Source organism: Massilia scottii (assembly GCF_030846495.1).
Taxonomy (GTDB): domain Bacteria; phylum Pseudomonadota; class Gammaproteobacteria; order Burkholderiales; family Burkholderiaceae_D; genus Telluria_A; species Telluria_A violaceinigra.
On the sequence record NZ_JAVCWM010000012.1, the window covers coordinates 1 to 57,671 of the forward strand.

Consider the following 57,671-nt stretch of genomic DNA (forward strand, 5'->3'; position numbering starts at 1 on the left):
CGACTCGAAACTTTTTTGTTTCCTAACCGGGGTCAGACCTCCGTCTCGAAACTTTGCAAAATTGGAGATACCGAAAAGCGCCAAAATTTAACGCTTCTACCGCCAACGTCGCGCAAATACGCATAAAGTCAAGCACGCGCGAACCAGCCCGATTAACAAAATTTCGAATCGGAGGTCTGACCCCGGTTAGGAAACAAAAATATATTGCAAGTCAGAGCTCTGACCCCGGTTGGGGTGAAGGGAGGCGGCGCGGTAGCGGCCGCTACTGGTAGCGTGCGAGGATGGTGCTCATGGCGCCGCTAGAGATCAGGCGCGAGATGGCTTTGTCGACATCGGCCAGCGTGACCTTGCCCTTGGGGGAGACCGCACACTGGCCCATATAGCTCTTGACCTCCAGCGGCGGGTGCAGCACGAGCACGGGGTCGCTGAGCTTCTGGCGGTAGTCGAGAAACAGTTTGGCCGTGACGACATGCTGCAACCGCCCCGCCGCCAGCTTGCGCAGGTTGGCCAGCGAGCTGACACCTTCGTCGCGGATGAATCCCGCGCCCAGCATGTCGTCAAGCTCGGGATGGGAATAGCCGAGCACGGTGCCGATCGGCTTGCCCGACACGTCGGCCACGCTGCGCGGACGCGCCGCACTGCGCGCCGTGATCAACACCTGGGTAATCGGGACGAAGGCCCGGCTCCAGTGGAACGATCCGTCGAGCCATTCGGGAACATAGCTGCACAGCACGTCCGCACTGCCATCTTCCAGCGCCCGCACAATCCGCTTGCGCGGCATTGCCACAAACACCGCCGTACGCCCCATCGCGCCGGCGAGCGCCTGGCCGATGTCTTTGTGGATCCCATCGACCAGCCGCCCGCGCTCGAAGCGTGCCATGGGCATGTCGGTACTGGTGTCGACCAGCACCGACAGCTCCGCCGCCTGCAATCCCGGTGGAATCGACAGCAGCAAGGCCAGGAGTAACTTGGGATTCGTCATGCCGCCGATCTTAGCTCATCAGCAGGCGGACCGTAAGAGCAGCCTCTGCGCCACGCATACCCTGCCCGCCTCAGCCCTTGGCCGGCGCCGTCAGGCGGCCCAGCACCTGGTGCGTCATCGTGGCCGACGTCGAACGCTGCGCCGCATCGGTGGCGCTGTTGCGTTTTTCGTCGTCGATGGCGTGCTTGGTGACCATCAGGGTGTGCGTATCGGCTTCGAGACGGCGCATTTCGAGCGCCACCAGTTCGCGCTTGGCATCGGCCATTTCCTTGGTGGTGATCGCGCTCTTGCGCTGCATCTCGGCCTGCGCCTGCGCGCTGTCGAGCAGCACGCGCTGGGCGTCGCGCTTGTCTTGCGCGGCCAGTGCGGCGATTTCTTGCGCAACCTGGAACTGGCGCGCCATGCTGGCCGCTTCGTGTTCGGCTTCAGCCCGCGCACGCGCCGACAGGCAGGCCGCCTGTTCGGATGCCAGGCGCGCCGCAATCGCCTGCTCGGCGCGCTGGTCGGCCGCCAGCTGCTGACGCTGGGTGGCAAGCTTTTGCTCGATCAGCGCCAGCGAGGCGCGCTCGGTCTCGACGCTGGCCCGCTCGGTCTCGGCGCTGGCACGTTCGAGCACCAGCGCTTCTTCGGCCAGCCTGAGTTTCTGTTGTTCGGCTTCCGCCCGCACCTGTTGCACCTGGGCGCGCTCGGTCGCCACCCGTGCCTGGGCCGCAACAGCATCGGCGGCGCGTGCCGCCTGGTCGGTTTCGACCTGGGCCTGTTGCGCCAGCACGCGCGCGGCCTCGGCTTCGCTACGGCGGGCCTGCTCGGCCCCGGCACCGGCCAGCGCCAGCTGGCGCTTGGCGGCCAGGGTTTGCTCGGCCAGCATGACGGCGGCACGCTCGCTGTCGGCAACGGCGCGTTCCTGCGCCAGCGTTTCCTCGGCCAGTGCCAGTTTTTGCTGCTCGGAGCGGGCGCGTTCACGCTGCGCCTCGGCCAGTTCGGCGGCGGCGCGCGCTTGCGCGGCGATGGCGTCGGCGGCGTTCTGCGCCTGCACGCTTTCAATTTCAGCCTGTTGCACCAGTTCGCGCGTGGCCTCGGCTTCGAGCCGTTTGGCTTGCTCGGCGTAGGCGGCGGCGACCGCCATCTGGCGCTGGTCGGCGGCGCTCTGTTCGGCCAGGGCGAGCGCGGCGGCTTCGCTGTCGGCACGCGCGCGTTCGTCGGCCAGTGCCTGTTCGGCCAAGGCAAGTTTTTGCTGTTCGGCCACGGCGCGCGCGCTCTGGGTCTGGGCCAGGTCGATGGCGGCGCGGGCCTGGGCGGCGATGGCGTCGGCGGCGGCCTGGGCCTGCACGCTTTCGGTTTCGGCCTGCTGCACCAGGTTGCGCGTGGCTTCGGCTTCGATCCGCTTGGCTTGCTCCGTGCTCGCTGCCAGCTCGGCCAGTTGGCGCTGCTCGGCGGCGTTCTGTTCGGCCAGCGCCAGGGCGTTGCGCTCGCTCTCGGCGCGGGCGCGCTCGTTGGCCAGCGTTTCTTCGGCCAGCGCCAGCGCCTGCTCAGCCATGGCCAGCGTTTGCTGCTCGGCCTCGGCACGCGCGCTTTGCGCCAGCGCCAGTTCCTGCGCCACGCGCGCCTGGGCGGCGATGGCGTCGGCGGCGGCGCTGGCCTGCGCGCTGTCGATCTCGACCTGTTCGGCGAGCAGGCGGGTCGCTTCCACTTCGATTTGCCTGGACTCGGCCAGGCGCTGTTCGCAATCGGCCTTCCGGCGCAGCAGCACCGCTTCGGTCTGTTCGGCGTCGGCGCGCGCCTGGGCCGCTTCGGCGGCGCGGGTTTCGGCTTCAAGCCGCTCCTGCAGCTGTGCCAGTGCGGCTTGTTCGGCTTCGGCATGAGCCTGCTCGGCCTGCGCCAGCGCGGCCGCTTGCGCCGCCTTGTCGGCGGCCAGTGCGCTGGCGCGTCTCTGCAGCTCGACCTGTTCGGCGATCGAGGCCACGGCGGCTTGTTCGGAGGCGTTTTCGGCGGCAGCCAGGTCGGCCGCGGCCTGGGCCAGGCTGGCGCGTTCTTCGGCCAGCACGCGCGCGCGTTGCTGTTCTTCCGCTTCGGCCAGGGCGGCGGCGGCGGCGGCCTGGTCGGCCAGGGCGCGTTCGTTCGCTTGTGCCGTGGCCAGCGCTTCGGCGTCGACCTTCGCTTGCACGACGGCGCTGGCGTCGTCTTCGGCCCTGGCGCGCGCCAGGGCCACTTCGCGCAGGCGCTTGTCGACTTCGATGCGTTCTTCGGTCGCGGTCAGGATGCGCGCTTCGGCGTCGCGCCGGGCGGCGGCGCCGGCGGCAGCCATTTTTTCCAGCCGTTCGCGATGCAGCGCGGCGTCGCGCAGTTCTTTTTCCGATTGCAGGCGCAGGTGGATCGACTGGGCAGCCACGCGTTCGGACTCGGCCTGGGCGATGGCGATCGCTTCGCGTTCCTGTTCGATGTGGGCGAGAGCACGTGCTTCTTCCAGCGCGCGCGCTTCGGCCACGGCGCGGGCAAAGGCCGACGCCAGGGCGATCTGGTCGGCTTTTTCGCGCTGGACGGTCAGTTCGAGCGCTTCGGATTCGGCGTCGGCCAGCAGTTCGGCGGTGTGGCGCGCCCCCTTGGCCTGGCGCTCGCGTTCGCGTGCGAGCGTGGTCATGCGGGCGTCGGCGTTGGCGATGTGCAGTACTTCTTCCTGGGCGGCGTGCACCGCGGCCACCCGTTCGACCGCCTGCAGGCGCGCCTGCTCGGTCTGGACCAGCAGCGCTTCGGTGGCGCGCGCGGCCTGTTCGGCCAGCTCGGCTTCGGCGGCGATTTGCTCGGTGGCGCGGCGGCGTGATTCTTCGTCGGCTTTCAGGCGCGTTTCGGCGGCCAGCTTGATCTGGGTATCGGCTTCGACCCGGGCCCGCAGTTCGGCGGTTTCCTGGCGCACCGCTTCGAGGCGTTCCAGGCTGGCCTGGGCGGCGGCGCGCAGCGTTTCGAGGCGGTCGCGGTTGGCTTCGATGGCTTCTTCGGAGGCTTGTGCGTTTTGCAAGGCGGCAGCAGCAGCGGCGGCGTCCATGGCGGCGCGTTCCTCGGCCAGGCCGCGCGCGCGCGCTTCGGCGTGGGCCCGGCTTTCAGCGGCGCAGGAAGCTTTGGCTTCGGCTTCGACCCGGGCGATGGCTTCGTGGATGGCGCGCATTTCGGACTGGGCGCGGTCGGGACCGGCTTCCGTGGCAGGAGCAGCAGCCGGGGGCACAGCGGCAGCCTGGGGCGCGGCGCCGTCGGGCGGCAGCGCGATGGTCAGGTTGGCATCGTCGTGCGGGGCTGGTGTGGATTCCATCGTCGTTCTCGCTTGGGCTACCGTCCCGGCATGGGAAGGCCTGACGTTGATTATCTGTCAGGTCGCCCCGTACCGGCGCACGGATCAGACGCGGAAAAACCAGCCAATTCCCCGCTTTGCTCTACAGGAGCGTTACCACAGCGCTGGCTCATCCATCAGCGCGATCTGTTCGCGCAGTTCGAGGATGCGGTCTTGCCAATAACGTTGTGTATTAAACCACGGAAAGGCGACCGGAAAGGCGGGGTCGTCCCAGCGCCGCGCCAGCCAGGCCGAGTAATGGATCAGGCGCAGGGTGCGCAGCGCTTCGATCAGGTTCAGCTGGCGCTCGTCGAAGTCGGCAAAGTCTTCGTAGCCGGCCAAAATATCGCTCATCTGGCGCACCATGTCGCGCCGCTCGCCCGAGAGCAGCATCCACAGGTCCTGGATGGCGGGGCCGGTGCGGCTGTCGTCGAAGTCGACGAAGTGCGGGCCGTCCGGGGTCCACAGCACGTTGCCGACGTGGCAATCGCCATGCAGGCGCAGCTGGGCCGATTCGCCCGCCCGCGCGTAGCAGTGGCGCACGCCGTCGAGCGCCTGCTCGGCCACGCTGGTGTAGGCGGCCAGCAGTTCGGGCGGGATGAAGTCGTTGGCCAGCAGGAAGTCGCGCGGTTCGCACCCGAAGGTGTCGATGGTCAGTGCCGGGCGCTCGGTGTAGCCCGACAGGGCCCCCACCGCGTGGATGCGGCCGATGAAGCGTCCGGTCCATTCCAGCACGGCCGGGTCGTCGAGCTCGGGCGCGCGCCCGCCGCGGCGCGGGAAGACGGCAAAACTGAAGCCGCCGTAGCTGTGCAGGGTGCGCCCGTCGAGCGTGAGCGCGGGGACCACGGGTATCTCGCGTTCGGTCAATTCCTGCACAAAGGCGTGCTCTTCCAGGATGGCGGCGTCGCTCCAGCGTTCGGGGCGGTAGAACTTGGCCACCACCGGGGCGGCGTCTTCCATGCCGACCTGGTAAACCCGGTTTTCGTAGCTGTTGAGCGCGAGCAGGCGGCCGTCGGCGCGCAGGCCGACGCTGTCGAGCGCGTCGAGCACGCACTCGGGGCTCAGGTTCGAAAACGGGTGGATGGCGGGTGTGTCGGGGTCGGAATATGGCGTCGTCATGCCCGCTATTGTACGGCGCGCCGCATTTAACAGTACGTCCCTGTGCGCGAACGCGTTAAACTAGCGGCTTCAACGATCAACAAGAGCACGCCATGCAACTCGACCAGCCCCTCTCAGAAAAAGAATTCGACGAACTCGACCAGTTCCTCCTGTCCGACCGCAGTGCGGAAGACGCCATGACCATGGACACCCTGCACGGCTACCTGACCGCCGTGGCGATGGGTCCGGAAACCATCATGCCGGCCGAGTGGCTGCCGAAGGTGTGGGGCGAGGATGAAAAGAGCGTCCCCAAGTTCAAGAATGCCAAGGAAGAAGAGCGCATCATCGAACTGATCATGCGCTTCATGAATGAAGTGCTGGTCACGTTTGAAGTCGCGCCGAAGGAATTCGAGCCGCTGTTCTGCGAAGCCGAGCACGAAGGCACGATGCTGCTCGACGGCGAAGCCTGGTGCTGGGGCTTCTGGGAAGGCATGGAACTGCGCCCGGGTTCGTGGGATCCGATCTGGGAATCGGACCTGGAACCGCTGATGCGCCCGATCTACCTGCTCGGCGCCGACGAGATCGAGGAAGAAGAACTGAAGGAAGTCGATACGCCGATGAAAGGCCACAAGCTGGCCCTGGATATCCAGGCCAACCTGCCGGCGATTCACCGCTTCTGGGTGCCGCTGCGCAAGGCTCCGGTTAGCACCATGAAGCGCGACGAGCCGAAAGTCGGCCGCAACGACGACTGCCCTTGCGGCAGCGGCAAGAAGTACAAGAAGTGCTGCGGCGCCGACGAGTAACAAGCCGGCATGCGGGACAGCCTGTCTGCATGCCGGCTCTCCCCTGGCGCTCGATAAGCTCTTGACCGGATCGCGACATCGCGGAGGGAAGGATGACACGCACGGCGCAGACAACTGCACCCGCTGTACAGCAAGATGCCGGTCCGGTTCACGCCGCGACACAAGGCGATCCCGTCGGCTTTAGCGACAGGCGCGACACCAGCGCGCACACAACGCGCTTGCAGGCATTGGCGGGCGCCAGCCCACGGCACGATCAGGCTCGCGCCCTGATGCAAAGAGCGGCCAGCCACGGCCTGGCGCAGCGGCAAACCTTGCCGGCGGACGTGGCGCGCGAGCGCACGAACCGGCCTGCGCCCGGGGTTCCAGCGAACGCTGTTGTTCCACCGCGCGCACCCCCTGCCGCCCCGCCGCCTGTCGTGCAGGGCAGGTTCATGGCGGGCGGCACGACATGGAACGCATCGAATGCGCATCTTCTGCGCAGGGAACCCGCGCTGGCCGGAATTGAGCCGGCGCTGGTCGACTTCATCGTGCGCATGGCCGAGTCACCCACTGGGTACTTCGGCGACATGGACGAGAGCTGGGAACAGGTCCAAGGGCTTGCGCGGATTGGCTTGAACGGTTCCCAGGAACGCGCGCGCGCCAGACAAACGCGCAAGCGTGTCCGCGAAAACGCCCACGAATACCCCGGCGGCGGCACGACTGCCGCGTCATCGTCACCGTCCGCGCTCCCTTCTGCTTCCACGGCCGCGTCGGCAGCGCCACCCGGCGCCTTCGACGAGTGGTACGGCTACCATCAGGCCGCCAGTGCCGACCTGGCCAGTCACCCCTCCGCCGCTTCACACGAGTCGGCCGCACTGGCGGCGGCCGCCACGGCGCGACACAACATTGCCTCGTTTGTGCCGCTGGACCTGCTCTCGCCCGAGACCCGGCAGACAGGTCCCTACCAAGCCCTTCAGCCCGACAAGTACTATCGCAGCCAGGCGGAGCACCCGCTCTTGACGATGGCGGGAAACTACGATGGCAAGGCGGCACAGGATGCTTCGCGGCCCGAACTGAAAAAACGCTGGCGGACCAATAAAAACGAAAAATATGCGGCAACTGGCCCCTCCTTAAGCAGCCTCGGACTGCGGCCCGGCAATGCTTCGCTCATGCAGACAAGCATGACGCGCACGCGCTTCGCAGAGTTGCCGCAGGTTTTGCCCTCAACGGCAGCGCTCCCCGCAGGAGGAGGCGCTTCCAGCGCGCTCCGATCCGTACCGGCATCGGCACTGGCACTGGCATCGTCGTCGTCCTCGTCATCGACATTGGCGTCGCCCTCGGCCCTGGCGTCGTCGTCAGCATCGGCAGCGCCAGCGTTCTCCTTGTCGGCGCAGCGCGACCTTGCCATTACCGAGCTCGGTCTGCTGATCGCCGAGCCGGACGACGGCGTCATGCCTTACCCCGCCACCGCCGCAGACGAAGCACTGCGCAGCTCGCAGTCATATATCCTGCGCCGCACATCGCGCTCGAGCGCGATGGCGGACGCCCTGGTGACGATGCTGGGCGGCGACTTGACACATCTCAGGCTTCATCACACCCCGGGCAATACCAGCCTCACGATCCATCTGAGGTCGCTGTTCCTCGGCAAGGCCGGGCACGGTATGCGGGAGCGCGTCGTCGAATGGCTGCAGGCGTATTTCGCCGGTCGCGCAAGCGTTCACGCGGCCAGGCTCGGGATTCCGCTCGGATTGCAGATACGGCAGAGTTTCGGCTTTCTCGACACCACCGTCTCCAATACCGGCGAGTCGCTCCGGCTGTCGTTCGGCAGCGAGCCGCCCGAATACCTGGAGGCGCTCGCTGCCGCCCTGCGCAGCTTCGATCGCGATGTGGGCGTGCTCGCAACGGCATTGGCGCGCAGCACAGCGGCCGCCGAGCCGGCTTCCTCATCGCATTCGACGAGCAGCGCGGCGGCCGCGCCGGCCGACCCGCTGATCAGCATCGACAATGGCGCCTGGAACCCCACCAGCGAACAACGCAAGTATGCCGGCGTTTACCAGGCCATGCTGCTGGCCGAAGGCGACATCCTCGCCTACGCGACATGGGTGACGGAGGGCCGAGCAGACGATCTCGGCAAGCGTGACCCGAAAAAGGGCTTGCGCGACGAGCGCTCGAAGAAGTTGCAAGCCATGCGCGACCAGGCGAGCACCGCGCTTCACGCCCACCTCGATGCGGCCGCCGGGCTGGCGGACGCCGCGGCGACGGCGCTGCCCATCCAGGCCGATCTCGATGACGCGGCGATGTTCGCGGCGCACCTGCTCGGAAGCCTCGACCTGGTCCCGACGCAAGCATTCGCGCACCTGGCGCACGAGGCATTGCGCAACCTGCGGGCAGCCGCTTCCAGGGCATTGGCGGCCCTGCGCAGCCGCGCTCCCGGGGTCCGTGGGCGGGGCGACGCGCATTCGATCCTGCGCAACGCGACCGAGACCATCATGGAAGCCAGTTACGTGCTGGCCGCCGCAGTCAATGCCCACGCCGACCGCGATCCGCTGGCCGAAGCGACCGCGCGGGTCAGAGGCATCCTGGCCTCCGGCGCTGCGCCGGCATCGGCGGATCGGCAGCCACGGGTCCATTTCGCCGACAGCGGCTCACAGGCGATCTTCAACGGCACGCTCGCGCACATGCCGTCCAGCGCGGCTGGCGGCAGCGTGGATTTCTCCGCCACACCGAGCGTGTATTACGAGACACCGAGGGTCGGACAAGCCCTGAAACCGGCGTACAAGCCCGGCCTCGGGCGGGGCGGCAAGAAGGCCTCGACAACGGCGCGCAAGCAGGCCAGGCCGGTGCGGATCGACACGACCGCACCCTACCTTGCCGTGCCGCCGCCGGTGCAAGACGACGAGACCATGGTCGACAGCGCAGCCGCGCCCAGCAGCGCCATGCCAACGACGATGCTCGACGCGACCAATACCGATCCGTTCAGCGCCGAATTCCTGCGCTCGCTGCCCCCTTCAGTATCGATGGTCGCGTCGAGTACCGTCAAGCTGGGCCAGAGCGGTAGCGACCATTTGCAGCAAGGCTCGCTGATCGATCTGACGGGCACGGCGCCGATCACCGCCATCGCGATGGGGGCGCAGGACCGGCAGCTACTGGCGATGTACGAGGATCTGCGGGGCGCAAACGAGGTACTCGGCCTCAACATGAGCGCCGACACCCGAGCCTTCCTGCGCGACCCGCGTGAATTTCTGTCGCCTGGTGCGCGCGCGATAGCGCCGGCGCGCACCGCGCATTCCTCCAGGGCGCCCGCGGCCGCCGCGGCCGCGCCACTGCCCGCGCTCGACGAGCTCGCGCCCGAGCGCATCCTGCGTTACCTTCAATGGCGCGACGCCGAGGTGCTTGCCTATCAATTGGAAACGGCGAACTGGCGCCTTGTCGGTGGTGTCTGGGTCGATTCAAGCGGCGCACCAGTCGGTATCGACACCCTTGCCACAAAGGCGAAGGAGTTGATGATCGACGTCGGCGAGCTGCTGCGGGTCGAGCGCGCCCACTTCCCGACATAGCCAAGGCTGGCTTTGAACCGGGTGGCGGTGCGGAGCGCGCCCGCGGCGGCGCCCGGACGGCGCCGGCCCTACGCCGCCGGCGCCAGCTCGGCCAGTTCGGCCAGCCGGCTCTGATATAGCGCCGCCACCAGGTCGGACTGGGTCACGATGCCGGCAAACCGGTCTTCGTCGTCGACCACGGGAATGTGGTGCAGGCCGGCGTTGGCCATCAGCGGCACCAGTTCCACGATCGGCGTGCGCACATGCGCCGTGGCCACCCTGGCCGTCATGATCTGCCCCACCACTTCCGGTTTGTCCGAATGCGTCAGCCCGCTGCGCTGCAGCAGTGCGCGCAAGCGTTTCCCCAATCCCTTGTACACGTCGAGGTCGCTGTGGCGCAGGAAATCGGTCTGGGTGACGATGCCGATTACCCGCCGCGCCCGGTTCAGCACCGGCAGCGCGTGTACCTGGTGATGCCGCATCAGGCCCCAGGCGTCGGCCAGCGCCGTGCCGAATTCGAGCGTGACCACGTCGGTCGACATGATCTGCCCGCAGCGGATCACGCCGAAGCGGCGTCCGTAGGCCGCCGTTTCGGTGGCCAGGATGATGCCTTCGAGGTCGTCGCGGCTGACGTCGAGCACTTGCCCATACCGCTCCAGCACGCCGTCAAGGTCGGCGCTGCTGAAGCCCAGGCGTGCCGTAGGCACCGCGTCAAGCGTGTCGTGCACGTTCTGCATCGCCGATTGCTGGCGGTGCGGGTAGCGCCGTCCGGTCAGGTTGTTGACGGCCAGGGCCGTTCCCACCATCAGCACGCAGTTGAGCGCCACCGGGGTCACGGCAAAGCCGAAGCCGAGTTCGTGCACGGCGGGACCGGCCAGCACAGCCGTCAGCGCCACCGCCCCGCCCGGCGGATGCAGGCAGCGCAGCGCAAACATGGCGGCGATCGCCAGGCCGCCGGCCAGCGGCGCGGCGACCTGGGGCGCGAGGCCGGTGTTGACGCAGGCCACGCCCACCAGCGCCGAGACGACGTTGCCGCCTATCACTGCCCACGGCTGGGCCAGCGGGCTGGCGGGCAGGCAGAACAGCAGCACGGCGGACGCACCCATCGGGGCGATCAGCCACAGGCCGGCCGCGCCCCCGGTCCAGGTGCACAGCACACCGGTGAGGATCAGCGCCAGGAAGGCAGCCACGCTGGCGCGCCATTGCTCAAGGCGGCCGGCACTGTTGGGCGGGGGCAGTAAGGCGGTGAGCCAGGCGGCGCGCGGGTCGGACATGGGGGAAAACAATAACGGGGAAGCGGCAATTACACCACAGATGAGCTAAAAAGGTGCATGGACGCACTATTTTCGTGCATTTGACTGGTGGATTTGCGCTTTCCCGGCTGCGGCCACCAGAACTGATCGGCACGGCTTCGGCTGGGGCGACGCTAAGGCGATATGGCAATGTCCGCTTTTGGAACACTGCGCATACATGCACTCAGCACCGCAAGCAGCTTTTTGACTTCGCCGATCGCAGTTTCGGGAGTCATGTTTTCCGCTATCAGTATGCGCCTGACGTTTGAATCGACAAACGTTGATAAGCCGACAAACATGTTCGCGAAATGAGAGCGCAGGACCGGTTCGTCGAAACGGGTCGCATCGAAAGCATTCCTGACCCAGACCAGATGAAGGTTATAGCGCGGTGCGTCCGGACGCGACAATTTGGCAACCCGGAAAAGATCGGCGTAGACGGGCCAGTCGGCCTCTTCGTCCGGCTGCATCAGGTCGCGACACTCCGGCGGAAAGGCAGTCAGCCATTTCCGGCCGGTGCCGATGTAGTCAGGCGTTAATTCAGGAACTGCCCTGACCAGCTGTTTGACCAGCATTGCCACGCCACGTGTCGCAATGATTTTTTCACAGGCGCTGTGGTGCTGAGACAGGAAAATAATTAATTCTCCAGAGTGGCCCTCAAGCGGCTTCCAATCGCAAATCGACTGTTTATCCAGAACCCGCATGGTCTCCAAGACCGTTGGATGAGCGATTGCCAGGTTAATCGCGAGCTCCGACGCGCGCTTTTCCGCCTCGCTTTCCCAGTCGGTCTGCCTTTGGCAATAGGCTACCAGTAATTGGGCGGAGCGGCTGCCCCGTTCGAGTTGGAAGCGGGCGCGTTTGGCGGAGGCGGACAACCATGTATAGTCGAGCAGCGCCCATCGCTTGCTTAACTTGCAAAGATCCTCATCGGCATATTCGCTTAAATCGCGGTCGAGGACAACGTAGGCCTGCTGGTAGTCGGCAAACGCCTTCTTCGAGGCGATATTGCTCTTTACAGCCTGCACATACTTGTCAAGCTGCTCTGCCGCCAACTTCGCGCCAGCCTTGTTTTCGATAGTAACGAGCAATTTATTCTGTGGGTCGACCAGAAACAAGTCCAGGCGGCCCGTTTTCGTGCCATTTTCCACTTTCAAGGTAAATTCCCGTGTCACGAAAGCGGCACCAAAGCTGGTGGTCCGGATTTTTCCGGGAGTCCATGCCTGGAAAAACTTCTTGTTATCCCAGATTGTATTGTCGCAGGCGTAATAAGCCGCTTCGAGAAAGTCCTTGATCACCGCATCTCCCTGGCCATGCCCCTCGTTCGGGTTCATGCACCATGCCAGAAGTTCGGAATGCTGGTTTTCATACAAATCGAAGACATCGAACACGTCATCCGTCGTCTTGCTTGTTTCGATCAGCGCAGTCAGATCAGGATCGCTTAAGAATTTATATAAATCTTCAGGCTTCATTTTAATTGCTTCCGCAACGTCAAGGACGCCTGCATGCTAGCACGTGCATGTTAATTTGAAGAAGGGAAGGATTTGCTTGCGGCCGGGTGAACATACCGTTCATCTGAATTACCGCCCCCCTAAAACACATCGGCCCGGCATGCGATCCTGTGAAGGAAAGCGAGCCGGGCCGATGAGTGGTATTACCGGGGCGGTTTATTGACCGCGCGGGCCTTTGTCGGCGCCCTGGTGATCCTTGACGCCGTCGTTCTTGTGGTTGCCGGCGACTTCTTCCGTTTGCGCGCGCTGGCGGTTCTTGGTGGCATCCTGCTGAACCTGCTGATCTTCGCGCTGTTGCTGCTCAGTTGGGTCGTTGGTGTGCTTGGTCATAAGAGCCTCCTGTTTGTTTGAGACACAACAATACGCCCTTCCCGCCAATAGTTCCGTTCGCCACCCCACGTAAGCGGGAATTAATTTCCTGCGGCACAGATTACGGCGGCGGCAAACTTTTCAACACGACGTCGAAGGGGCGCCTGTTGTCATACGGCGGCTCAAGCAGCGTATCGATGCCTCTGAAGGTCGGGCCGGCAAGCGCCCAGCCCAGCGGCGTGTGGGTTTTGGTCGGCATGCCGAACCACAGGAAGCGGGTCGGCCCGGCAGGCAGGATCACCGCCATGTCGCGCTTCTCCGCCGTGACGGCGAAGGTGGCGCGCGCGATCCGGGTGTTGAACAGTCCCAGCGGCGGGGCCAGCAGTTCCGACAGGAATGTCGTGTCCATGCGCGCGCCGGCCGGGTCCTGCTTGTCCCTTGGCGCGATCGCGTCCGGCGAATTGCTGATGACGATCACGGCCGGGTCGATGTCGTAGCCGCGTTCGCGCCACCGCGCCAGCGCCGGGCGCATCGCGAACAGCAGGTCGCGCACCGATTCGACGCCGGAGTTTTCAAAATAGCCGCCATCGATGATGCGCCCCCACGGCGCCCGTTCGCGCCCCGGCGCGCACGCCACCAGCGCCTTGCCCTCGCGGCAGGCGGACACCGTGCCGGCCGGGCTGATATAGCTGAAGCGCGCGCTGTTGTGCACCGCCGTGGCGAGGCTCATCTGGCGCAGGTCGAGCACCGGGTCGAGCGCGTCGTAGGCATCGGGAAAGCTGCCATCGATGACCAGGTCGCTGGCGATGATGCGGTTGCCGCCGTCGACCAGGGTGGCGTTGAGCAGCAGCGAGGGCACGTTCATGGCAGGGTCGGCGGCCCACAGCTGGTCGAAGCGCCGACCGAAGCGCTCGCTGCCGGTGGCGCTTTCCCAGCCCTGCGCCCACGCTGCCTCCATCGCGCGGGCCCGGTCCGCCGCCGGGATTGCAAATGGCAAAAAGCGCTGCAGCATGTCCGGATACAGCGCGTAGCCGAGGGTCGGCGAGAGGAAGTCGCGCTGCAAGACCTTGCGCATGCAGGTCTGGTAGGCGCCATCGCGCGCGCCGCCCGCACACGGGGCGCCTGCCAGGCCGCCGCTGCCGGCGTCCGCCACCAGCCCGGCGTACGCGCCGATGCCAAGGCTGCCGCCGGACACGCCGCTCAGCGCGAACAGGTGGCGCCCGAAGCGCGCGCCGCTGTCATCCTGCAGCCTGGCCAGCACCATGCCGGTCCAGTAGGCGGCGCGGATGCCGCCGCCCTCGGCCGCCACCACGAACAGGGGAAATGGCCGCCCCGCTACCAGCGCGCCGCTGTCCACGCGCGTTTGCAGCCATGCATCGAGGTGATTGTCGATCTGGCGCCGGATCACCGGCGGATCGCCCGCACTGGTGGGCAGCAGCTTGACCTGGTGATTATCGTTCCACAGGCTGAACACGACGAACAGCAGCAGCGGCAGCGCCGCCATCGAGGGCAGCCTGGCTTGTTTGAAGTAATAGGTCAGCACCAGGTCGCCGAACAGGATCCAGCTGGCGAACGCGAAGCACAGCAGCGCCGGCGCGGTGATATAGCGCGTGACTTCGACCGGCCATATCCACACGGCGGACAGCAGAATAAAGGTGAGCAGGATGGCCAGCGACACCGTCAGCACGGTGCGCTGCTGCAGCGATTCGAAACGGATCGCGGTGGTCTCTCCCTCGAAGCCGCGGAAACGCGAAGCGAACCAGGCGCGCCGCTTGACCACGAACACGCCCATGGCGAAGGCGGTGAGGAAGCAGGCCAGCGCCAGCACCGGCTCGCCGAGGCGCTGGAACTGGATCGACAGCACGCTGGCCGGCACGATGCCGAGAAAGCGCGGCAGCCACATGCGGATGGCGTTGACGAACGGCGTGTCGGTGCGGTCCAGCAGGGAGGTGCCGTCGAACACGCGGCCCAGGGTCAGGCGCGCGCTGTACCAGGCCGCGGTCGACCAGCTGGCCACGGCGAAAATGAATATGGGAAAGGTCCAGCCCGGATCGCTGACCAGGCGCAGCGATTCGCTGCCCTGGGGAATGAATGCCAGCCCGGCGGAACACAGCAAGGTAAGGCTGAAACTGTACACGCAGCGCCACAGGATGGAGCCGACTTCCTTGCCGCGCTCGCCAACCACGCGCACGATTCTGACCATATCGTTCTCCTTGTGGATAGAAGCGTCGCCAGCGCGCTGCCATGCTGTTCTGTTCAAATTGTTCTGTTCACATGCTGCCGGGTTCCCCGCCCCCAACCCTGAGCTGCGTCGACCCTGCCCTAGCGCATCGCCAGCGCCTGGCGCTTCTTTGGCGGCGGAAACGCCCGGTCCAGGTCCTCCAGATCGAACGCACTGAGCACCACGTCGGCCGCCGCCCGGTTCTGGCGCACATGTGCCGGATCGGCCGCCTTGGGAATGGCCACCACCCCGTCCTGCCGCAGCAGCCACGCCAGCGCGATCTGCCCCGCCGTGCAGCCGTGCCGGCCGGCCACCGCCACCAGCGCCGGATTACCCAGCAGCAGCTCGCGCTCGCGGCCGGCCGACTCCAGCGGCGAATACGCCATCACCGGCATGCCATGCTTGCGCGACCACGGCAGCAAATCCCACTCGATCCCGCGCTTGACCAGATTGAACAGCACCTGGTTCACGGCAATGCCGCGTCCGCCGGGCAAGGCTTCGGCTTCCAGCATGTCGCCCAGGTCGAAATTGCTCACGCCGAAATCGCCGATTTTGCCGTCCTTTTGCAGCGCCTGGAAAGAGTCGAGCGTCTCGGACAGCGGCACCGCCCCGCGCCAGTGCAGCAGGTACAGGTCGATGCGGTCGGTGCCGAGGCGCTGCAGGCTGCGCTCGCAGGCGGCGCGCACGCCGCGCTTGTCGGCATTGTGCGGATAGACTTTGCTGACGATAAACGCCTGCTCGCGGCGCCCGGCAATCGCCGCGCCCACCACTTCCTCGGCCCCGCCTTCGCCATACATCTCGGCCGTGTCGATCAGCCCCATGCCCAGATCCATGCCCAGCTGCAGCGCGCCAATCTCGTCCTGGCGCCGCGCCGGGTCTTCTCCCATGTTCCACGTACCTTGTCCGAGCGCGGGAATGAGGCGTCCGGACCGCATCGTTACAGTTTTCATGTCGCAAGATCCCATCGCTGTTGCGTAAAGATCATTCTAGAGGAAAAAGCCATTCCCGGCTCATGGGCATCAGCCCGCCACAGGCGGCGCAGCGCGGAATACAACAGGGGGAACAGGCATGCCCCGGCCAGGACGGCCGGGGCGACAACAAGGCGGATTAGAGCTTGATGAAATGCTCGCGGTAGTAGCGCAGCTCTTCGATCGATTCGACGATGTCGGCCAGCGCCGTGTGCTTCTGGTGCTTCTTGAAACCGCTGACGATTTCCGGCTTCCAGCGCTTGCACAGCTCTTTCAGAGTCGACACATCCAGGTTGCGGTAGTGGAAGAACGCTTCCAGCTTCGGCATGCCGCGCACCATGAAGCGGCGGTCCTGGCAGATGGTGTTGCCGCACATGGGCGACTTACCGGCGGGAACGTAGTTCTTCAGCCAGGCGATCAGTTGCGCTTCGGCTTCGGCTTCGGTCACGGTCGAGGCCTTGACCTTCTCGATCAGCCCGGAGCGCCCGTGGGTGCCCTTGTTCCACGCATCCATCTTGTCGAGCGTCTCGTCCGACTGGTGGATGGCGAACACCGGGCCTTCGCCCAGGATGTTCAGGTGCATGTCGGTCACGACGACCGCCACTTCGATGATGCGGTCGGTATCGGGCTCCAGGCCCGTCATTTCCATGTCCACCCAAACCAGGTTGAACTCATTTGGGCGCGGTAACGCGGCCGGTGCTGCTAAATCAGTGGCATGTGACATAATTCTCTCTTGGCCTAAACAATCCTGCATTTTCTCACAGGCACAGAATGTCTTCACTCGCGTTTTCGATATTGTTCGTTTCTTTCTTCATTTTGTCCCTGGTACTGCGCTTTTGGCTGTCCAGCCGCCAGTTGCGCCACGTGATGGCCCACCGCGGCGCGGTCCCGGCCGATTTTGCCGAAAAAATCCCGCTCAGCGCGCACCAGAAGGCGGCCGACTACACCGCCGCCAAGATCCACTTCGGCCTGCTCAGCCTCTTGTTCAGCAGCGCCGTCCTGATCGGTTTTACCCTGCTCGGCGGCCTGCAATGGCTGGCCATCGCCCTGCTCCCGCACACCGGCAACGGCATCGCCTTCCAGATCGGCCTGTTTGTCGCCTTTGCCGCCGTGAGCGGCGTGCTCGACCTGCCGTTCGACTACTACCGCCAGTTCGTGCTCGAACAGCGCTTCGGTTTCAACAAGATGCGCCTGCGCCTGTGGATCACGGATACGTTGACAATGACGGGCCTGACCCTCGCGTTCGGCGTGCCGCTGATTTGGGTGGTCTTACTGCTGATGGAAAAAAGCGGCGACCTGTGGTGGCTGTACACCTGGATGGTCGTGATCGGTTTCATGTGGCTGATGATGATCATCAGCCCGACCGTGATCATGCCGCTGTTCAACAAGTTCGAACCGTTGACGGATGCCAGCCTGCGCCAGCGCATCGAAGGCTTGATGACCCGCGTTAACTTTGCCTCCAAGGGCCTGTTCGTGATGGACGGCTCCAAGCGCAGTTCGCACAGCAATGCCTATTTCACCGGTTTCGGCCCCGCCAAGCGGGTGGTGTTTTACGACACGCTCGTCGCCAACCTGACAGAGCCCGAAATCGAAGCGGTGCTGGCGCACGAACTGGGCCATTTCAAGCTGCGCCACACCCGCAAGCGCACCATGATGATGTCGGTCTTCTTGTTGGCCTTCCTGGCCCTGCTCGGCTATTTGAAGAGCCAGACCTGGTTCTACAGCGGCCTCGGTTTCGATCCGATGCCGGGCGTGCCGAACGACGCCGTGGCGCTGCTGCTGTTCATGCTGGTGCTGCCGGTGTTCACCTTCCTGTTCTCGCCGCTGACCTCGATCAGTTCGCGCAAGCACGAATTTGAAGCGGACGCCTTCGCCGCCACCCACACCGACGCGCGCGACCTGATCTCGGCGCTGGTCAAGATGTACGAAGAAAACGCTTCCACGCTCACGCCCGACCGGCTGCACTCGACCTTTTACGACTCGCATCCGCCGGCCAGCATCCGCATCCATCAACTCAACCTGGCGGTCCGATGAACCTGCTTACCCGAACCTGCGGCGCCAACGCCGCCGCCCTCGATGCCGGCGCCATCGCCGCCCTGCTGCCGCAGGTGCCCGGCTGGACCATCGCCGACGGCAAGCTGCAGCGCAGCTTCAATTTCAAGAATTATTACGACACCATGGCCTTCGTTAACGCGCTGGCCTGGATCAGCCACCATCAGGACCACCATCCGGAACTGACGGTCACCTACAAGGAGTGCGCAGTGCGCTACAACACCCATTCGGCCGGCGGCGCGCTGTCTGACAACGACTTTATCTGCGCGGCGAAAGCCAGCGCGCTGTACGACCAGCGGAGCGGCGCATGAGCGGCCCGGGCGTGCCGGCGGCCACCGGCCTGACCGGCATCATCATCGCCGCCCACGGGCGCCATTACCTGGCCGACGTGGACGGACGCAAGCTGCAATGCGTCACGCGCGGCAAAAAGACCAATATCGCCGTGGGCGACGTGGTCAACCTCAAGATGACGTCGGACGACCAGGCGGTGATCGAATCGATCACCGAGCGCAAGACGCTGCTGTACCGCTCCGACCAGTACAAATCGAAGCTGCTGGCGGCTAACCTGAGCCGCCTGTTCATCGTGGTGGCGACCGAGCCGGGCTTTGCCGACGACCTGATTTCGCGCTCGCTGGTGGCGGCCGAAGCGGCCGGCATCGAGGCCCACCTGATCCTCAACAAGACCGACGTGGCCGACCTGCTGCCCAAGGCGCGCGAGCGCCTGCTGGCCTACACTTCGCTCGGCTACCCGCTGCACGAAGTGTCGGCGCGCGCCAATCCGGAGCACGCGGTGGCCACCCTGATGCCGCTGCTGGAAGGGGAATCGTCGATTTTCATCGGCCAGTCGGGCATGGGCAAGTCGTCGCTGATTAACCTGCTGGTGCCGGACGCCGATATCGCGGTGCGCGAGATTTCGGCGGCGCTCGACACCGGCAAGCACACCACCACCTTCACGCGCCTGTATTCGCTGGGCGGGCATGCCTCGATCATCGACTCGCCGGGGTTCCAGGAGTTCGGGCTGTATCACCTGAGCGAAGGGATGCTGGAACGCGCGTTCGTCGAGTTCGGGCCGTATCTGGGCGGTTGCAAGTTCTACAACTGCCGCCACCTGATCGAGCCGCAGTGCGCGATCCTGACGGCGGTGGCGGAAGGCAAAATCGCCAAATTCCGCCACACGCTGTACGGACAGCTGCTGCACGAGTCGGCGCAGACGCTGTACTGATTGCCGCGCACAGCGCCGGCAGCTCATCGTTCCGTTAGCTCGTCGTTTCCGTTAGTTCGTTGGTCCCCTTTTCAGCATACAATGGCAACACCATCGTAAAGGGGTCCCGGCAATGGAGATGTTCACCGTCGATGTCAACGTTGCACAATGGGAGTCCGCCCTGCCCTCGCTGCGCGGCATGGAACGCTTGCCGGTGCTGCTGCCGCTGGCCTGGCACCTGCGCCAGCGCGATCCGGCCCGCGCCCTGATGCTGGCCGGCGAAGCGCTCTCCCAGCTGCCCCTGTCCGACCTCCCGCCCGACCACTGCGCCAGCCTGGAGGCGCGCATGCACCTGCTGCACGCCGAATGCGAATGGCTCGACGGCGCCCTCGACCTGGCCTGCACCCACGCCCAGGAACTGCTGTCCCGCTTCACCCTCCTGAACGACCATGCCGGCTGCGCCGACGCCCACTGGCTGCTGGCCTGGATCGCGGTCGACCGCGGCGACCATGACGGCAGCGACGCCGCCTTTTCCAGCGCCGCCGCCAGCGCCCGCGAGGGCGGCGACACCTTGCGCTGCGACCTGGCCGAAGCGGCCCTCGCGCGCTGGGCGGTGCTGCGCGACCCCGTCAGCGCGATTGCCCGCTGGGGCGAGCGCTTCGACGCCGACAGCACCCGCCTGCACCCGTCCCTGGCCACCTGGGTCAACGACTTCCTCGGCCTGGCCGCCAGCCAGGCGGCCGACTTCGGCGCCGCCGCCAGCCACTACATGCGCTGCTACGAGTCGGCCCTCGACACCGGCCAGGTGCGCGCCGCCATCACCGCCGCCACCAATATCGGCGAAGACTTCACCATCCTCAACGACCACCACTCGGCGCTCGAATGGGTCCAGTGCGCGCTCGAACTGGCGCGTCCCACCGGCTGGCCGCGCAGCGTCGGCGCCTGCCTGATGCACAGCGCCGACACCCTGCGCCGCCTGGGCCAGCTCGACGCCGCCCACGACATGCTGCAGGAAGCGCTGGCCATCCTGAAACCGCTGGAGAACGCGCGCAGCTACGCCATCGCCCTGCAATACCTGGGCGACCTGTCGCTCGACCAGGGCGACTACGACTGCGCGCTCGATGCCTTTACGCGCCTGGCCGCGCGCGCCGAAGCGCTCGACCAGGCCGACTTTCGCAGCATCGCGCGGCGCGGCCAGGCGCATGCGCTGTCGCACCTGGGCCGCGCCAATGAGGCCATCGCGGTGGCCGCCGACGCCGCCGCCATGGCCGCCGCCCCCGGCTACGCCTACAACCAGATCGCCGCGCTGCGCGTGATGGCCCTCATCCACGCCCAGCATGTGCTGCCGCCGCCGCCCGGCATGGTCGAACCGAATCCGGTGCTGCACTACCTGCAGCAGGCGTTGTCGGTGGCTTCCACCATCGAAGGCTACACGGTGCCGGGCGACCTGTACGACGCCATGGCGCGCGAGTACGCGGCCGCCGGCGACTACGCGCGCGCCTACGAGGTGGCGCTGGCGGCGTCCAGCTCGCGCGAAAAGACCCACAGCCAGGAAGCGACCAACCGCGCCATCGCCATGCAGGTGCATCACCAGACCGAGCACGCGCGCAGCGAGGGCTATCACCACCGCGAGCTGGCCGAATCGGAAGCGCGGCGCGCCGAAATCCTGCAGCGCACCAGCGCCACGCTCGAACGCCTGTCGGCCATCGGCCAGGAAATCACGGCCCACCTGGACGCCGCCGCCGTGTTCCAGGCGCTCGACCGCCACATCCACGGCCTGCTCACCGCCAGCACCTTCGCCATCTACCTGATCGACGCCGCCGGCACCGTGCTTCACCGCGCGTTTGGCGTGGAGCTGGGGCGCGAGCTGCCCAGTCACGCCATTGCCCTGTCCAAGCGCGACGCCTATTCGGTGCGCTGCCTCGACGAGCGGCGCGAAATCTATATCGAGCACTGGCCCGACGCCGAGCACCGCAAGGTGGTGCCGGGCACGATGGTCAATATGAGCGCGCTGTTCGTGCCGCTGTCGGTGGGCGAGCGCGCCATCGGCGTGATGACGGTGCAGGCACCGCAATCGCATGCCTATGGCGAGAACGAGCGCATGATTTTCCGCACCCTGTGCGCGTACGGGGCGATCGCGCTCGATAACGCCGAGGCCTACCGCCAGCTGCAGGATGCGCAGACGCAGCTGGTGTCGCAGGAAAAGCTGGCCGCCTTGGGCTCGCTCATGGCGGGCGTGGCGCACGAACTCAATACCCCGATCGGCAACAGCCTGCTGATCGCCAGCACGATGCAGGAAAAGACCGCCGAAATCGAAGCGCTGATGAACGGGCCGGGCCTGCGCCGCTCCGAGCTGGCCGCCTTCATCACCGATTCGCAGAAGGCGGCCTCGCTGGTGCTGCGCGGGCTCACCAGCGCGGCGGACCTGGTCAACAGCTTCAAGCAGGTGGCGGTCGACCGCACCACCGAGCAGCGCCGCTTCTTCAACCTGCAGCAGGTGTGCCACGAAATCATCGCCACCATGATGAACCGCATCCGCGCGGCCAATCACAACATCGACATGGACGTCTCGGACGCGATCGGGATGGACAGCTATCCGGGGCCGTTCGGCCAGGTCATCACGAACTTCATCAACAACGCGCTGCTGCATGCGTTTGCGCCGGGCCACAGCGGCAGCATGACGCTGACCGCATCGATGCCGGCCGAGGGACGGGTAGTGGTGGAGTTCCACGACAACGGCGGCGGCATCCGGCCCGAGCACCTGGGCCGGATTTTCGATCCGTTTTTTACCACCAAGCTGGGTCAGGGCGGCAGCGGGCTGGGACTGTCGATCAGCTATAACATCGTCACCTCGCTGCTGGGCGGGCAGATCACGGTGGTGAGCAATGCGCAGGACGGCACCAGCTTCGTGCTCGACCTGCCATTGACGGCGCCGGAGCATGCGGGAGCGGACGTGACGGCGATTTACTGAGGCGGCAGCGCGCCTGCCGTGTGAACGGGAGTAGTTGCTACGGAGATTGATTGAACTTATAGTGACCGGATGAACAATCCCTACCAAACCCCGGCAAGCTCCACGGCGGACATCACCCTGCCGACAAGGAAGCGCCCGCTTTCCGTCTGGCTACTTCTGCTCATCCTGGGCGCGACGATGATCTTTCACGCGATCGGCACCGTCGCTTTCTTACGATTCATTGTTTCTTATCAGCCACAGGAGCACATCCGCGTCGTGGAGGGCATCGCCGCACGCCTGGGCATCCTGGTGCTGGGCGGCGCCATCCTGCTCGGCGTCGTGCGCCGGCGCCAGTGGGGGCGCTGGCTCGCCGTGCTCGCCATGGGGGCGCTGACGGCCGCGCTGTTTTTCATACCGGATACGGCGCAGTACGCCAATGAGACCCAACGAAGCGGCGGTTTCGTCGGCCGCACGATCCTGTCTCCGGCACTGATGGCGTGGTGGATCTACGCATTTGGATTCTCGGCCAAGGCCAGACGCTATTTCGGGAATTGACATGCGCAGGCGGGGTTGGGATGAATTGGCCGGGTGGCGCCGGTGCGGTTTTCCGGGTTGCCCCCGGCAAATTATCAAAACCCTTATAATTGATCCGCAACCCTACGCCAGGGCCCGGCCGCGCGCGGCTCACGCATTCAATCGTTGTGTCTATGTCTACAAATAAACCGATCAAGCACTTCCTCCAGTTTTCCGACTTCACCCTGGCCGAGTTCGAGTACGTCATCGAACGCGCCAGGATCATCAAGCGAAAATTCAAGAACTACGAGGTCTACCATCCCCTGATCGACCGTACCCTGGTCATGGTGTTCGAGAAAAACTCGACCCGCACCCGCCTCTCGTTCGAGGCCGGCATGCACCAGCTGGGCGGCGCCGCCATCTACCTGAACACCCGCGACAGCCAGCTCGGACGCGGCGAGCCGGTGGAAGACGCCGGCCAGGTCATGAGCCGCATGTGCGACATCATCATGGTGCGCACCTTCGGCCAGGACATCATCGAGCGCTTCGCCGCCCATTCGCGCGTGCCGGTGATTAACGGGCTGACCAACGAACACCATCCCTGCCAGGTGCTGGCCGATATCTTCACCTACGTCGAACACCGCGGCTCGATCGCCGGCAAGATCGTCACCTGGGTGGGCGACGCCAACAACATGCTGTACTCCTGGCTGCAGGCGGCCGAAGTGTTCGGCTTCCACCTGAACGTATCGACTCCGAAGGGCTACGACATCGACCACTCCCTGGTGTCGACCTCCCGCTTCACCGTCTTCGACAACCCGTCGGACGCGTGCCAGGGCGCCCATCTGGTCAACACCGACGTGTGGACCAGCATGGGCTACGAGAAGGAAAACGCGGCGCGCCTGGCAGCCTTCGACGGCTACATCGTCGATGCCGCCAAGATGGCGCGCGCCGCACCGGACGCGCTCTTCATGCACTGCCTGCCCGCCCACCGCGGCGAGGAAGTCGCGGCCGAGGTCATCGACGGACCGCAGTCGGTGGTCTGGGACGAGGCCGAAAACCGCCTGCACGTGCAGAAGGCGCTGATCGAATACCTGCTGCTCGGCCAGATTGCCGGCAGCGCGGAATAACAACACACCATCGTCAACCCAAGATTGGAATTTCCATGAGCGACATCAAAAAAGTAGTCCTCGCCTATTCGGGCGGCCTGGACACCTCGGTCATCCTCAAGTGGCTGCAGGATAACTACAAGTGCGAGATCGTCACCTTCACCGCCGACCTGGGCCAGGGCGAAGAACTGGAACCGGCGCGCGCGAAAGCGATCAAGTTCGGCATCAAGCCGGAGAATATCTATATCGACGACGTGCGCGAAGAATTCGTGCGCGACTTCGTATTCCCGATGTTCCGCGCCAACACCGTGTACGAAGGCGAATACCTGCTGGGCACCTCGATCGCCCGTCCCCTGATCGCCAAGCGCCTGATCGAAATCACGCGCGCCACCGGCGCCGACGCGATTTCGCACGGCGCCACCGGCAAGGGCAACGACCAGGTGCGCTTCGAACTGGGCGCGTATGCGCTCAAGCCGGACGTCAAGATCATCGCCCCGTGGCGCGAATGGGACCTGCTGTCGCGCGAAAAACTGCTGAAGTACGCGGAAGATGCCGGCATCGCCGTCGACATGAAGCACAAGAACGGCGGCGCGCCCTACTCGATGGACGCCAACCTGCTGCACATCTCCTTCGAAGGCCGGCATCTGGAAAACCCGAGCGCCGAAGCCGAGGAAAGCATGTGGCGCTGGACCGTCAGCCCGGAAGCGGCGCCCGACCAGGCCGAGTACCTGGACCTCGAATACGAAAAAGGCGACATCGTGGCCATCAACGGCGTGCGCATGTCGCCGGCCGCCGTGCTGACGGAACTGAACCGCCTGGGCGGCAAGCATGGCATCGGCCGCCTGGACCTGGTGGAGAACCGCTACGTCGGCATGAAGTCGCGCGGCTGCTACGAAACCCCGGGCGGCACCATCATGCTGCGCGGCCACCGCGCCATCGAATCGATCACCCTGGACCGCGAAGTGGCCCACCTCAAGGATGACCTGATGCCGCGCTACGCGTCGATGATTTACAACGGTTACTGGTGGGCGCCCGAGCGCGTCGCGCTGCAAACCCTGATCGACCACACCCAGCAGACCGTCAACGGCTGGGTTCGCATGAAGCTGTACAAGGGCAACGTGATCGTCGTCTCGCGCGATTCCAGGACCGATTCGCTGTTCGACATGAACATCGCTACTTTTGATGAAGATGGCGGCGCCTACAACCAGGCCGATGCCGGCGGTTTCATCAAGCTCAATGCCCTGCGCATGCGCATCGCCGCCGTGGCCCGCGAAAAGCGCGGCCAGTAAGCACTCACAAGCCTCGCAACACTCTCCCCGGTGGGCCGCGCGCCCGCCGGCCGGCGCGGTCCGCATGCGGCCGCGCTCTTCCCTCCCCCGTAAAAATTTCCCGTTCTCCACGGCGAAACGTCCCGTGCTGTGCCTCAACGATGTTACATTTATAGAGAACAACACCGGACCCGGAGAGACCCATGTTTACAGACCTGAGCATCAAGAACAAGCTGTTTCTCGGCTTCGGCGCCATCGTCGCCATCATCCTGTTCCTGCTGATTCTGGCCTACAACAATTTCTCCAAGATGTCGGATGCCAACCGCTGGGACCGCCATACCCTGGAAGTACTGCTAGAAACCAACAAAATCGCCACCAACGTGCTGGAAATCCAGGCCGAGGTGCGCGGCTTCCTGCTCACTGGCGACGAACGCTTCCTGACGCCCCAGATCAATGAAGAGAAGTTCCTTGAGGAAAATATCCGCCGTGCCATCCTGCTGACCGGCGACAATCCGACGCAGAACGCGCGCGTGCGCAAGGTCGATGAGTTGACCGGGGTCTGGCTCAAGAACGTGATCCGCCCGCTGATCGCCAAGCGCCGCGCGCTCGGCAAGACGCCCGACGCCGCCGAGCAGATGACCCGCTCGCCCGAACTGGCCAACGGTTTCCAGGCCGTGAGCGACGTGCGCGCCCTGATCGCCCAGATCGGCGAGGAAGAAGGCGGCTTGCTGGCGGCCCGCAGCGCCGAATCGGCGCAACTGCAAAAAACCATGTCGCGGCTGCTCAGCGTGGGCGGCGTCATCTGCGTGGCGCTGGCCTCGATCGTGGCCTGGATGCTGGCGCGTGCGCTGCTCAACCCGCTCAACAACCTGACCGAGGCGGTCGGCAAGATCGCCTCGGGACAGCAGTCGGCGCGCGCTTCCGTGGTCTCGCGCGACGAGCTGGGGAAAGTGACCGAAGAATTCAACCGCATGGCGCAGTCGATCCAGGACAGCCAGGCCAACGAGGCCGCCGCCACCAATGCGTTGCGGGCCAATGTCGACGCCCTGCTCGACGTGGTCTCCAAGGCCGCCATCGGCGACCTGACCGGCACCGTCACCATCACCGGCAGCGACGCCATCGGACGCATGGGCGAAGGCCTGAAAACCATGGTCGGCAACCTGCGCATCCTGCTCAACAACGTGCAAAAGGCCGGCATCCAGGTCACCACCTCGGCCACCGAAATCGCCGCCTCGGCCAAGCAGCAGGAAGCGACCGGCATCGAGCAGGCCCAGACCAGCATCGAAATCCTCTCGACCACCAAGGAAATCTCGGCCAACACCACCCAGCTGCTCAAGACCATGGAAGACGCCACCGCGGTGGCCGACTACACCACCAGCGCCACCGCCGACGCCCAGCAAAACCTGAAACGCATGGACAGCACCATGCAGCACATGGTCTCGGCCACCGATTCGATCAATGCCAAGCTGGCGGCGCTGTCGGAAAAGGCCAGCAACATCAACAGTGTGCTCATTACGATTACCAAGGTCGCCGACCAGACCAACATCCTCTCGCTCAACGCGGCCATCGAGGCCGAAAAAGCCGGCGACGCCGGACGCGGCTTCTCGGTGGTGGCCACCGAAATCCGGCGCCTGGCCGACCAGACCTCGGTGTCGACCTGGGACATCGAGCAAATGCTCAAGGAAATGCAGTCGGCGGTATCGGCCAGCGTGATGGGCATGGACAAATTCTCCGAAGAGATCCGGCGCAGCGTGGGCGAAGTGCGCCAGGTGGGCGAACAGCTCTCCACCGTGATGGACCAGGTGCAGAAGCTGGCGCCCCAGTTCGACCTGGTGCTGCAGGGGATGCAGTCGCAGGCGGTGGGCGCCTCGCAGATTTCCGACACCATGATGCAACTGAACGACGCCACCCAGCAGACCGTCGAATCGCTGAAAGCGACCAGCGAAGCGGTGCACCAGCTGCAGTACGCGGCCAGCGACCTGCAATCGTCGGTGGCGACCTTCTCGGTCAACACCTGACCGGCTGCGGCGATGAAAGTCATGGTCTTTCATATCGGCGCCGACCGCTACGCCCTGCCCCTGTGGGCGGTGGCGCGGGTGCTGCCGGCCGCCGCCCTCAAGGCCATTCCGCTCGCGCCAGGCTACGTGGCCGGCCTGCTCGACCTGCACGGCGCGCCGGTGCCGGTGATCGACCTCTCAAGCCTGGCCGGAATGCCGCCCAGGCAGCTGTGGTACGACTCGCGCATCATCCTGGTCGACTATCCGGTCGCCGACGGCAGTGCGGACGGGGCCACGCGCCCGCTTGGCCTGCTGGCCGAACACGTGATCGGCGTCGAAACCATCGATAGCGCCGCGCTGGCCGATGCGGGCGTGAGCGGCGCCCCCTTCCTGGGCCAGGTGGCCGCCGACGGCGCCGGCATGCTGCAGCTGGTCAGCCTGGCGCAGCTGCTTGCCCCCGACGTGCGCGCGCAACTGTTCCCCGCCAGCGGAGCGGCGGCATGAAGGCGCGCGACCTCCTGCAGCAGGTAACGGGGCTGAACCTGACCGACGCCGTGGTGAACCGCGCCGTCGAACGGCGCATGCAGGCGCTCGCGCTGGACGACGTGCGCGCCTACGACCGCCTGCTCGCGAACGGCGCGGCGGAACTGGGCGCGCTGACCGAACTGGTGGTGGTGCCCGAATCGTGGATGTTCCGCGACGCCGAAGCGTTTGTCGCGGCCACCGCCTTCATCGGGCGGCGCCTGGCGGCCAAGCCGGCGCGCCCGGTGCGCATCCTGTCGGTGCCGTGCGCCGGCGGCGAAGAACCGTATTCGATGGCCATGTCGCTGCAAAACGCCGGCGTGGCCGCCAGCGACTATGCGATCGACGCGGTCGACCTGTCCGAGGTGGCGCTGGCGCGCGCGCGCGCCGGGCGCTACACCCGCAACGCCTTTCGCGGCCGCCACCTCGATTTCCGCGAACGCTACTTCGTGGCCGCCGGCGCCGAGTACCAGATCGGCGACGACATCCGCGCCCAGGTGAGCTTCAACCAGGCCAACCTGCTCGACCCCGCCTTTTCCAACCGGCCGGGCTACTACGACGTGGTCTTTTGCCGCAATCTGCTGATCTACTTCGACGACCCCACCGTGGCCACCGCCATCGCCAGCCTGGCGCGCCTGCTGGCCGACGACGGCATCCTGTTCGCCGGGTATGCCGAGGTGCCGGCGTTCTGCCGCAACGGCTTCGGGGCGCTGCGCGCGCCGGGCGCGTTCGCCCTCGAAAAGACCGGCGCCCACGCCTCCTGGCCGGCGCGCATCCCGGCGCGCCAGCACGTGCGCCCGCTGGCGCCGGCGCGGCCCGCAGCACCCGCGCCGGCGCCGCCGGCACCGCCATCCATCGCGCGCCCGCTGCGTGCCGCGCCGCCGGCAGCCGCGCGCCCCGCCCAGGCGGACATGCTGGCGCGCGCGCGCCGCCAGGCCGACCTGGGCGACTACCAGGGTGCCGCCGCGGCCTGCCGCGAACTGCTGGAACAGAACCCCGATTCGGCCGATGCCTACTTCATCCTCGGCATGGTCAGCGAATGCGAACAGCGCCTGGCCGAAGCGGGCGACCACTGGCGCCGCTGCGTCTACCTGCAGCCGGACCACTACGAAGCGCTGTGCCACCTGGCGCTGCTGGCCGAGCAAAGCGGCGAGCCGGCCCAGGCGGCCGCCCTCAAGCAGCGCGCCGCGCGCATCTATCAGCGCCGCAATGACGGCGACCAACGCAAAGGCGCACAATGAGCACCGCGCCCGGCCAGCCGCACGCGCCCGGCCTCGACGATTGCTGGAACAGGATCGGCGTGGCCGGCGACCTCAGTTGCCCCAAGCTCGCACAGCATGTCCACTGCCGCAACTGCGATGTGTACGAGGGCGCGGCGCGCCACAGCATGCAGCGTCCGGTGGGGCCGGGCTACCGCGAAGACTGGGCCGCCCTGCTGCGCCAGCCGCAGGCCGCGCGCGTGCAGCACGACAGCTCCGGGCTGGTATTTCGCCTGGGGCGCGAATGGCTGCTGCTGCCGACCCGGATGGTGTCCGCGGTCGCGCCGCTCGCCGCCAGCCACTCGCTGCCGCACCGCAGCGGCGGCGCGCTGACCGGCATCGTCAATGTCGGCGGCACCCTGACGCCCTCGATCGCACTGTCCAGCCTGCTCGGCATCGACGACAACGATGCCGCGGTCCAGCGCGGACGCCACGTGTTCGCGCGCTTGCTCGTCATCGTCTGGGAAGAGCAGCGCTTCGCCCTGCCGGTGGCCGACCTGCACGGCATCCTGCGCTACGGCGCGGCCAGCGTGGGCGCGCCGGCGGCCACCCTCAACAAGGGCCTGCAGCGCTTCATCACCGGCGTGCTGACCCATGACGACATGCGCATCGGCGTGCTGGACGCCCCGCTGATCGGCCACCAGATGACCAGGCTGCTGCGATGAGCACCGGCAGCGGCGACCTCAGTCAATTCTCGATGCTCGACCTGTTCCGCATGGAGGCGGACGGCCAGACCCAGATCCTCACCGATGGCCTGTTGAGCATGGAGCGCGGCGGCGGCGACGCCGCCACCGCCGAAGCGATGATGCGCGCCGCCCATTCGATCAAGGGCGCGGCCGCCATCGTCGGCCTGGACGTGGTGGTGCAGCTGGCGCACGGCATGGAAGACGCCTTCATCGCGGCCCAGCATGGCCAGCTGCAGCTCACGCCCGCGCGCATCGACGCGCTGCTGGCCGGGGTCGACCTGATACTGCAGTTCTCGACCCTGGACGAGGCATCGCTGCCGGCCTGGCTGGAGCAGCACGGCGCGCGCATCGGCGCCGCCATGAACAGCATCGCCGGCATCGCCCAGATCCAGTCGGCGCCGGAGCTGGAGCTGGAAGCGTACCCGGTCACGGTCCCGGTCCCGGCGCCAGCTGCGCCGCCAGGGCCCGAAGCCGCCGCGGCGCCGCCTGCGCCTGAGGAAACGGCGCCGCATCGGGTCCAGGGCGCGCCCAAGGCGGCCCAGAACTTCGACCGCCTGCTGGCCCTGGCCAGCGAATCGCGCATCAATGCGCACCAGATGCACCCCTTCATCGCACAGCTGCAGCGCTTCAAGCGCAACCAGGCCAGCCTGTTCCAGGCGCTCGAACAGCTGCACGACGCCGTGGTGCGCAGCGGCGACCAGGCCTTGATCGAACAATCGGCCCTGACCGGCCAGAAGGCCCATCCGCTCAAGCAGTTCATGCTCGAACACATGGCCGACATCGAAAGCTACGAGCGGCGCCTGCTGGGCGTATCGAAAAACCTGGTGGACGAAGTGCTGACCTTGCGCATGCGCCCTTTCCGCGACGGCGTGCAAGCGTTCCCGCGCATGGTGCGCGACCTGGCGCGCAGCCTGGGGAAAGAAGCGCAGCTGCAGATCGAAGGCGAAGAGACGCTGGTCGACCGCGACATCCTGGCGCGCATCGAAAGCCCGCTCAACCACATGCTGCGCAACGCCGTCGACCATGGCATGGAAAGCGCGTCCGAACGGATCGCCGCCGGCAAGCCGGCGCTGGGCACCATCGTGCTCGAAGCCCGCCACCGCGCCGGCATGCTCGGTATCGAGATCCGCGACGACGGGCGCGGGGTCGACATCGAACGCATCCGGCGCCAGGTGGTCGAGCGCAAGATGGCCAGCGCCGCGATGGCCGAAGCCATGTCGCAGCCGGAGCTGATCGAATTCCTGTTCCTGCCCGCCTTCAGCCTGAAGGAAACCACCAGCGCCATTTCCGGGCGCGGCGTGGGGCTCGACATCGTGCACCAGACCATCCGCGAACAGAATGGCACGGTGCGCATCGAGTCCACCCCGGGCGAGGGCTTCCATACCTTCATCACGCTGCCGCTGACGCAGTCGATCGTGCGCGCGCTGGTGGTCGACGTGCAGGGCGAAGCCTACGCGATCCCGATCGTCAAGGTCGAACGGGTGCTCAAGGTTCCGCAAAGCGAGATCCACACCCTGGAGAACAAGCAGTTCTTCGACTTCGGCGGCGAGCACCTCGGGCTCGTTTCGGCCGCCCAGGTGCTGGAACTGGGCCAGATCGGCAGCGGCGCCGGCGAACTGCCGGTGGTGGTGATCGGCGCGGCCCAGCGCCGCTACGCGCTGGTGGTCGACGCCATCCGCGGCGAGCAAAGCCTGGCGGTGCAGGCGCTCGACCCGATCTTCGGCAAGATGCGCGACATCAGCGCCGGCGCCCTGCTCGACGACGGCGCCCCGGTCCTGATCCTCGACGTGCCCGACCTGCTGCTGTCGATCGACAAGCTGCTGCACGAAGGCGGCCTGCACCAGCTGGGCGCGCGCGGCGGCCCCGAAAAACGCAAGGTCAAGCGCATCCTGGTGGTGGACGACTCGCTCACCGTGCGCGAAATGGAACGCAAGCTGCTGCAGGGCCGCGGCTTCCAGGTCGATATCGCCATCGACGGCATCGACGGCTGGAACGTGGTACGCAGCGGCGACTACGACCTTTTAATCACCGACGTCGACATGCCGCGCATGGACGGCATCGAACTCGTTAGCCTGGTCAAGAAAGATATCCACTTGTACAAACTGCCCGTCATGATCGTCTCCTACAAGGACCGCCCGGAAGACCGCGCGCGCGGCATGAGCGCCGGCGCCGACTACTACCTGACCAAGGGCAGCTTCCACGACGAGACCCTGCTCAACGCCGTGTTCGACCTGATCGGAGAAGCGGGCCTATGAAAATCGGCATCGCCAACGACGTCGCCATGGCGGCCGAAGCGCTGCGCCGCGTGGTGGCCAGCACCAGCGAGCACCAGGTGGTGTGGATCGCCCGCACCGGCCTGGAAGCGGTGCGCATGTGCGTCGACAACCGTCCCGACCTGATTTTGATGGACCTGAACATGCCGGAGCTGGACGGGGTCGAAGCGACGCGCCAGATCATGGAAAAGGCGCCGTGCGCGATCCTGGTCGTTACCGGCCAGCCGCAGGACAACGTCAGCCAGGTATTCCGCGCGCTCGGCGCCGGCGCGCTCGACGTCACCGCCACGCCGCTGCTGGCGCGCGGCGGCGGGGGCGATGCCGCGCTGCTGCACAAGATCAAGACCATCGGCAAACTGATTCGCGTCAGCGGCGCCGACGCCCATCCCACGCAGCCGCCCGACCGCTTCGACGGCAGGATCAAGCACCTGCTGGCGATCGGGTCCTCGACCGGCGGCCCGATCGCGGTGGCCAAGGTGCTGGCCGGCTGGACGCCGGCGCCCGGCACCGCCATCGTGGTGGTCCAGCACATCGATGAAAACTTCGCCGCCCATTTTTCCAAGTGGCTGGGCGAACAGCTGGTCATGCCGGTGCGCGTGATCGACGACGGCGACGCGCTCGAAGCGGGCTGCGTGCAGATCGCCCGCACCAACGACCACCTGGTCATGAGCGCGCGCCACCGCCTGCACTACGACGAAGCGCCGCGCGACTACGCCTACCGGCCCTCGGTCGACGTGTTTTTCCATTGCGTGGCGCGGCACTGGGATGGCGACGCCACCGGCGTGCTGCTGACCGGGATGGGGCGCGACGGCGCCAACGGCCTGCTCGCCATGCGCCAGGCCGGCAAGACCACCATCGCCCAGGACCAGGCCAGCAGCGCTGTGTACGGAATGCCACGCGCCGCCGCCGAGATTGATGCCGCGCAGCAAATTTTGTCCTTGGAAAACATCGGACGGGCATTGCGCAGTAGAATTGGGACCAAACCGGCCGGGAACTAGCGCCGGGCTCCTTACCGAAAAGCTGATACCGATGTCCGACGTTTACAAAACCTACATGCCGGAGCCGGCCGTTTTCAAGGTCCGGGTCCTGATGGTGGACGACCAGCCGATCATCGTCGAGGCGGTGCGGCGCATGCTGGCCGACCAGGCGGACATCGAATACCACTACGTGCTCGACTCGACGCTGGCACGCGAGACCGCCGAGCAGCTGCAGCCGACCGTGATCCTGCAAGACCTGGTCATGCCCGGCATCGACGGCTTCGGGCTGATCGCGCTGTACCGCGAGCACGACTACCTGCGCCACGTGCCGGTGATCGTGCTCTCGGCCAAGGAAGACCCCAAGCTCAAGGCGCACAGCTTCGCCGTGGGCGCCAACGATTACCTGGTCAAGCTGCCGGACCGGCTCGAACTGCTGGCGCGGGTGCGCTACCACTCGGCGGCGCACATCAGCCGGCTGCAGCGCGACGAAGCGTTTCGCTTCCTGCGCGAAAGCCAGCACAAGCTGGCCGAAGCGAACATCGAACTGCAAAAGCTCGCCGCGCTGGACGGCCTGACCGGGATCGCCAACCGGCGCCGTTTCGACGACGTCATCAAGCTCGAATGGCAGCGCGGACAACGCGAACAAAAGCCGCTGTCGGTGCTGATGTGCGACATCGACTGCTTCAAGGCCTACAACGACAGCTTCGGCCACCTGCCGGGCGACCTGTGCCTGAAAAAGACCGCGGCCGTGCTCACCGAGAACCTCAAGCGTCCGGCCGACCTGGCGGCGCGCTACGGCGGCGAAGAGTTTGCCATCATCCTGCCCGAGACCGACCTGGCCGGCGCGCAAGTGGTGGCCGATGCCGTGCGCAGCCACCTGGAAAAGCTGGCGCTGGACAATCCGCAAGCGCCGGGCGGCATTGTCACCATGTCGATCGGCGTGGCCAGCGTGGTCCCTTCGCGCGCCGATACGCCCGAAAAACTGACCGCACGCGCCGACAAGGCCCTGTACGCCGCCAAGACGAGCGGGCGCAACCGCGTGTGCCTGGCCCACGCCGAGGCCGAGGCAGCACCTATTCCCACCTGAAGAAGGAAGTCCATGAGCATGATTCAAAACGTCGCCGTCAGCAAGAAATCGAATATCTACTTCGACGGCAAATGCGTCTCGCACACGCTGTTGCTGGCCGATGGCAGCAAGAAAACGGTGGGCGTGATTTTCCCGTCGCAGCTGACGTTCAACACGGCGGCGCCGGAAGTGATGGAAATCGTCGCCGGCAAATGCCGGGTGAAGCTGGCGGGCAGCGACGCGTGGCAAGACTACGCGGCGGGCGAGCGCTTCAGCGTCGGCGCCAACACCGCCTTCGACATCGACACGACCGAGACGCTCGACTACGTCTGCCACTTCGGCTGAGCTGCGGCGGGCACATTCCCGACGAAAAACGGACGCCGCCCGGCGTCCGTTTTTCGTCCGTCCTTAACTTCGTCCGTCCTTGACTGCTACGAGCGATTACTGCACAAAGCGGATCTGGCGCAGCTTGTACTTCACCCCCTGCTGATCGCCCCACTTCGGCAAGGTGCCGAACGGCATGCCGATGTTGCGCAGGTCGAAGCAGGGATCGGCCGCCGCAATCAGCGCGCTGACCTTGACCGTGACCGGCGTCCAGCTACCCGGGGCCGGACGGCCGAACAGATGATCGCCCGACTTGCAATTGGTGCCCGGGCTTTCCATCTTGACCGCCAGGCCGCCGCTGTTGGCTCCATAGCTGCCGACATTGATCTCGAACTGCAGGGTGCCACCGGCGAAGTTGCTCAGGTTCACAGGCGTGCCGGTGATCATCGCCAGGCCGTCGCCACCGTCGGCGGCGAAGTTCAAGTCCAGCCCCTCAGCGGGCGTGATGGTGGCCCTGGTGTGGCTGCCATTGGACGAGTAAGTGGTCAGCACCAGGTCGCCGGTCAGCGCGCCCGCGTTGAACACGCCGTAAGTCGGTCCCGGCAGCGGCGGCCCGAAGACCACCGGTGGCGGCACCAGACTGGCGCAGGTGGCGGCATCGGCATCCCTGGCTGCGCCCGGCACCCAGCGGATGTTGGCAAACGAGGCGACAAACGCTTGCTCGGTATAGACCAGGAACGGCGTGTCGATCAGGGTGAAGTCGGCGCCCTTGGCGGCAAAGCAGGCCAGCGGCAATTTCACGGTACGCTTCGCCTCCAGCGGCAAGCCCCTGAACAAGGTCGTGGCGTCCACTTCGCCCGCGCAAGGGTGCTTGCAGTCCACGCGCATTTTCACCGCGCCGGCCGGCGCCTTGTGCACGATGGTATCGAATACCAGGGCCGCGTCGGCGTTGAGGTAGGCTTCACGGTCGGCCGTGCTGGCCGCTTGCGAATAAAACTGGCCGGCGCCGCTCCAGGTGATTTTCTTGCCGTCCTGCTGGACATTGATCTGGGTGGTCTCTGCCTTGACGTTGGGCAAGGTCGTGACCGCGTTCAAGTCGGCGCCCAGCGCCAGCGACCAGGCGCTCGGGTCGCCGATACGGGCCGTGTAGGGCGCCTGGTCGGCCGAACGGAACACCTCCAGATCGCTACTCGCCTGGCTGCCGTTACCGGCGATCTGGGCACAACCGAGGGTCGGCGCCGTTTCGTCGAGCTTGGCCAGCCTGGTGTCGTCCGCGTAGCGCATCCCGAAGCCATAGGCAAATAGCGGATCGTAGTTGGCATCGCCTTTATTGGCCATCTGGCAAGCCGTTTTCGGCCAGGAGAACGACAGCTTGCCGTTCAGGTCCAGATTGACGTCGCCATTGTCCTTGCGGAACAGGACATCGGTGACACCCTTGCCTTCGGTGCCGGGCAGCCAGGCCACCACGAACGCGCTTGAGCGGTTCAGTTCCCTGTTGACCCAGACCGGACGGCCGGTGATCAGCACCGTGACCACCGGCACGCCCTTGCCGCTGACGGCATCGAGCACGGCCAGGTCTTCCGGATGGCGGCGCGCGTGCTCCAGGGTGCCGCTCCTGCCGATGTCGCCCACGCCTTCGGCGTACGGGGTTTCGCCGATGACGGCGATGACGGCCTTGAAGTCGGCCACCCTGACGTCGGCGGCGTCCTGGCGGTAGACCACGTTGGCCTCGCCGGCCACCGATTTGATCGCCGTCAGGATGCTGTCGGCGTTCGGGAAGTCGGCATTGGTATTGGCCGTGCCCTGCCAGGTGAGCGACCAGCCGCCGGTTTGATTGGACAGGTTGTCGGCGCTTTTGCCGACCACCAGGATTTTTTCACCGCGCTTGAGCGGCAACACCTTGTTGTCGTTTTTCAGCAGCACCAGCGACTTTTGCACAGCTTCGCGCGCCAGGGCACGATGCTGCAAACGGCTGGCATCGGTGTAGGGGCGTTCGAGCGGCGCCTTGGCGCTCATGATGCCGGCGCGAAATTTCACGCGCAGGATGCGGGTGACGGCATCATCGATGCGCGCCAGCGGAATCTCGCCCTTGTTGACCGAGGCGATGGTGTTGTCGATAAACTCTTTCCACTTGTCCGGGACCATGATCATGTCGACCCCGGCATTGATCGCTTGTGGGCAACTGCCGTCGCTGCAGCCCGCCACCTGGGCGTGGCCGTTCCAGTCACCGATGACGAAGCCGTCGAAGCCCATCTTGGTCTTGAGCACATCGGTCAGCATCTCTTTGCTGCCGTGCATCTTACCGACCTTGATATTCAAGCTGTCATTGTCCCAGCTGTTAAACGAGGCCATCACGGTCTGGGCACCGGCGCCCAGGGCGTGGTAATACCCCTGGCCATGAATGTTGATCATGTCGTTGCGGCTGGACATGTTGACGCCCTGATCCCTGCCCAGATCGGTGCCGCCGTCGCCGATGAAGTGCTTGGCCGTGGCGATGACGTTGCCGCTGCCGGCAAAATCGTTCTGCAAGCCCTTGACCATTTCACGCGCGTATTTGGTGACAATCAAGGGATCTTCGGAATACCCTTCATAGGTGCGACCCCAGCGGTCGTCGCGCACCACCGCGAGGGTCGGGGCGAAGGTCCAGTCGATACCGGTGGAGTACACCTGAGCGGCCACGGCCGCGCCGATGCGGCGCATCATGGCCGGATCGTTGGCCGCGCCCAGGCCGATGTTATGCGGGAACATGGTGGCGCCGAACACATTATTGTGGCCGTGCACCGCGTCGGTACCCCAGATCACCGGGATCCTGACCTTGGCATCGGTGGCCATCGACGCTTTCCAGTAGGCGTCGGCCAGCTTGACCCACTCTGCCGGCGCGGCCAGCTTATCGTTACCCGGAAAAGAACCACCGCCGTTGAGCACCGAACCGATGTAGTACTGGCGCACCTGGTCCGGGGTGATGCTCTTGATTTCAGGCTGGGTCATCTGTCCGACTTTCTCGGCCAGGGTCATCCCGGCAACGATGGCGGCGATGGCGGACTCGATCGCCGGATCTTTCTTGATATCGCTCGTCACGTGCGGGAAATCGCTGTACTGCGTCACCTTGTCGACGGCGACTGGCGGCGTGGGGGTTTCCGGCCTGGCCGGGTCGCTGTCGCCATCGCAGGCGGCCAGCATGGCGCCACAGGCGGCCGCTGCCAGCCCGCTCCGGATCAAGGTACGTAACTTGTCTTGCATAGTGTTTGTCTCCCGTTTGAATGGCCGGCGCCCCAAATTGGAAGCGCTTCCTTTTGCACATTCATTATTTATCAGAATTGATTAAAAAGATAATATTTTCTGATCTATCGACGGGATTGGCGCGCCCGCCACAGGCGCGCAGGGGCAGGCTAGATGAAGACGGGCTCGGTTTCGAGGGCGACGCCGAAACGCGCCAGCACATCGGCCTGGATCGCCCGCGCCAGCGCCAGCACCTCGGCGCCGCTCGCGCCGCCGCGGTTGACCAGCACCAGCGCCTGCTTGTCGTAGACGCCGGCCGCGCCCAGGCTGCGTCCTTTCCAGCCGCACTGGTCGATCAGCCATCCGGCCGCCAGCTTTTCGCTGCCGTCGCCCTGTGCGTGGTGCACCAGCGCCGGATGCGCCGCCAGCAAGGCCGCACACTGCGCGCTGCCGACCACGGGATTCTTGAAGAAGCTGCCGGCGTTGCCGATCCGGGCGGGATCGGGCAGCTTGCGCCGCCTGATCGCCACCACCGCGTCGCTGACCTGCTGCGCCGTGGGCGAGGCCAGCCCCGCGCCAGCGACTTCCTGCGCCAGCTCGGCATACTTCAGGTTCGGCGTCCACGCGCGCGGCAGCGCGAAGGTGACGTCGACAATCACCAGCCCCGCTCCATCGGCATGCTTGAACACGCTGTCGCGGTAGCCGAAGCGGCAGGCCGCCGCATCCATCACGCGCACGCGTCCGCTGGCCAGCTCGACCACGGTCAGCGAGTGGAACAGGTCCTTCACTTCCGCCCCGTAGGCGCCGATGTTCTGGATCGGCGAGGCCCCCGCCGTGCCGGGAATGAGGGCCATGTTTTCCAGCCCGCCCAGCCCCTGCGCCAGCGTCCATTGCACGAAGCCGTGCCAGTTCTCGCCGGCCCCGGCCCGCACCAGGATGCTGCCGCCCTGCTCGCCCAGCACCGCGCGCCCTTCAATGCCCATGTGCAGCACCAAACCGTCGAAGTCGCCCGTGAGGACGATGTTGCTGCCGCCCCCGAGCAGCAGGCGCGGCAGCGCGGCAAGGACCGGATCGGCCATCACTTGCGCCAGCTGTTCCACCCGGGTGAGCTTGAGATAGGCGCGCGCGCGCGCGTCGATGCCGAAGGTATTGACGCCGCGCAGGGAGAAATCGGGCGAAATGACAAGGTCTGGTTGCATGAATGAGCGTCGTTTAAGCATTTAGGGGGCCAATCCGGTAAAAAACCGGGTCAGCACAGGGGCGCCGCCCCGGTTGTCCGTTAAAATATCGGCATTCTACATTTTGCAAGTAAAAGGATCCCATTATGCCGTCGTTTGATGTCGTCTCCGAAGCAGACATGATCGAAGTGAAAAACGCTGTCGAACAATCGAACAAGGAAATCACCACCCGTTTCGATTTCAAGGGCAGTTCCGCCAAGGTCGAGCAGAAGGAGTGCGAACTGACCGCCTTCGCCGATTCCGATTTCCAGCTCTCGCAAGTGCGCGATGTGCTGACCAACAAGCTGGCCAAGCGCAAGGTCGATGTGCGTTTCCTCGACGAGGGCAAGATCGAGAAAATCGGCGGCGACAAGGTCAAGCAGGTGATCAAGGTGAAAAACGGCATCGAAACCGACGATGCCAAGAAGATCGTCAAGGTCATCAAGGATAGCAAGATGAAGGTCCAGGCCAGCATCCAGGGCGAGTCGGTACGCGTGACCGGCGCCAAGCGCGACGATCTGCAGGCCGCCATGGCCATGCTGCGCAAGGATGTGCCGGACATGCCGCTGGAATTTAATAACTTCCGCGATTGATCGGACAGCACGATCAATCGGGGCGATTCGGGTCCGTGGATCCGGAAATCGCCGACAATACGGCGGTATTAGGCGCTGTATTGCTAGTTGGATAGGCGATCACCCGGGCAGTGCCCGGCGTGCTTGGGGTAGAATTGTGGGTGTGCAAGCTGGCTACGGCAGCCGCGCCAGCGCACCAGTAAACTTGGCAGTCTAAGGATAGCAATGAAACGTGTTGATGATTTCCGCCTGCGTCTGGGCAACAAGGAATATGTGCCCATCATGATCGGTGGCATGGGCGTCGATATTTCGACTTCCGAACTGGCACTCGAAGCGGCGCGCCTGGGCGGGATCGGGCATATTTCGGATGCCATGGTCGAGGATGTCTCGGACCGCAAGTTCGACACCAGCTATGTGAAAGACAAGACCAAGACCTATAAGTTCAACATCAATAACATGGACAAGGCGGTGGTGCAGTTCGACCTGGCCCGCCTGGCCGATGCCACCCGCCGCCACGTGGGCGCGACCATGGAAGCGAAACGCGGCGATGGCCTCATTTTCGTGAACTGCATGGAAAAGCTGACCATGAATTCGCCGCGCGAAACCCTGCGCACGCGCCTGTCGGCCGCGCTCGACGCCGGCATCGACGGCATCACCATGTCGGCCGGCCTGCACCTGGGCTCGTTCGCCCTGATCGCCGACCATCCGCGTTTCCGCGACGCCAAGCTGGGCATCATCGTCTCGTCCGTGCGCGCGCTGCAGATTTTCCTGCGCAAGGTGACCAAGCTGGACCGCCTGCCCGATTACATCATCGTCGAAGGCCCGCTGGCCGGCGGCCACCTCGGCTTCGGCATGGACTGGGCCGAGTACGACCTGCATACCATCATGGATGAAATCCATGCCTACATGCGCGCCGAACAGCTCGATATTCCGCTGATCGCCGCCGGCGGCGTGTTCACCGGCAGCGACGCCACCGGCTTCCTCGAAAAAGGCGCGGGCGGGGTCCAGGTGGCGACCCGCTTCACCATCACCAACGAGTGCGGCCTGCCCGAGAAGGTCAAGCAGGAGTACGTGCGCGCGACCGAAGACGACATCATCGTCAACGGCATTTCGCCGACCGGCTATCCGATGCGCATGCTCAAGAGCACGCCCGCCATCGGCGCCGGCATCCGTCCGGGCTGCGAGTCGTACGGCTATCTGCTCGACGCCACCGGCAACTGTTCCTACATCAATGCGTACAACCGCGAAGTGCTGGCCAATCCGGACAGCAAAACCGTGGTGGTGATGGACAAGACCTGCCTGTGCACGCACATGCGCAATTTCAATTGCTGGACCTGCGGCCACTACACTTACCGCCTCAAGGACACCACCCACAAGCTGTCCGACGGCAGCTACCAGATGCTGTCGGCCGAGCACGTGTTCCAGGATTACCAGTTCAGCGTCGATCACCAGATCGCCCTGCCGGCGCGCCAAAATATCGTCCTCGCCTGATTTTTTCCCGATGTCCGGCGGCCGCACGGCCGCCGGCGCTCCCGCCGCGCCTCTTTTCCTTCAAGTTTCGCGTCAGCGCGAACCACCGCCGCCATTCCCTGTCCAACGTAGTCCATCACGATTGGAGAGGTGAATGCCTGTCAGCGAGAACGCCCATTATGCCGCCTTGCTAATCGATGCAAGCGGCCAGATCATCACATGGAACAGCGGTTGCGAAAAGGTGCTCGGCATTCCTGCCGCCGAAGCACTGCAACAGCCTTTGACAGCCTTGCTCAGCGACGAAGGCTGCCAGGCCTACAGCCAGCGCTGGACCGAATTTCCGAGCGACTGCGATGCCGCCGAACTGGAGTTCGTGCGCGCCGACGGCAGCCGCCATAAAACCGCACTGACCTTGCTGCCCCAGTTCGGCCACGGCGGCACGGTGAACTACTGCATTGCCGTCATCGGTGCCGCCTGCGACGAATCGGACACGGCGGCGGTCGGGCGCATGCCGCTATCGAGCATCATCGATGTGCTGCCGGGCACCTTCTACGTGGTGCGCGAGGATGGCAGCTTTGCGTTGTGGAACAAGACACTGGAACAGGTCACGGCCATGAGCGCCGACGAGATCCGGCGCGCCAATGCGCTCGACATGTACGACCTGGCCGAAAAGCGCATCATCGCCGCCAGCATCCGCAACGTCTTCGAGCATGGCACCCAGGTCATGGTCGAAGCGAACTATCTCGACAAGTACGGCCGCGCCACGCCGTATCTGCTGTGCGGCGCGCGCATCGCCTGCCGCGGCCGCCATTACCTGTGCGGCATGGGCCTGGACATTTCCGAACGGCGTGCCCAGGAAGACCGGCTGCGCCTGCGCGAGCGCGCCCTGCACGCCACCAGCAATGGCCTGGTGATCACCCGCTGCGCCGGCACCGACAACCCGATCGAGTACGCCAATCCGGCCTTCGAGCGCATCACCGGCTACGCGGCCGATGAAGCGCTGGGACGCGATTCGCGCTTCATGGGCGTGCCCGGCATGGACGAAGCCGAGCGCGCGAAGTTGCGCGCGGCCGTGCGCGAGCGGCGCGAAGTGAACGTGGTGTTTCGCAACCGGCGCAAGAATGGCGATATTTTCTGGAACGACCTGACCATCACGCCCGTGAACGACGGACGCGGCAAGGTCACCCATTTTATCGGCGTCATCAACGACGTGACGGCCATCAAGCAGCGTACCGCCCATCTCGAACACGAGGTCAACCACGATGCGCTGACCGGGCTGGCCAACCGCACCTTGCTGTGGGACCGGCTGGAACAGGCGCTGCACATGGCCCAGCGCAACAAGTCGCTGGTGGCGACGGTGCTGATCGACCTGAACGGCTTCAAGCAGATCAACGATGGCTACGGCCACGAAGCGGGCGACGAGGTGCTCAAGATGGTGGCGCGGCGCCTGCAATCGTCGGTGCGCGAAAGCGACACGGTGGCGCGCCTGTCGGGCGACGAATTCGTGCTGGTGCTGGTCAACCAGCCCTCGCTGCGCTACACCCTGCGCATGATCGAACGCCTGCGCGTGAGCATGTCGCAGCCGGTCAGTTTCAATGCGACCGACATCGCGGTCGGCGGCAGCATCGGCGTGAGCGTCTATCCGCACGACGGCAGCGGCGCGCTCGACCTGGTGCGCGCGGCCGATGTGGCCATGTACCACGCCAAGGCGGCCAAGACGGGCGAGGTGCATTTCTTTTCCGCCGACATGAAGTCGACCACCCAGGCCAAGCAAAAGCTCGAAGACGCCATGCGCGCCGCGCTCGATCATCGCGAATTTTTCCTCTTGTACCAGCCGCGGATCTGCCTGCGCAGCGGCCGCATCCAGGGCCTGGAAGCGCTGCTGCGCTGGCGCCATCCGGAACTGGGCGTGCTGGCGCCGGCCTCGTTCCTGCCCGAGGCCGAAGAAAACGGCATGATCGGCGCCATCGGCGGCTATGTACTCGACGAAGCGTGCACCTTCATGCAGCGCATGAGCAGCGCCGGGTTTGCGCCGCTGCCGGTGGCGCTCAATGCGTCGCACCGCGAATTCACCCGCACCGGCTACGTCGACCATATCGCCGGCATCCTGGACAAACACCGCATCGCCCCGGCCCAGCTGGCACTGGAATTGCGCGAAGACAGCCTCAATGCCAATCCGCACATGAGCGTGGAAGTGGTGTCGCAGTTGCGCGACCTGGGCGTGCTGCGCACGGTCGATGCCTTCGGCGACACCTCGTCGAATCTGAATTTCCTGCAAAAGCTGCCGCTCACCCATGTCAAGCTGGCCAAGGGGGCGGTGCACCAGATCACGGCCGACGCCCGCAGCGGGGCGGTGGCCAAGGCCCTGATCGACATCGGCCACGATCTTGGCGCCCGGGTCATCGCCAAGGGCGTGGAAACGCGCGTGCAGATGGAGTTTTTAAGGGCCAACCATTGCGATGAACTGCAGGGCACCTACTTCAGCGCGCCGCTGGCCGAACACGCCCTGCACGATATGCTGGTCGCGGCGCCGGCGGCCTGACGGCACGGCCTGACGGCACGGCCGGCGGCGCGGCCTGACGGCACGGCCGGCGGCGCAATCAGCCTTCGCTGGTGATGCGCTGGATCAGCGCGCCCAGCACTTCTTCGGCCAGCTCGTTCGAGACCTGGCAGGTGCCGGCGTTTTCATGCCCGCCGCCGCCGTATTCGAGCATCAGCGCGCCGATATTGGTGCGCGAGCTGCGGTTCAGGATCGATTTGCCGGTGGCGAACACGGTGTTCTGGTTTTTCAATCCCCACAGCACGTGGATCGAGATATTCGTTTCCGGGAACAAGGCGTAAATGATGAAGCGGTTGCCGGCGTAGATGGTTTCCTCTTCGCGCAGGTCGAGCACGACCAGGTTGCGGTGCACCGTGGCGCAGCGCCGGATCTGGTCCTTGCACTTGTCGTTATGCTCGAAGTACAGCTCCATGCGTTCCTTGACGTCGGCCAGCGCCATGATTTCATCGATCGTATGATTTTTGCAATATTCGATCAAGTCCATCATCAGGGCATAGTTCGAGATGCGGAAGTCGCGGAAGCGCCCCAGCCCGGTGCGCGCATCCATCAGGAAGTTGAGCAAGTCCCAGCCGTGCGGGTCGAGCACTTCCTGCTGGTTGAAACGGGCGGCGTCGCCCTTGTCGACGGCGGCCATCATGTCGAACCAGGCGGCCGGAAAAGCCGAGGCGCCGCCGTAGTAGTCGTACACCACCCGCGCCGCCGAGGGCGCTTCGGGATGGATGATGTGGTTGCCCCGCTCGCCGGTGTTGCGGATGGTTTCGGACAGGTGGTGGTCGAACGCCAGGTGCACCCCGGCCGCGTACGGCAGGTTGGTGGTGATATCGCCGTCGCTGACCACGATCTTGCCATCCTGCATGTCCTTGGGATGGACGAACAGGATATCGTCGATCAGGTCCAGATGCTTGAGGAGGACGGCGCAGACCAGGCCGTCGAAATCGCTACGCGTGATCAAACGGTATTTTTTTGCATCGGCAGACATCGTGACATCCCCTTAATCAGGTCCAACAGCAGGCCGGCCGCGACCGGTTCGATCCTTTATCATACCGCGCAAAGCGGCCGCTGCGGCGCGATCGTCGGCGCCGCGGGAGCGATCGCGATAAAAACAGCGTTTCCCCTGCGCCAGCGAGGCCCGTTCCCCACAGTTCACCCCTTCAATCATGCAGCCTGTCGCAAACGCCGCACGGCGTCCAGGGGATCGTCCTAAAGTTACAACATCTCATCAGTATTCGTCGCCCCGCGGCGGTTTTTGCGGCGATGGGACAGCGGAGCAGTTACACTCGCCGCTTGCACAAATCTCTCTGAATCTCACGGAAATCACTCACCATGGAAGCACGCCGCCCTCCCGAGCAAAACATCGCGACCGTTCTGGCATGGCTGCACCGCGCCTTCGACGCGACCGCCACCTGGGTGACCCAGCTGTCATGGTGGAAGTTTTTCCTGTTCGCGGCACTGGCCCTGATTGCCGCCTCGATCCTGCAAAACGAACTGTTTTCGGGCGCGGAAGTGGTCGAGGTGCGGCGCGAGCGCAAGCGCGACAAGCACGAAGGCAACATCATCTTCGACGACAGCGGGATCAGCTACAGCCCGCCCAAGAAGCGCAGCGCTCCGCCCGAGCCGCACGAAGTGCCCGAAGCGCCCGAGCCGCCCGAGCCGCCCGAGCCACCGGCGCAACCCTATCCGGGCGCGAAGCCGGCCGTGCCGACCGAGCCGGAGCCGCCACCGGTGACGGTGATGGCGGGCGACGGCGAAGTGCGCGTCGCGCTGCCGCCACAAATCGTCGAAGGCTTGTCGAGCGCGATCGAGGCCGCCGTCGAAAATGCCGCCGAAGAAAAGGTCAAGGTCTATCACGGCCAGGCTTCCACCTGGTTCAAGAGCTTTATCTCCCTGCTGGTGCTGGCCCTGTTCGCGACCAAGGCGCTGGTGGGCGGCAAGAAACGCGCCGAAGCCGAAACCCAGACCGCCAACGCCGCCGCCGAGCGCGAATCGATGCAGCGCCAGCTGTCCGAGGCACGCATGCAGATGATGCAGGCCCAGGTCGAGCCGCATTTCCTGTTCAATACCCTGGCCTCGGTCGAATACCTGATCGAGACCGACCCGCCGCGCGCCTCGGCCATGCAGCGCAGCCTGATCCAGTACCTGCGCGCGGTGCTGCCGCAGATGCGCGACAACGCCGTCGTCACCAACCTCGGGCGCGAGGCGGACATGGTGAAAGCCTACCTGAGCCTGCTGAAGATGCGGATGGAGGAACGCCTGCAGGTGGACATGCAGATTCCCGAGGGCCTGCGCAGCGCCGCCTTCCCGCCGATGATGCTGCAGTCGATGGTCGAAAACGCCATCAAGCACGGCCTCGAATGCAAGAGCGAAGGCGGTTCGCTGCGCATCCTGGCCGAGGTGGCGCACAACAAGCTGCGCGTGATCGTCAGCGACGACGGGGTCGGCTTCGGCGTGTTCCCCAGCGACGGCACGGGCCTGGGCCTGATGACGATCCGCGAACGGCTCAAGCTGCTGCACGGCGACGCCGGCCAGCTGCACATCGCGGCCAACGTGCCCAGCGGCGTGATCGCCACCATCGAGGTGCCCTACCAGGTGTCGAAGTGAGCGGCAAACAAAGAGGCACCAAGGAATCGATTGATTAAAGCCCGGTTTCATTGAATAATTGGCACTCTTGCCTTTCACCAGAACCGGACCATGCCTACCGCTATTATTGCTGACGACGAAAGACTGATGCGCGACCAGTTGCGCCTGCGCCTGAACCAGGCGTGGCCCGAGCTGGAAATCGTCGGCGAGGCAAAGAACGGCGAGGAGGCCATCGAGCTGGTCAGCCAGCTCAAGCCCGACCTGACCTTCCTCGATATCCGCATGCCGGGCAAGACGGGCATGGAAGCGGCGCGCGCGATCGGCGCCGGCAGCAACATCGTGTTCGTCACCGCCTACGACCAGTACGCGGTCGAGGCTTTCGAGCGCGGCGCGGTCGACTACGTGCTCAAGCCGCCCGAGGCCGAGCGCCTGCAGGTGACGGTGGACCGCCTCAAGTCGCGCCTGGCCAAGCCGAAGGAAGCGGTCAACGACTCCGTCACGGCCATGCTGTCGCAGCTGGCCGAGAAAATGGCGGCGCCCAAGCCGACCTACCTGCAATGGATCCAGGCCAGCATCGGCCAGGACTTGCGCATGATACCGGTCGAGGACATCCTGTTTTTCCGTTCCGACGAAAAGTACACCTGCGTGCAGACCGAGCGCTTCGAGGCGCTGATCCGCAAGCCGGTGCGCGACCTGGCCGAGGAACTCGATCCGGCGCTGTTCTGGCAGATCCACCGCGCCACCCTGGTCAACGTCAACGCCATCGAAGGGGTGACGCGCGACATCCGCGGGCGCCACCTGGTGCTCATCAAGGGCAAGCCCGACAAGCTGGAAGTGAGCCGCAGCTTCCTGCACCTGTTCAAGCAGATGTGAATGCGCCCTGTGCCGCGCCGGCCGCGGCGCTCTGCCCTCCTCCCGTTCCATGCACCAGCTAGCGACACGCCATGAGATTCCGTACCCCGAAGCGCATTGCGCTGCGCATTACCAGCCGTTTGTCGCGCCTCAAGGCGTGCTTTTTACCAGCTTTTACAATCAGCCCACGGTCCGCGTCCCGCGGGCCTTCAACGGCAGGCGCGCATGGCACAACAGCGTTCTTACCGCTTCCTGAGCTGGGGTGCGGTCATGTTCGTCCTCGGTTTGCTGGGCGGTCACTCCCTCGCGCGCTTGTTCGCGTATAACCGCTGGCCGCGCTTTGCGCGCAGCCACAGCCGCGAGATCATCCAGAACGCGAGCGAAGCGATCATCTCCACCGACGATACGCAGACCATCGTGCTGGCCAATCCGTCGGCCGCGGCGATGTTCTCGACCACCGTGGAACGCATGCAGGGCAGTCCGCTGCAGCAGTTCATCGCCCCGCTGCCGACCGTCACCGGCGACGCCGCGCCCGCCTATTTCGGCGACGTGGCCGGGCGCGCGGGCCGGCGCGCCACCGACTACGCCGTCACCGGCGTGCGCGCCAGCGGCGAAACCTTCCCGCTCGAAGGCTCGATTTCGAGCATGATCGAAGCGGACCGCACCATCTACACCATCATCCTGCGCGACGTCACCGAGCGCCAGCAGGTGCAGGAAAAGCTGTCGCGCTCGCACGCCCAGCTGCGCCAGCTCTCGTCGGCCCTGCAGACCGTGCGCGAGGAAGAGCGCGCCCACATCGCGCGCGAGCTGCACGACGACCTCGGCCAGCTGCTGGCGTCGCTGCGCATGGACCTGAACCTGCTGCAAAAGGAGCCCGGCGCCGGCAAGAACGGCCAGCGCCTGATGAAAGGCATGGAAGAGAACCTCCTGACCGCCATCACCTCGCTGCGCCGCATCGCCACCAACCTGCGCCCGCGCGCGCTCGACGAAGGCGGCCTGTATTTCGCGCTGCAGGGCTTGCGCGACGAATTCGTCGAACGGCACGGCATCGCCTGCTCCCTGTTCGCCGACGAAGCCGAGCTGCGCCTCGACGATGGCGCCAGCACCGCCATTTTCCGCATCGTCCAGGAAGCGCTGACCAATATCGCGCGTCACGCCGGCGCCAGCAATGTGACCATGTATGTCTACCGCATCGATGGCCAGCTGCTGGTCTCGATCCGCGACGACGGACGCGGCATCCAGGCCGCCGACATGGAAAAAGCCCAGTCGCTCGGCCTGATCGGCATGCGCGAACGGGTGTGGGGAATGAAGGGCGACATCACCGTCAGCGGCGACGATCCGCCCGGAACCCGCATTGACATCGTGTTGCCATTGCCCGAAAGCACGAGCGACGAGGCCGGCGCCGAGCCCGCCGCGGGCGCACCGGAACGGCCCCGGCCCCTGCCGCCGCCGGCTCCCTGAGATTTCCCAGACCGCCTGTAACGACGGGCGCTATGCGGCGTTGCACCATTTCTCCCGGGTGCCATTAAGCGCACTCGAAGCGTGCAATTAGACGGTATTGACGTCTTGTTCCCCGGAAAATCAACCCTGTCTCTTTTTCGCCACATTTCACTTTGTCATGGATTTGACATACGTGGAAGTTATAATTACGTCCGATTAAGAGCATCCCTGGTTAATCGACACTTATCTGTGCAACTTTTTGGAGATTTATATGCAATGCAAACTGATGGCTGTTGTCCTGGCCGCTGCAATTCCTCTGTGCGCTTCCGCTCAATCGAGCGTCACGATCTACGGCGTGGCAGATGCCTCCCTGGCGAAAGAAGACACGGACGTTAAGGGCGGCAGCCGTACGGTCGTCAATTCCGGCAACCAGTCGACCAGCCGTATCGGATTCCGTGGCGTTGAAGATCTGAGCAATGGCCTGAGCGCCGTGTTCAACCTGGAAGCTGGCGTTAATCTCGACACCGGCGCCGGCGACAGCGTCCTGTTCGGCCGCCGCGCGGTGGTTGGTCTGAAAGGTGGCTTCGGCTCCGTGATGATCGGCCGCGAATACACCCCGATCGCTGACGTCGCTAACGCTAGCGATATCAACGGCCAGGGCTTCTACGGCACCAACTTGAGCTCGTTCGGCGCAGGCCGTCTGACCCGTCGTATCAGCAACTCGGTCAGCTACAAGACGAACTCGATGGGCGGCGTGATCGTCAGCGCCGGCTATGGCCTGGGCGAAACCGCAACCGGTCCTTCGCAAGATCTGATGGGTCTGGCAGTTGAGTACAAAGCCAACAACATCTACGTTGGCGGCGGTTACCACGTTGTTGAGCGTCTGGCTTCCGGCGACGACAAGGAAATGATCTTCGGTGCAGGCTTCACCGTTGGCCCAGTCGAAATTCGCGGCAACTACATGGCTGCCAACCCAACCGGCAAAGGCAACAAGTACGAGCAGGTCAACGCCGGCTTGTCGTACACCTTCGGCCCGAACAAGATCTACGGTAACCTCCAGCAAAACAAGCTGGAAGGCGGCGCCAAGGGTAACGGCGCGTCGCTGGCTTACTCGTACGCCCTGTCGAAGCGCACCAACGTGTACGCTTCGTACGCCATGCTGCGCAACAACGACAAAGCAACGTTCGGCATCAACTCGGCTGGCGCAAACGTCATCCCGCCAGCAACCGCGTTCGGTGCCGATCCAACCGCGCTGGCAGTTGGCGTTCGTCACTCGTTCTAATTCACTGGCGCGTTCAGGCGCGCCTGGCTGAAACAAAAAACCCCGCATGCTGCCTCGCAGCTTGCGGGGTTTTTTTCATGCCTGTTTGCACGTTTGTGCGTACTCATGTATATTTGTGCGCATTGCTTCCTGTTTGAATACCCACATGCCGACCGATCCCCTCCTCCTGCAGGAGCGCCACGCCCTCATCCTGCAACGCCTGCAAACCGATGGACGGGTGCTGGCGCCCGACCTGGCGCAATGGCTGCAAGTGTCGGAAGACACCATCCGGCGCGATCTGCGCGACCTGGCCGCGGCCGGCCTGTGCCAGAAAGTCTATGGCGGGGCCCTGCGCATGCCGCTGCCCGCCGCACCAGGCGGCACCCCGGCGCAGCGCCGCGCGGCCCAGACCGGCCGCAAATCACGCCTGGCCGCCGCCGCCGCGCCCTGCGTGGCGCCCGGCAGCGTAGTGTTCATCGATGCCGGTTCGACCAACCTGGCGATCGCCGCCGCGCTGGGCGAACAGCGGCTCACCGTCATCACCAACGCCCCGGCGGTTGCCGCCGCACTGATCGACAAGCCGCTGATCGAACTGATCGTCATCGGCGGGCGCATCCATGCCGAGACGGGCGCCAGCATCGGCGCGACCGCCCTGCGCGAACTGGAACTGATCAGCCCCGACCTGTACATCCTGGGCGCCTGCGGCGTCGATGCCCAGGCCGGCGTGAGCGCCATCCATTTCGAGGAAGCCGAATTCAAGCGCCGCGTCGCCTCCCTCAGCAAGGCGGTGCTGGTCGCCACCACCAACGACAAGGTCGGCACCGCAGCGCCGTACGCGGTGCTGGCGGCGGCCAGCCTGAGCGCACTGATCGCCGAGCACGATATCGACGCGCGCCAGGCCGACGCGTTCGCGGCGCGCAGCGTGCGCGTGCTGCGCGCCGCCAAGCCCTGACCGTCACCCTTTTCCGAAAGAAGCCATGCCTGACACCGGACCGCAGCAACGCCTTTCCACCCGCCTCGCTTTTCTGGCCGCCGGCCTGGCCATGTCGGCCTGGGCGCCGCTGGTGCCGCTGGCCAAGCTGCGCCTCGGCCTGGGAGAAGCGCAGCTCGGCTTGCTGTTGCTGTGCCTGGGCGCCGGATCGCTGCTGGCGATGCCGTCCACCAGTTTCCTCACGGCGCGTTTCGGCTGCCGTCCGGTGGTGCTGTGCTCCGGCCTGATCGTCTGCCTGGTGCTGCCCGGGCTGGCTTTCGCGCCCAGTGCGCTGCTGCTCGGCTGCGTGCTGTTCACCTTCGGCGCCGCCATCGGCACCCTGGACGTGGCGATGAATATCCAGGCGGTGGTGGTGGAAAAGAACAGCGGCGCAGCGCTGATGTCCGGCTTTCACGGCTTGTTCAGCGTGGGCGGCTTCCTGGGCGCCGGCAGCATGGCGCTGCTGCTGTGGCTGGGCCTGAATGCGACCGCGTCCGCCACCCTGCTGGCCCTGCTGGTCGGCGCGGTCCTGGCCGGTGCGGCGTCCGGCCTGCTGCGCGAGACCGATGCGCAGGTGCGCGATGCGCCCATTTTCGTGATGCCGCACGGCGCGGTGATCCTGATCGGCGCGCTGTGCTTCCTGTGCTTCCTGGCCGAAGGCGCGATCCTCGACTGGAGCGCGCTGCTGCTGACCGAAGGACGCGGCCCCGCTGCCGGCGCCGGCCAGGGCGGACTCGGTTACGCGGCCTTTGCGATCGCCATGACGCTCGGGCGCCTGACGGGCGACAGGGTGGTGGGCAAGCTGGGCGGCCAGCGCGTGCTGCTGCTGGGCGGCCTGTGCGCGGCCGCCGGCTTTTTCTGCACGGTGCTGGCGTCGTCGGTGGCGGGCATGCTGGCTGGCTTCGTGCTGATCGGACTGGGCGCCTCGAACATCGTGCCGATTCTGTTCACCGCGGCCGGCAGCCAGCGCGCCATGCCGGCCAGCCTGGCGATCGGGGCGATCACCACGCTCGGCTATGCCGGCATCCTGGCGGGACCGGCGGCGATCGGGTTTGTGGCGCACGCCACCAGCCTGCCCGTGGCGTTCGCCGGGCTCGGCTGCGCGATGCTGCTGATCGCGGCCAGCGCGACACTGGGCGCGTCGAGCGCGCCCAAGGCAGTATCGAAATGACTTACTTCAGGCGGCAGGTGAGCAGCCAGTAGTATTCAAGGCGCACGATCCTGATCTCGCGCACCGACGAGGCCAGCTTCTTGCGCAGCGCGCTGTCGGATGGGTAGGTCTTGGGAATTTCGTAGCGCTCGCCATCGGGCGCGATGCGGATCTGGTAGGTATTGCCTTCCATATCGGTGCGCGCCACGGTTTCGCTGCTGCCTTCCACATAGGCATCGTCCAGCAGGACGATGAACATGTCGTCGCCGACCTTGGCGCGCAGTTGCGCCAGGAAGCGTTCCTGCTCTTCGCGCTTGACGTGCGACCACCAGAAGCCGATGAACACGGCCGTGTAGCTGCCGATGTCGTCCGGCAGGTTCCACGCGTCCGCCACCTTGAATTCGACCTTGTCTGCAGGCAGCGCGCGCAGCGTGCCCAGCGCGATCATTTCGGGATTGATATCGGTGGCGACGACCTTGTCGGCCGTGCCGGCGATGACGGCGGTCCAGTAACCGGTGCCGCAGGCCAGTTCCAGCACGGTATGGCCGCGCAGGGTTTCGGCCACGTGGCCGCGCATGGCGGCCAGGTCATCCTTGCGTTCCGGCCGGTCGTAGATGCGGTCGTGGTTGGAGGCGCTCTTGGCGTAAAACTGTGCGGATTGTTCGGTGATCATATTTTTCTTGATGGTGATGTGCTTGGTACTGATGCTTTACAGCTCGTAAGTTTCTTTGGTGCCGCTCATGGCCGACTCGACCAGCTTGCGGTTCAGGGTCGGCGCCAGCAATTCGATGAAGGTATAGATATAGCTGCGCAGATAGGCGCCCTGCTTGACGGCCACGCGCGAAATATTCATGCCGAACAGGTGCCCCACCGGAATGGCGCGCAGGTTCTTGTCGCGCTCGGCGTCGAAGGCCATGCCCGCTATGATACCAATACCCATGCCAAGTTCCACATAGGTTTTGATGACATCGGCGTCGATGGCTTCGAGCAGCACGTCCGGTTTCAGTCCGCGCAGCCCGAAGGCATGGTCGATCTTGCTGCGCCCGGCAAAGGCGCTGTCGTAGGTGATCAGCGGGTAGGTGGCGATTTCTTCCAGCGACACCGCCTTGGACTTGAGCAGCGGATGGTCGGGCGGAACCACCACCATGTGCTCCCATTGGTAACACGGCAATGTGATCAGTCCGTCAATGCCGGCGATCGATTCGGTGGCGATGGCCAGGTCGGCCTGGTCGCGCTGGACCATCTCGGCGATCTGGCGTGGGTTACCCTGAAGCAACGACAAACGTACCTTGGGGTACTTGAGCATGAACGCCTGCACCACTCTCGGCAGGGTGTAGCGCGCCTGGGTGTGCGTGGTGGCTATGGTGAAGCTGCCGCTGTCCTGCGCGGCGTACTCCTTGCCGATGCGTTTCAGGCTGTCGATCTCCTGCATGATCAGCTCGACGGACTCCAGCACCAGCCGGCCGGGCTCGGTCAAGCCGCGGATGCGCTTGCCATGGCGGGTGAAAATGTCGACGCCGAGCTCCTCTTCAAGCTCGATGATCGCTTTCGACACCCCGGGCTGGGACGTAAACAAGGCCTTGGCCGCATCGGTCAGGTTGTAATTCTGCCGCACGGCTTCGCGCACGAAGCGTAATTGATGGAGGTTCATTGCTTTTTTGTTCTCGCAGGCCGGAAAGATACTCAAAATAAATATCAACCAGCATTTTATAAGAATGCTTATGCCGGATACGCATATAAGCAAATAAATTCTTAGTCCTTTGGAATAAAGGACGAGTTTATTACTATTGAGGCTAGTTTGGGGACAGTCTCACGACCTTGCCCTGGAAGAACCCCAAAAATGGGGGGCCAAAAAATCAGGATGACATATGTACCGTTACGACCAATACGACCACCTCATCGTCAGGGAACGCATCGCGCAATACCGCGGCCAGGTGGAGCGCCGCCTCAACGATGAGCTGACCGAAGCCGAATTCCTGCCGCTGCGCCTGCAAAATGGCCTCTACATGCAGCGCCACGCCTACATGCTGCGTATCGCCGTGCCGTACGGCCTGCTGTCTTCAAGCCAGATGCGCATGTTCGGCCACATCGCCCGCAAGTACGACCGCGGCTATGGCCACTTCACGACGCGCCAGAACATCCAGTTCAACTGGATCGAACTCGAACACACGCCGGACATCCTGGCCGACCTGGCCTCGGTCGAGATGCACGCCATCCAGACCTCGGGCAACTGCATCCGCAACATCACCTCCGACGAATACGCCGGGGTGGCCGCGGACGAGATCATCGATCCGCGTCCGTACGCCGAAGTGCTGCGCCAGTGGAGCACCTTCCACCCCGAATTCGCCGCCCTGCCGCGCAAGTTCAAGGTGGCCATCAATGGCGCCGTGGAAGACCGCGCCGCGATTGCGGTGCACGACATCGGCCTGACCGCGGTGCACAACGACGACGGCGAGATCGGCTTCAAGGTCATGGTCGGCGGCGGCATGGGCCGCACGCCAATCCTGGGCAGCGTGGTGCGCGAATTCCTGCCATGGCGTCACATGCTGACCTACATCGAAGCGGTCATGCGCGTGTATAACAGCTACGGCCGGCGCGACAACAAGTACAAGGCGCGCATCAAGATCCTGGTCAAGGCCATGGGCGTGGAGGAATTCACGCGCCAGGTCGAGGAAGAATGGGTCGACCTGAAAGACAGCGCCTCCACCCTGACCGACGAGGAAATGGCGCGCGTGGCCGCTTACTTCACGCCGCCGGCCTACGAGACGCTGCCCGACATCGACGTGCGCGCGGAGAATGCCGACAACAAGGCCTTCGGCAATTGGCTCACGCGTAACGTCAAGGCGCACAAGGTGCCGGGCTACAGCGTGGTGCTGCTGTCGCTGAAAAAAACCGGCGTGCCGCCGGGCGACGCCACCGCGGCCCAGATCGACTTCGTGGCCGACCTGGCGGACCGCTACAGCTTCGGCGAACTGCGCGTGACGCACGAGCAGAACCTGGTGCTGGCCGACGTCAGGCAATCGGCCCTGTTCGCGCTGTGGCAGGAAGCCAAGGCGCACGGCCTGGCCACGCCGAACATTGGCCTCTTGACCGACATCATCTGCTGCCCGGGCGGCGATTTCTGCTCGCTGGCCAATGCCAAGTCGATCCCGATTGCCGCCGCGATTGCGGAGCGCTTCGACAACATCGACTACCAGCACGACATCGGCGAGATCGAACTCAATATCTCGGGCTGCATCAACGCCTGCGGCCACCACCACGTGGGCTCCATCGGCGTGCTCGGTGTCGACAAGGATGGCAGCGAGTGGTACCAGGTCTCGATCGGCGGCGCGCAAGGTAACAATGCGGCCATCGGCAAGATCATCGGCCCATCCTTCTCGGCGCTGCAAATGCCGGAAGTGGTCGACCGCCTGCTGCAGGTGTACGTGCGCGAACGCCACGAAGACGAACGGTTTGTCGACACCGCCCAGCGCCTGGGCATCGCGCCGTTCAAGGAACATGTGTATGCCACGCCGATCAAGGCGGGCCAACTGGTTGGAGAAGACCACTATGCTTGAGTCGCACAAGGAAATCATCAAACACCGCGCGGTCGTCGCCGACGACTGGAGCGTGCTGCGCCTGGCCGTTGCAGATCTTGAGACCGGCGTCGTCGCCGAAGCGCCCGACACGGTCGTGGTCCCGGAAGGCAAAGTCATCGTCCCGCTGACGGTGTGGCAGGCGCAGCGCGCCGTTTTGGCCGCGCGCAGCGACATCGGCGTGTGGCTCGCACCCGACGAACGCGCCGAAGCGCTCAAGGACGATCTGGACAAATTCGCCGTCGTCGCCATCGACTTCCCCAAGTTTACCGATGGCCGTGGCTACTCGACCGCGTTCAATGTGCGCATGCGCCTGAACTACCAGGGCGAACTGCGCGCCATCGGCGACGTGCTGCGCGACCAGCTGTTCCAGATGCAGCGCTGCGGCTTCGACGCCTTTGCCACGCGCCAGGACCGCAACATCCACGACGCGCTCAAGGGCCTGACCGACTTCTCCGAGGTGTACCAGGCCTCGGTCGATATCAAGGCGCCGCTGTTCCGCCGTCATGAACGCGACGTGCGCATCGACAGCACCGACGTCGGCTACGGCATCTGAGGCACGCCATGAACGATATCTCCGCCCTCGTCGCCAGCACCCGCGCCACTTTGGAGCGCATCGCCGCCGAATACTCGCCGGCGGTCTTCGCCTCCAGCCTGGCCGCCGAAGACATGGTCCTGACCGATCTGATTCTCAAGGCGAACCTGCCGATCGGGATCTTCTCGCTCGAAACCGGCCGCCTGCACCCGGAAACGCTGGCGGTGCTGGCCCAGGTCAAGGACAGCTACGGCTACGACATCGCGCTGTACAAGCCGCAGCCGGAAGCGGTGGATGCCTACGTGTCGCAGCACGGCCTGAACGCCTTTTACGAGAGCGTGGACATGCGGCGCGAGTGCTGCCGCATCCGCAAGGTTGAACCCTTGGGCCGCGCCCTGGCCGGCAACAAGGCCTGGGTAACGGGCCAGCGCCGCGCGCAATCGAGCACGCGCGCGCAGCTCGACATCCAGGAAGACGACGCCGCGCACGGCATGGTCAAGTTCAATCCCCTGGCCGACTGGTCGGAAACCGATGTGTGGAACTACATCCGCGACAACGGCGTGCCGTACAACGCGCTGCACGACCAGGGCTTTCCCTCGATCGGCTGCGCGCCCTGCACGCGCGCCGTGGAACCGGGCGAAGACGTGCGCGCCGGGCGCTGGTGGTGGGAAAACCCGGACTCCAAGGAATGCGGCCTGCACCTGGTCGATGGTAAACTGATCCGCATTAAATCCGTGGCTGCGTAAAGCGTCTGCTTTCGCGCCACAATAAGAAAACATAGGCCTCGCCACCATGACTACACTGACCGATACCCCGCGCGTGCTGACCGACGTCAACGCGCGCCACCTGGATGCGCTCGAATCGGAAGCGATCCACATCCTGCGCGAAGTCGCCGCCGAATGCGCCAACCCCGCCCTGCTGTTCTCGGGCGGGAAAGACTCGGTCGTGCTGCTGCGTCTCGCCGAAAAGGCCTTCCGGCCGGGTAAATTCCCATTCCCGCTGGTGCACATCGACACCGGCCACAATTTCGCCGAAGTGATCACCTTCCGCGATGCCCGCGTGGCGGAACTGGGCGAGCGTTTGATCGTCGGCAGCGTCGAAGATTCGATCAAGCGCGGCACCGTGCGCCTGCGTAACCCGCAGACCGATTCGCGCAACGCGGCGCAGGCCGTGACCTTGCTGGAGACGATCGCCGAACACAAATTCGACGCCTGCATCGGCGGCGCGCGGCGCGACGAAGAAAAGGCGCGCGCCAAGGAACGCATCTTTTCCTTCCGCGACGAATTCGGCCAGTGGGACCCTAAGGGGCAGCGCCCGGAACTGTGGGACCTGTATAACACCCGCGTCCACCCGGGCGAAAACATGCGCGTGTTCCCGATCTCGAACTGGACCGAACTCGATGTGTGGCTCTACATCCAGCGCGAAAAACTGGCGCTGCCGCCGATCTATTTCGCGCACGAGCGCCAGGTCATCCCGCGCAACGGCTTGCTGGTGCCCCTGACCGACCTGACGCCGGCACGCGACGGCGAGACTGTCGAAACCCAGGTGGTGCGCTTTCGCACCGTGGGCGACATTTCGTGCACCTGCCCTGTTTCGTCGGACGCATCGACGGTCGAAGCGATCATCGCCGAAACCGCCATCACCCAGATCACCGAACGCGGCGCCACCCGGATGGACGACCAGACCTCCGAAGCCTCGATGGAAAAACGTAAGAAAGCAGGATACTTCTGATGAACGCCCGCATTGACACCCCTACTAAAAGCCAAAATGGCGAACGCCCGGACGCGGTATCGGGTCTGTTGCGCTTCATCACGGCCGGCTCGGTCGACGATGGCAAGAGCACCCTGATCGGGCGCCTGCTGTTCGACAGCAAAGGCATCTTCGCCGACCAGCTCGACGCCATGTCGCGCTCGAAGCACAAGCGCACCGTGGGCGACGCCGTCGACCTGTCGCTGCTCACCGACGGCCTGGAAGCCGAACGCGAACAGGGCATCACCATCGACGTGGCCTACCGCTACTTCGCTACGCCCAAGCGCAAGTTCATCATCGCCGACACCCCGGGTCACG

At 65.1% G+C, this 57,671-nt stretch carries 45 protein-coding genes (1 of these 45 running past the window's edge); 31 read left to right on the forward strand and 14 right to left on the reverse strand.

Annotated features, from left to right (window positions below):
* Nucleotides 1-262: 262 nt before the first annotated feature.
* The 3 genes from RBA41_RS17675 to RBA41_RS17685 form a co-directional block, all read right to left on the reverse strand.
* Nucleotides 263-982: a substrate-binding periplasmic protein gene (locus RBA41_RS17675; RefSeq protein ID WP_306625473.1), complete on the reverse strand. Its 720-nt coding sequence runs from the start codon at nt 980-982 to the stop codon at nt 263-265.
* A gap of 70 nt (nt 983-1,052) precedes the next feature.
* A complete protein-coding gene (locus tag RBA41_RS17680) occupies nt 1,053-4,283 on the reverse strand; it encodes a coiled-coil domain-containing protein (RefSeq protein ID WP_306625475.1) in 3,231 nt (1,076 codons plus the stop codon).
* Between the two features lie 132 nt (nt 4,284-4,415).
* The gene (locus RBA41_RS17685) at nt 4,416-5,420 is read right to left on the reverse strand and encodes an SrkA family protein kinase (RefSeq protein WP_306625477.1); all 1,005 of its coding nucleotides are present in this window, start codon (nt 5,418-5,420) and stop codon (nt 4,416-4,418) included.
* Nucleotides 5,421-5,512: 92 nt separating this feature from the next.
* Between RBA41_RS17685 and RBA41_RS17690 the strand changes: the two genes are divergently transcribed.
* Complete coding sequence (locus RBA41_RS17690; RefSeq protein WP_306625479.1) at nt 5,513-6,202, forward strand: UPF0149 family protein; 690 nt, start codon at nt 5,513-5,515, stop codon at nt 6,200-6,202.
* A 92-nt stretch (nt 6,203-6,294) separates the two neighbouring features.
* On the forward strand, nt 6,295-9,738 hold the full coding sequence (locus RBA41_RS17695) for a hypothetical protein (protein WP_306625480.1): 3,444 nt from the start codon (nt 6,295-6,297) through the stop codon (nt 9,736-9,738).
* A 68-nt stretch (nt 9,739-9,806) separates the two neighbouring features.
* On the opposite strand, the gene RBA41_RS17700 is transcribed toward RBA41_RS17695, so the two are convergent.
* The 6 genes from RBA41_RS17700 to orn form a co-directional block, all read right to left on the reverse strand.
* Nucleotides 9,807-10,991: an HPP family protein gene (locus RBA41_RS17700; RefSeq protein WP_306625482.1), complete on the reverse strand. Its 1,185-nt coding sequence runs from the start codon at nt 10,989-10,991 to the stop codon at nt 9,807-9,809.
* A 152-nt stretch (nt 10,992-11,143) separates the two neighbouring features.
* Complete coding sequence (locus RBA41_RS17705; protein WP_306625483.1) at nt 11,144-12,475, reverse strand: PDDEXK-like family protein; 1,332 nt, start codon at nt 12,473-12,475, stop codon at nt 11,144-11,146.
* Nucleotides 12,476-12,670: 195 nt separating this feature from the next.
* A complete protein-coding gene (locus tag RBA41_RS17710; RefSeq protein WP_306625484.1) occupies nt 12,671-12,844 on the reverse strand; it encodes a hypothetical protein in 174 nt (57 codons plus the stop codon).
* Between the two features lie 100 nt (nt 12,845-12,944).
* Nucleotides 12,945-15,026 carry a hypothetical protein gene (locus RBA41_RS17715; RefSeq protein WP_306625485.1) on the reverse strand — a complete coding sequence of 694 codons (2,082 nt, stop codon included), beginning with the start codon at nt 15,024-15,026 and terminating at the stop codon, nt 12,945-12,947.
* 119 nt (nt 15,027-15,145) lie between these two features.
* Nucleotides 15,146-15,994 carry an aldo/keto reductase gene (locus RBA41_RS17720; protein ID WP_306625487.1) on the reverse strand — a complete coding sequence of 283 codons (849 nt, stop codon included), beginning with the start codon at nt 15,992-15,994 and terminating at the stop codon, nt 15,146-15,148.
* A gap of 157 nt (nt 15,995-16,151) precedes the next feature.
* Nucleotides 16,152-16,736 carry an oligoribonuclease gene (gene orn, locus RBA41_RS17725; RefSeq protein ID WP_306625489.1) on the reverse strand — a complete coding sequence of 195 codons (585 nt, stop codon included), beginning with the start codon at nt 16,734-16,736 and terminating at the stop codon, nt 16,152-16,154.
* Between the two features lie 47 nt (nt 16,737-16,783).
* On the opposite strand from orn, the gene RBA41_RS17730 reads away from it, so the two are divergent.
* The 15 genes from RBA41_RS17730 to ppnP all read left to right on the forward strand — a co-directional run bounded on the left by RBA41_RS17730 (nt 16,784) and on the right by ppnP (nt 34,227).
* The gene (locus RBA41_RS17730; RefSeq protein WP_306625491.1) at nt 16,784-18,046 is read left to right on the forward strand and encodes a M48 family metallopeptidase; all 1,263 of its coding nucleotides are present in this window, start codon (nt 16,784-16,786) and stop codon (nt 18,044-18,046) included.
* Nucleotides 18,043-18,375, forward strand: coding sequence for a 4a-hydroxytetrahydrobiopterin dehydratase (locus RBA41_RS17735; protein ID WP_306625492.1), 333 nt, complete (start codon nt 18,043-18,045; stop codon nt 18,373-18,375). The genes RBA41_RS17730 and RBA41_RS17735 overlap by 4 nt, the downstream gene beginning before the upstream one ends.
* Nucleotides 18,372-19,286 (forward strand): ribosome small subunit-dependent GTPase A, encoded by a 915-nt coding sequence (gene rsgA, locus RBA41_RS17740; protein WP_306625494.1) that lies wholly within the window; start codon nt 18,372-18,374, stop codon nt 19,284-19,286. Before RBA41_RS17735 ends, rsgA begins: the two co-directional genes overlap by 4 nt.
* A 112-nt stretch (nt 19,287-19,398) precedes the next feature.
* Entirely contained in the window at nt 19,399-22,236 is a 2,838-nt protein-coding gene (locus RBA41_RS17745) for an ATP-binding protein (protein ID WP_306625495.1), read from the forward strand.
* Nucleotides 22,237-22,305: 69 nt separating this feature from the next.
* A complete protein-coding gene (locus tag RBA41_RS17750) occupies nt 22,306-22,770 on the forward strand; it encodes a hypothetical protein (RefSeq protein WP_306625497.1) in 465 nt (154 codons plus the stop codon).
* Between the two features lie 152 nt (nt 22,771-22,922).
* Nucleotides 22,923-23,855, forward strand: a complete 933-nt coding sequence (argF, locus tag RBA41_RS17755; protein WP_306625499.1) for an ornithine carbamoyltransferase — start codon at nt 22,923-22,925, stop codon at nt 23,853-23,855.
* Nucleotides 23,856-23,890: 35 nt separating this feature from the next.
* A complete protein-coding gene (locus RBA41_RS17760) occupies nt 23,891-25,123 on the forward strand; it encodes an argininosuccinate synthase (protein WP_306625501.1) in 1,233 nt (410 codons plus the stop codon).
* Nucleotides 25,124-25,305: 182 nt separating this feature from the next.
* On the forward strand, nt 25,306-27,120 hold the full coding sequence (locus RBA41_RS17765; protein WP_306625503.1) for a methyl-accepting chemotaxis protein: 1,815 nt from the start codon (nt 25,306-25,308) through the stop codon (nt 27,118-27,120).
* A gap of 21 nt (nt 27,121-27,141) precedes the next feature.
* Nucleotides 27,142-27,603, forward strand: a complete 462-nt coding sequence (locus RBA41_RS17770; RefSeq protein WP_306625504.1) for a chemotaxis protein CheW — start codon at nt 27,142-27,144, stop codon at nt 27,601-27,603.
* Nucleotides 27,600-28,862: a CheR family methyltransferase gene (locus RBA41_RS17775; protein WP_306625506.1), complete on the forward strand. Its 1,263-nt coding sequence runs from the start codon at nt 27,600-27,602 to the stop codon at nt 28,860-28,862. The genes RBA41_RS17770 and RBA41_RS17775 overlap by 4 nt, the downstream gene beginning before the upstream one ends.
* A complete protein-coding gene (locus RBA41_RS17780) occupies nt 28,859-29,545 on the forward strand; it encodes a chemotaxis protein CheW (RefSeq protein ID WP_306625507.1) in 687 nt (228 codons plus the stop codon). The genes RBA41_RS17775 and RBA41_RS17780 overlap by 4 nt, the downstream gene beginning before the upstream one ends.
* The gene (locus RBA41_RS17785; RefSeq protein WP_306625508.1) at nt 29,542-31,821 is read left to right on the forward strand and encodes a hybrid sensor histidine kinase/response regulator; all 2,280 of its coding nucleotides are present in this window, start codon (nt 29,542-29,544) and stop codon (nt 31,819-31,821) included. The genes RBA41_RS17780 and RBA41_RS17785 overlap by 4 nt, the downstream gene beginning before the upstream one ends.
* Nucleotides 31,818-32,837 (forward strand): chemotaxis-specific protein-glutamate methyltransferase CheB, encoded by a 1,020-nt coding sequence (gene cheB, locus RBA41_RS17790; RefSeq protein WP_306625510.1) that lies wholly within the window; start codon nt 31,818-31,820, stop codon nt 32,835-32,837. Before RBA41_RS17785 ends, cheB begins: the two co-directional genes overlap by 4 nt.
* A 31-nt stretch (nt 32,838-32,868) precedes the next feature.
* Nucleotides 32,869-33,903, forward strand: coding sequence for a diguanylate cyclase (locus tag RBA41_RS17795; protein WP_306625512.1), 1,035 nt, complete (start codon nt 32,869-32,871; stop codon nt 33,901-33,903).
* A gap of 12 nt (nt 33,904-33,915) precedes the next feature.
* The gene (gene ppnP, locus RBA41_RS17800) at nt 33,916-34,227 is read left to right on the forward strand and encodes a pyrimidine/purine nucleoside phosphorylase (RefSeq protein ID WP_306625513.1); all 312 of its coding nucleotides are present in this window, start codon (nt 33,916-33,918) and stop codon (nt 34,225-34,227) included.
* Between the two features lie 96 nt (nt 34,228-34,323).
* Here the strand turns inward: ppnP and RBA41_RS17805 are convergent, their stop codons facing one another.
* Both RBA41_RS17805 and murB read right to left on the reverse strand, forming a co-directional pair.
* Nucleotides 34,324-37,446 carry a glycoside hydrolase family 3 protein gene (locus RBA41_RS17805; protein ID WP_306625515.1) on the reverse strand — a complete coding sequence of 1,041 codons (3,123 nt, stop codon included), beginning with the start codon at nt 37,444-37,446 and terminating at the stop codon, nt 34,324-34,326.
* Nucleotides 37,447-37,595: 149 nt separating this feature from the next.
* On the reverse strand, nt 37,596-38,624 hold the full coding sequence (murB, locus tag RBA41_RS17810; RefSeq protein ID WP_306625517.1) for a UDP-N-acetylmuramate dehydrogenase: 1,029 nt from the start codon (nt 38,622-38,624) through the stop codon (nt 37,596-37,598).
* A gap of 125 nt (nt 38,625-38,749) precedes the next feature.
* On the opposite strand from murB, the gene RBA41_RS17815 reads away from it, so the two are divergent.
* The 3 genes from RBA41_RS17815 to RBA41_RS17825 all read left to right on the forward strand — a co-directional run bounded on the left by RBA41_RS17815 (nt 38,750) and on the right by RBA41_RS17825 (nt 43,226).
* Nucleotides 38,750-39,235 carry a YajQ family cyclic di-GMP-binding protein gene (locus tag RBA41_RS17815; protein ID WP_167076764.1) on the forward strand — a complete coding sequence of 162 codons (486 nt, stop codon included), beginning with the start codon at nt 38,750-38,752 and terminating at the stop codon, nt 39,233-39,235.
* A 204-nt stretch (nt 39,236-39,439) separates the two neighbouring features.
* Nucleotides 39,440-40,705 carry a nitronate monooxygenase gene (locus RBA41_RS17820; RefSeq protein ID WP_306625520.1) on the forward strand — a complete coding sequence of 422 codons (1,266 nt, stop codon included), beginning with the start codon at nt 39,440-39,442 and terminating at the stop codon, nt 40,703-40,705.
* Between the two features lie 133 nt (nt 40,706-40,838).
* Complete coding sequence (locus RBA41_RS17825; protein ID WP_306625522.1) at nt 40,839-43,226, forward strand: sensor domain-containing protein; 2,388 nt, start codon at nt 40,839-40,841, stop codon at nt 43,224-43,226.
* 58 nt (nt 43,227-43,284) lie between these two features.
* Here the strand turns inward: RBA41_RS17825 and RBA41_RS17830 are convergent, their stop codons facing one another.
* Nucleotides 43,285-44,223: an exopolyphosphatase gene (locus tag RBA41_RS17830; protein WP_306625523.1), complete on the reverse strand. Its 939-nt coding sequence runs from the start codon at nt 44,221-44,223 to the stop codon at nt 43,285-43,287.
* Nucleotides 44,224-44,567: 344 nt separating this feature from the next.
* On the opposite strand from RBA41_RS17830, the gene RBA41_RS17835 reads away from it, so the two are divergent.
* From RBA41_RS17835 to RBA41_RS17860, 6 genes are all read left to right on the forward strand, one after another.
* On the forward strand, nt 44,568-45,842 hold the full coding sequence (locus tag RBA41_RS17835; RefSeq protein WP_306625525.1) for a sensor histidine kinase: 1,275 nt from the start codon (nt 44,568-44,570) through the stop codon (nt 45,840-45,842).
* Between the two features lie 90 nt (nt 45,843-45,932).
* Complete coding sequence (locus RBA41_RS17840) at nt 45,933-46,694, forward strand: LytR/AlgR family response regulator transcription factor (protein ID WP_099881468.1); 762 nt, start codon at nt 45,933-45,935, stop codon at nt 46,692-46,694.
* A gap of 204 nt (nt 46,695-46,898) precedes the next feature.
* Nucleotides 46,899-48,134, forward strand: a complete 1,236-nt coding sequence (locus RBA41_RS17845; protein ID WP_306625527.1) for a PAS domain-containing sensor histidine kinase — start codon at nt 46,899-46,901, stop codon at nt 48,132-48,134.
* Nucleotides 48,135-48,384: 250 nt separating this feature from the next.
* Entirely contained in the window at nt 48,385-49,395 is a 1,011-nt protein-coding gene (locus RBA41_RS17850) for a porin (RefSeq protein WP_306625529.1), read from the forward strand.
* A 145-nt stretch (nt 49,396-49,540) separates the two neighbouring features.
* Nucleotides 49,541-50,326: a DeoR/GlpR family DNA-binding transcription regulator gene (locus RBA41_RS17855; RefSeq protein ID WP_306625531.1), complete on the forward strand. Its 786-nt coding sequence runs from the start codon at nt 49,541-49,543 to the stop codon at nt 50,324-50,326.
* Nucleotides 50,327-50,351: 25 nt separating this feature from the next.
* Entirely contained in the window at nt 50,352-51,515 is a 1,164-nt protein-coding gene (locus RBA41_RS17860) for an MFS transporter (protein ID WP_306625533.1), read from the forward strand.
* A gap of 1 nt (nt 51,516) precedes the next feature.
* Here RBA41_RS17860 and RBA41_RS17865 read toward each other — a convergent pair whose 3' ends face one another.
* Together RBA41_RS17865 and RBA41_RS17870 are read right to left on the reverse strand one after the other, a co-directional pair.
* Nucleotides 51,517-52,167, reverse strand: a complete 651-nt coding sequence (locus tag RBA41_RS17865) for a class I SAM-dependent methyltransferase (protein WP_306625535.1) — start codon at nt 52,165-52,167, stop codon at nt 51,517-51,519.
* A gap of 36 nt (nt 52,168-52,203) precedes the next feature.
* Nucleotides 52,204-53,145 (reverse strand): CysB family HTH-type transcriptional regulator, encoded by a 942-nt coding sequence (locus RBA41_RS17870; protein WP_306625537.1) that lies wholly within the window; start codon nt 53,143-53,145, stop codon nt 52,204-52,206.
* A 217-nt stretch (nt 53,146-53,362) separates the two neighbouring features.
* Here RBA41_RS17870 and RBA41_RS17875 point away from each other — a divergent pair, with 217 nt between their 5' ends.
* The 5 genes in view from RBA41_RS17875 to RBA41_RS17895 are tightly spaced (at most 46 nt apart) and all read left to right on the forward strand, a layout consistent with a single transcriptional unit that may run on beyond the window.
* Complete coding sequence (locus RBA41_RS17875) at nt 53,363-55,051, forward strand: nitrite/sulfite reductase (protein WP_306625538.1); 1,689 nt, start codon at nt 53,363-53,365, stop codon at nt 55,049-55,051.
* Complete coding sequence (locus RBA41_RS17880) at nt 55,044-55,625, forward strand: DUF934 domain-containing protein (RefSeq protein WP_306625540.1); 582 nt, start codon at nt 55,044-55,046, stop codon at nt 55,623-55,625. Before RBA41_RS17875 ends, RBA41_RS17880 begins: the two co-directional genes overlap by 8 nt.
* 8 nt (nt 55,626-55,633) lie before the next feature.
* Nucleotides 55,634-56,350: a phosphoadenylyl-sulfate reductase gene (locus RBA41_RS17885; RefSeq protein ID WP_306625542.1), complete on the forward strand. Its 717-nt coding sequence runs from the start codon at nt 55,634-55,636 to the stop codon at nt 56,348-56,350.
* Between the two features lie 46 nt (nt 56,351-56,396).
* A complete protein-coding gene (gene cysD, locus RBA41_RS17890; protein WP_243489100.1) occupies nt 56,397-57,335 on the forward strand; it encodes a sulfate adenylyltransferase subunit CysD in 939 nt (312 codons plus the stop codon).
* Nucleotides 57,335-57,671, forward strand: partial view of a sulfate adenylyltransferase subunit 1 gene (locus tag RBA41_RS17895; protein ID WP_306625543.1) — the 5' end (the start) only. The gene runs 1,016 nt beyond the window's last position; the window shows 337 of its 1,353 coding nt (coding positions 1-337); it begins with the start codon at nt 57,335-57,337; its stop codon lies beyond the right edge, outside the window. The genes cysD and RBA41_RS17895 overlap by 1 nt, the downstream gene beginning before the upstream one ends.

Coding starts and splice junctions, on each gene's coding strand:
- ppnP (WP_306625513.1), top strand. CDS start 33,916: ATGAGCATGATTCAAAACGTCGCCGTCAGCAAGAAATCGAATATCTAC.
- RBA41_RS17855 (WP_306625531.1), top strand. CDS start 49,541: ATGCCGACCGATCCCCTCCTCCTGCAGGAGCGCCACGCCCTCATCCTG.
- RBA41_RS17840 (WP_099881468.1), top strand. CDS start 45,933: ATGCCTACCGCTATTATTGCTGACGACGAAAGACTGATGCGCGACCAG.
- RBA41_RS17875 (WP_306625538.1), top strand. CDS start 53,363: ATGTACCGTTACGACCAATACGACCACCTCATCGTCAGGGAACGCATC.
- RBA41_RS17685 (WP_306625477.1), bottom strand. CDS start 5,420: ATGACGACGCCATATTCCGACCCCGACACACCCGCCATCCACCCGTTT.
- orn (WP_306625489.1), bottom strand. CDS start 16,736: ATGTCACATGCCACTGATTTAGCAGCACCGGCCGCGTTACCGCGCCCA.
- RBA41_RS17710 (WP_306625484.1), bottom strand. CDS start 12,844: ATGACCAAGCACACCAACGACCCAACTGAGCAGCAACAGCGCGAAGAT.
- murB (WP_306625517.1), bottom strand. CDS start 38,624: ATGCAACCAGACCTTGTCATTTCGCCCGATTTCTCCCTGCGCGGCGTC.
- RBA41_RS17735 (WP_306625492.1), top strand. CDS start 18,043: ATGAACCTGCTTACCCGAACCTGCGGCGCCAACGCCGCCGCCCTCGAT.
- RBA41_RS17750 (WP_306625497.1), top strand. CDS start 22,306: ATGAACAATCCCTACCAAACCCCGGCAAGCTCCACGGCGGACATCACC.
- cheB (WP_306625510.1), top strand. CDS start 31,818: ATGAAAATCGGCATCGCCAACGACGTCGCCATGGCGGCCGAAGCGCTG.
- RBA41_RS17825 (WP_306625522.1), top strand. CDS start 40,839: ATGCCTGTCAGCGAGAACGCCCATTATGCCGCCTTGCTAATCGATGCA.
- RBA41_RS17865 (WP_306625535.1), bottom strand. CDS start 52,167: ATGATCACCGAACAATCCGCACAGTTTTACGCCAAGAGCGCCTCCAAC.
- RBA41_RS17760 (WP_306625501.1), top strand. CDS start 23,891: ATGAGCGACATCAAAAAAGTAGTCCTCGCCTATTCGGGCGGCCTGGAC.
- RBA41_RS17835 (WP_306625525.1), top strand. CDS start 44,568: ATGGAAGCACGCCGCCCTCCCGAGCAAAACATCGCGACCGTTCTGGCA.
- RBA41_RS17695 (WP_306625480.1), top strand. CDS start 6,295: ATGACACGCACGGCGCAGACAACTGCACCCGCTGTACAGCAAGATGCC.
- RBA41_RS17850 (WP_306625529.1), top strand. CDS start 48,385: ATGCAATGCAAACTGATGGCTGTTGTCCTGGCCGCTGCAATTCCTCTG.
- RBA41_RS17845 (WP_306625527.1), top strand. CDS start 46,899: ATGGCACAACAGCGTTCTTACCGCTTCCTGAGCTGGGGTGCGGTCATG.
- RBA41_RS17860 (WP_306625533.1), top strand. CDS start 50,352: ATGCCTGACACCGGACCGCAGCAACGCCTTTCCACCCGCCTCGCTTTT.
- RBA41_RS17815 (WP_167076764.1), top strand. CDS start 38,750: ATGCCGTCGTTTGATGTCGTCTCCGAAGCAGACATGATCGAAGTGAAA.
- RBA41_RS17805 (WP_306625515.1), bottom strand. CDS start 37,446: ATGCAAGACAAGTTACGTACCTTGATCCGGAGCGGGCTGGCAGCGGCC.
- RBA41_RS17700 (WP_306625482.1), bottom strand. CDS start 10,991: ATGTCCGACCCGCGCGCCGCCTGGCTCACCGCCTTACTGCCCCCGCCC.
- RBA41_RS17870 (WP_306625537.1), bottom strand. CDS start 53,145: ATGAACCTCCATCAATTACGCTTCGTGCGCGAAGCCGTGCGGCAGAAT.
- RBA41_RS17765 (WP_306625503.1), top strand. CDS start 25,306: ATGTTTACAGACCTGAGCATCAAGAACAAGCTGTTTCTCGGCTTCGGC.
- RBA41_RS17705 (WP_306625483.1), bottom strand. CDS start 12,475: ATGAAGCCTGAAGATTTATATAAATTCTTAAGCGATCCTGATCTGACT.
- RBA41_RS17795 (WP_306625512.1), top strand. CDS start 32,869: ATGTCCGACGTTTACAAAACCTACATGCCGGAGCCGGCCGTTTTCAAG.
- RBA41_RS17745 (WP_306625495.1), top strand. CDS start 19,399: ATGGAGATGTTCACCGTCGATGTCAACGTTGCACAATGGGAGTCCGCC.
- RBA41_RS17715 (WP_306625485.1), bottom strand. CDS start 15,026: ATGGTCAGAATCGTGCGCGTGGTTGGCGAGCGCGGCAAGGAAGTCGGC.
- RBA41_RS17830 (WP_306625523.1), bottom strand. CDS start 44,223: ATGTCTGCCGATGCAAAAAAATACCGTTTGATCACGCGTAGCGATTTC.
- RBA41_RS17770 (WP_306625504.1), top strand. CDS start 27,142: ATGGTCTTTCATATCGGCGCCGACCGCTACGCCCTGCCCCTGTGGGCG.
- RBA41_RS17775 (WP_306625506.1), top strand. CDS start 27,600: ATGAAGGCGCGCGACCTCCTGCAGCAGGTAACGGGGCTGAACCTGACC.
- argF (WP_306625499.1), top strand. CDS start 22,923: ATGTCTACAAATAAACCGATCAAGCACTTCCTCCAGTTTTCCGACTTC.
- RBA41_RS17720 (WP_306625487.1), bottom strand. CDS start 15,994: ATGAAAACTGTAACGATGCGGTCCGGACGCCTCATTCCCGCGCTCGGA.
- RBA41_RS17730 (WP_306625491.1), top strand. CDS start 16,784: ATGTCTTCACTCGCGTTTTCGATATTGTTCGTTTCTTTCTTCATTTTG.
- RBA41_RS17680 (WP_306625475.1), bottom strand. CDS start 4,283: ATGGAATCCACACCAGCCCCGCACGACGATGCCAACCTGACCATCGCG.
- cysD (WP_243489100.1), top strand. CDS start 56,397: ATGACTACACTGACCGATACCCCGCGCGTGCTGACCGACGTCAACGCG.
- RBA41_RS17885 (WP_306625542.1), top strand. CDS start 55,634: ATGAACGATATCTCCGCCCTCGTCGCCAGCACCCGCGCCACTTTGGAG.
- RBA41_RS17675 (WP_306625473.1), bottom strand. CDS start 982: ATGACGAATCCCAAGTTACTCCTGGCCTTGCTGCTGTCGATTCCACCG.
- RBA41_RS17880 (WP_306625540.1), top strand. CDS start 55,044: ATGCTTGAGTCGCACAAGGAAATCATCAAACACCGCGCGGTCGTCGCC.
- RBA41_RS17820 (WP_306625520.1), top strand. CDS start 39,440: ATGAAACGTGTTGATGATTTCCGCCTGCGTCTGGGCAACAAGGAATAT.
- RBA41_RS17690 (WP_306625479.1), top strand. CDS start 5,513: ATGCAACTCGACCAGCCCCTCTCAGAAAAAGAATTCGACGAACTCGAC.
- rsgA (WP_306625494.1), top strand. CDS start 18,372: ATGAGCGGCCCGGGCGTGCCGGCGGCCACCGGCCTGACCGGCATCATC.
- RBA41_RS17785 (WP_306625508.1), top strand. CDS start 29,542: ATGAGCACCGGCAGCGGCGACCTCAGTCAATTCTCGATGCTCGACCTG.
- RBA41_RS17780 (WP_306625507.1), top strand. CDS start 28,859: ATGAGCACCGCGCCCGGCCAGCCGCACGCGCCCGGCCTCGACGATTGC.